Annotated in this window: 53 protein-coding genes and 1 tRNA gene (1 of these 54 only partly in view); 39 read left to right on the forward strand and 15 right to left on the reverse strand. The window is 60.9% G+C overall.

Going from position 1 to position 56,772, the window contains the following annotated elements:
* The first annotated feature begins 65 nt into the window (after positions 1-65).
* From sugE to ABIT12_RS16300, 3 genes are all read left to right on the forward strand, one after another.
* Positions 66-380: a quaternary ammonium compound efflux SMR transporter SugE gene (sugE, locus tag ABIT12_RS16290; RefSeq protein WP_348043744.1), complete on the forward strand. Its 315-nt coding sequence runs from the start codon at positions 66-68 to the stop codon at positions 378-380.
* 286 nt (positions 381-666) lie between these two features.
* Positions 667-1,263, forward strand: coding sequence for a hypothetical protein (locus tag ABIT12_RS16295; RefSeq protein ID WP_348043746.1), 597 nt, complete (start codon positions 667-669; stop codon positions 1,261-1,263).
* A gap of 90 nt (positions 1,264-1,353) precedes the next feature.
* Entirely contained in the window at positions 1,354-3,450 is a 2,097-nt protein-coding gene (locus ABIT12_RS16300) for a molybdopterin oxidoreductase family protein (protein ID WP_348043748.1), read from the forward strand.
* A gap of 154 nt (positions 3,451-3,604) precedes the next feature.
* Here the strand turns inward: ABIT12_RS16300 and ABIT12_RS16305 are convergent, their stop codons facing one another.
* A complete protein-coding gene (locus ABIT12_RS16305; protein WP_348043750.1) occupies positions 3,605-4,369 on the reverse strand; it encodes a sulfite exporter TauE/SafE family protein in 765 nt (254 codons plus the stop codon).
* A gap of 293 nt (positions 4,370-4,662) precedes the next feature.
* Here ABIT12_RS16305 and ABIT12_RS16310 point away from each other — a divergent pair, with 293 nt between their 5' ends.
* Together ABIT12_RS16310 and ABIT12_RS16315 are read left to right on the forward strand one after the other, a co-directional pair.
* Positions 4,663-5,100: a glyoxalase superfamily protein gene (locus ABIT12_RS16310; RefSeq protein ID WP_348043752.1), complete on the forward strand. Its 438-nt coding sequence runs from the start codon at positions 4,663-4,665 to the stop codon at positions 5,098-5,100.
* Between the two features lie 85 nt (positions 5,101-5,185).
* Positions 5,186-5,890 carry a glutathione S-transferase N-terminal domain-containing protein gene (locus ABIT12_RS16315; RefSeq protein ID WP_348043754.1) on the forward strand — a complete coding sequence of 235 codons (705 nt, stop codon included), beginning with the start codon at positions 5,186-5,188 and terminating at the stop codon, positions 5,888-5,890.
* 137 nt (positions 5,891-6,027) lie between these two features.
* Here the strand turns inward: ABIT12_RS16315 and ABIT12_RS16320 are convergent, their stop codons facing one another.
* Complete coding sequence (locus ABIT12_RS16320) at positions 6,028-6,456, reverse strand: DUF2147 domain-containing protein (protein WP_348043756.1); 429 nt, start codon at positions 6,454-6,456, stop codon at positions 6,028-6,030.
* A gap of 259 nt (positions 6,457-6,715) precedes the next feature.
* Between ABIT12_RS16320 and ABIT12_RS16325 the strand changes: the two genes are divergently transcribed.
* Positions 6,716-6,806, forward strand: a tRNA-Ser gene (locus ABIT12_RS16325).
* Positions 6,807-6,933: 127 nt separating this feature from the next.
* On the opposite strand, the gene ABIT12_RS16330 is transcribed toward ABIT12_RS16325, so the two are convergent.
* The 3 genes from ABIT12_RS16330 to ABIT12_RS16340 form a co-directional block, all read right to left on the reverse strand.
* Positions 6,934-7,998: a DMT family transporter gene (locus ABIT12_RS16330; protein WP_348043758.1), complete on the reverse strand. Its 1,065-nt coding sequence runs from the start codon at positions 7,996-7,998 to the stop codon at positions 6,934-6,936.
* Positions 7,999-8,001: 3 nt separating this feature from the next.
* On the reverse strand, positions 8,002-9,021 hold the full coding sequence (locus ABIT12_RS16335) for a LacI family DNA-binding transcriptional regulator (protein ID WP_348043760.1): 1,020 nt from the start codon (positions 9,019-9,021) through the stop codon (positions 8,002-8,004).
* 301 nt (positions 9,022-9,322) lie between these two features.
* Complete coding sequence (locus ABIT12_RS16340; RefSeq protein WP_348043762.1) at positions 9,323-10,303, reverse strand: NAD(P)-dependent oxidoreductase; 981 nt, start codon at positions 10,301-10,303, stop codon at positions 9,323-9,325.
* A 707-nt stretch (positions 10,304-11,010) separates the two neighbouring features.
* On the opposite strand from ABIT12_RS16340, the gene ABIT12_RS16345 reads away from it, so the two are divergent.
* The 3 genes from ABIT12_RS16345 to ABIT12_RS16355 all read left to right on the forward strand — a co-directional run bounded on the left by ABIT12_RS16345 (position 11,011) and on the right by ABIT12_RS16355 (position 14,702).
* Positions 11,011-11,958 carry a sugar-binding protein gene (locus ABIT12_RS16345; protein ID WP_407065637.1) on the forward strand — a complete coding sequence of 316 codons (948 nt, stop codon included), beginning with the start codon at positions 11,011-11,013 and terminating at the stop codon, positions 11,956-11,958.
* Between the two features lie 153 nt (positions 11,959-12,111).
* A complete protein-coding gene (locus ABIT12_RS16350) occupies positions 12,112-13,659 on the forward strand; it encodes a sugar ABC transporter ATP-binding protein (RefSeq protein WP_348043764.1) in 1,548 nt (515 codons plus the stop codon).
* A 41-nt stretch (positions 13,660-13,700) separates the two neighbouring features.
* On the forward strand, positions 13,701-14,702 hold the full coding sequence (locus ABIT12_RS16355; protein WP_348043766.1) for an ABC transporter permease: 1,002 nt from the start codon (positions 13,701-13,703) through the stop codon (positions 14,700-14,702).
* A gap of 164 nt (positions 14,703-14,866) precedes the next feature.
* Here ABIT12_RS16355 and ABIT12_RS16360 read toward each other — a convergent pair whose 3' ends face one another.
* Complete coding sequence (locus tag ABIT12_RS16360; RefSeq protein ID WP_348043768.1) at positions 14,867-15,004, reverse strand: DUF1127 domain-containing protein; 138 nt, start codon at positions 15,002-15,004, stop codon at positions 14,867-14,869.
* 197 nt (positions 15,005-15,201) lie between these two features.
* Here ABIT12_RS16360 and ABIT12_RS16365 point away from each other — a divergent pair, with 197 nt between their 5' ends.
* On the forward strand, positions 15,202-17,658 hold the full coding sequence (locus tag ABIT12_RS16365) for a glycosyl hydrolase 2 galactose-binding domain-containing protein (RefSeq protein ID WP_348043770.1): 2,457 nt from the start codon (positions 15,202-15,204) through the stop codon (positions 17,656-17,658).
* On the opposite strand, the gene ABIT12_RS16370 is transcribed toward ABIT12_RS16365, so the two are convergent.
* Entirely contained in the window at positions 17,655-18,395 is a 741-nt protein-coding gene (locus ABIT12_RS16370) for an SDR family oxidoreductase (RefSeq protein ID WP_348043772.1), read from the reverse strand. The two genes, ABIT12_RS16365 and ABIT12_RS16370, sit on opposite strands and share 4 nt — an antisense overlap.
* A 458-nt stretch (positions 18,396-18,853) precedes the next feature.
* Between ABIT12_RS16370 and ABIT12_RS16375 the strand changes: the two genes are divergently transcribed.
* The 3 genes from ABIT12_RS16375 to ABIT12_RS16385 all read left to right on the forward strand — a co-directional run bounded on the left by ABIT12_RS16375 (position 18,854) and on the right by ABIT12_RS16385 (position 24,610).
* On the forward strand, positions 18,854-20,182 hold the full coding sequence (locus ABIT12_RS16375) for a hypothetical protein (RefSeq protein WP_348043774.1): 1,329 nt from the start codon (positions 18,854-18,856) through the stop codon (positions 20,180-20,182).
* 249 nt (positions 20,183-20,431) lie between these two features.
* Positions 20,432-23,596, forward strand: a complete 3,165-nt coding sequence (locus ABIT12_RS16380) for an OmpA family protein (RefSeq protein ID WP_348043776.1) — start codon at positions 20,432-20,434, stop codon at positions 23,594-23,596.
* A gap of 123 nt (positions 23,597-23,719) precedes the next feature.
* Positions 23,720-24,610: a hypothetical protein gene (locus ABIT12_RS16385; protein ID WP_348043778.1), complete on the forward strand. Its 891-nt coding sequence runs from the start codon at positions 23,720-23,722 to the stop codon at positions 24,608-24,610.
* 6 nt (positions 24,611-24,616) lie between these two features.
* Here the strand turns inward: ABIT12_RS16385 and ABIT12_RS16390 are convergent, their stop codons facing one another.
* A complete protein-coding gene (locus ABIT12_RS16390) occupies positions 24,617-25,573 on the reverse strand; it encodes an alpha/beta hydrolase (protein WP_348043780.1) in 957 nt (318 codons plus the stop codon).
* A gap of 213 nt (positions 25,574-25,786) precedes the next feature.
* Positions 25,787-27,811, reverse strand: a complete 2,025-nt coding sequence (locus ABIT12_RS16395) for a lytic transglycosylase domain-containing protein (protein WP_348043782.1) — start codon at positions 27,809-27,811, stop codon at positions 25,787-25,789.
* 297 nt (positions 27,812-28,108) lie between these two features.
* Between ABIT12_RS16395 and dapA the strand changes: the two genes are divergently transcribed.
* Together dapA and smpB are read left to right on the forward strand one after the other, a co-directional pair.
* Positions 28,109-28,984 (forward strand): 4-hydroxy-tetrahydrodipicolinate synthase, encoded by an 876-nt coding sequence (dapA, locus tag ABIT12_RS16400; RefSeq protein ID WP_348043784.1) that lies wholly within the window; start codon positions 28,109-28,111, stop codon positions 28,982-28,984.
* Between the two features lie 5 nt (positions 28,985-28,989).
* Positions 28,990-29,490 (forward strand): SsrA-binding protein SmpB, encoded by a 501-nt coding sequence (smpB, locus tag ABIT12_RS16405; RefSeq protein WP_348043786.1) that lies wholly within the window; start codon positions 28,990-28,992, stop codon positions 29,488-29,490.
* Between the two features lie 69 nt (positions 29,491-29,559).
* On the opposite strand, the gene ABIT12_RS16410 is transcribed toward smpB, so the two are convergent.
* Positions 29,560-30,135: an NYN domain-containing protein gene (locus ABIT12_RS16410; RefSeq protein ID WP_348043788.1), complete on the reverse strand. Its 576-nt coding sequence runs from the start codon at positions 30,133-30,135 to the stop codon at positions 29,560-29,562.
* A gap of 214 nt (positions 30,136-30,349) precedes the next feature.
* Here ABIT12_RS16410 and rpoZ point away from each other — a divergent pair, with 214 nt between their 5' ends.
* The 10 genes from rpoZ to ABIT12_RS16460 all read left to right on the forward strand — a co-directional run bounded on the left by rpoZ (position 30,350) and on the right by ABIT12_RS16460 (position 40,926).
* Entirely contained in the window at positions 30,350-30,721 is a 372-nt protein-coding gene (gene rpoZ / locus ABIT12_RS16415; RefSeq protein WP_348043790.1) for a DNA-directed RNA polymerase subunit omega, read from the forward strand.
* Positions 30,722-30,829: 108 nt separating this feature from the next.
* Positions 30,830-33,103 (forward strand): bifunctional (p)ppGpp synthetase/guanosine-3',5'-bis(diphosphate) 3'-pyrophosphohydrolase, encoded by a 2,274-nt coding sequence (locus ABIT12_RS16420; protein ID WP_348043792.1) that lies wholly within the window; start codon positions 30,830-30,832, stop codon positions 33,101-33,103.
* Entirely contained in the window at positions 33,100-33,693 is a 594-nt protein-coding gene (gene pyrE, locus ABIT12_RS16425) for an orotate phosphoribosyltransferase (protein ID WP_348043794.1), read from the forward strand. Before ABIT12_RS16420 ends, pyrE begins: the two co-directional genes overlap by 4 nt.
* Positions 33,694-33,745: 52 nt before the next feature.
* Entirely contained in the window at positions 33,746-34,165 is a 420-nt protein-coding gene (gene acpS / locus ABIT12_RS16430) for a holo-ACP synthase (RefSeq protein WP_348043796.1), read from the forward strand.
* Between the two features lie 28 nt (positions 34,166-34,193).
* On the forward strand, positions 34,194-35,006 hold the full coding sequence (gene lepB / locus ABIT12_RS16435; RefSeq protein ID WP_348043798.1) for a signal peptidase I: 813 nt from the start codon (positions 34,194-34,196) through the stop codon (positions 35,004-35,006).
* A complete protein-coding gene (rnc, locus tag ABIT12_RS16440; protein WP_348043800.1) occupies positions 35,003-35,710 on the forward strand; it encodes a ribonuclease III in 708 nt (235 codons plus the stop codon). The genes lepB and rnc overlap by 4 nt, the downstream gene beginning before the upstream one ends.
* Positions 35,707-36,627, forward strand: coding sequence for a GTPase Era (era, locus tag ABIT12_RS16445; RefSeq protein ID WP_348043802.1), 921 nt, complete (start codon positions 35,707-35,709; stop codon positions 36,625-36,627). Before rnc ends, era begins: the two co-directional genes overlap by 4 nt.
* Positions 36,628-36,815: 188 nt before the next feature.
* The gene (gene recO / locus ABIT12_RS16450) at positions 36,816-37,550 is read left to right on the forward strand and encodes a DNA repair protein RecO (protein WP_348043804.1); all 735 of its coding nucleotides are present in this window, start codon (positions 36,816-36,818) and stop codon (positions 37,548-37,550) included.
* A gap of 679 nt (positions 37,551-38,229) precedes the next feature.
* Positions 38,230-40,527, forward strand: coding sequence for a DNA topoisomerase IV subunit A (gene parC / locus ABIT12_RS16455; protein WP_348043806.1), 2,298 nt, complete (start codon positions 38,230-38,232; stop codon positions 40,525-40,527).
* A gap of 87 nt (positions 40,528-40,614) precedes the next feature.
* Complete coding sequence (locus tag ABIT12_RS16460) at positions 40,615-40,926, forward strand: Dabb family protein (RefSeq protein WP_348043808.1); 312 nt, start codon at positions 40,615-40,617, stop codon at positions 40,924-40,926.
* A 29-nt stretch (positions 40,927-40,955) separates the two neighbouring features.
* Here the strand turns inward: ABIT12_RS16460 and ABIT12_RS16465 are convergent, their stop codons facing one another.
* The 4 genes from ABIT12_RS16465 to hemB all read right to left on the reverse strand — a co-directional run bounded on the left by ABIT12_RS16465 (position 40,956) and on the right by hemB (position 44,367).
* Positions 40,956-41,948 (reverse strand): endonuclease/exonuclease/phosphatase family protein, encoded by a 993-nt coding sequence (locus ABIT12_RS16465; RefSeq protein ID WP_348043810.1) that lies wholly within the window; start codon positions 41,946-41,948, stop codon positions 40,956-40,958.
* 19 nt (positions 41,949-41,967) lie between these two features.
* Entirely contained in the window at positions 41,968-42,696 is a 729-nt protein-coding gene (locus tag ABIT12_RS16470; protein WP_348043812.1) for an arginyltransferase, read from the reverse strand.
* 69 nt (positions 42,697-42,765) lie between these two features.
* Complete coding sequence (locus ABIT12_RS16475) at positions 42,766-43,281, reverse strand: RDD family protein (protein ID WP_348043814.1); 516 nt, start codon at positions 43,279-43,281, stop codon at positions 42,766-42,768.
* 72 nt (positions 43,282-43,353) lie between these two features.
* Entirely contained in the window at positions 43,354-44,367 is a 1,014-nt protein-coding gene (gene hemB, locus ABIT12_RS16480; protein ID WP_348043816.1) for a porphobilinogen synthase, read from the reverse strand.
* A gap of 97 nt (positions 44,368-44,464) precedes the next feature.
* Between hemB and ABIT12_RS16485 the strand changes: the two genes are divergently transcribed.
* The 9 genes from ABIT12_RS16485 to ABIT12_RS16525 all read left to right on the forward strand — a co-directional run bounded on the left by ABIT12_RS16485 (position 44,465) and on the right by ABIT12_RS16525 (position 52,403).
* Positions 44,465-44,854 carry a hypothetical protein gene (locus ABIT12_RS16485; RefSeq protein WP_348043818.1) on the forward strand — a complete coding sequence of 130 codons (390 nt, stop codon included), beginning with the start codon at positions 44,465-44,467 and terminating at the stop codon, positions 44,852-44,854.
* A gap of 185 nt (positions 44,855-45,039) precedes the next feature.
* The gene (gene ldtR / locus ABIT12_RS16490; protein ID WP_348043820.1) at positions 45,040-45,549 is read left to right on the forward strand and encodes a transcriptional regulator LdtR; all 510 of its coding nucleotides are present in this window, start codon (positions 45,040-45,042) and stop codon (positions 45,547-45,549) included.
* 293 nt (positions 45,550-45,842) lie between these two features.
* Entirely contained in the window at positions 45,843-47,063 is a 1,221-nt protein-coding gene (locus tag ABIT12_RS16495) for a L,D-transpeptidase family protein (RefSeq protein ID WP_348043822.1), read from the forward strand.
* 187 nt (positions 47,064-47,250) lie between these two features.
* A complete protein-coding gene (locus ABIT12_RS16500; RefSeq protein ID WP_348043824.1) occupies positions 47,251-47,454 on the forward strand; it encodes a DUF6898 family protein in 204 nt (67 codons plus the stop codon).
* A gap of 119 nt (positions 47,455-47,573) precedes the next feature.
* Positions 47,574-48,878, forward strand: coding sequence for a serine hydroxymethyltransferase (glyA, locus tag ABIT12_RS16505; protein WP_348043826.1), 1,305 nt, complete (start codon positions 47,574-47,576; stop codon positions 48,876-48,878).
* Positions 48,879-48,887: 9 nt separating this feature from the next.
* A complete protein-coding gene (gene nrdR / locus ABIT12_RS16510; RefSeq protein ID WP_348043828.1) occupies positions 48,888-49,367 on the forward strand; it encodes a transcriptional regulator NrdR in 480 nt (159 codons plus the stop codon).
* Complete coding sequence (ribD, locus tag ABIT12_RS16515) at positions 49,364-50,467, forward strand: bifunctional diaminohydroxyphosphoribosylaminopyrimidine deaminase/5-amino-6-(5-phosphoribosylamino)uracil reductase RibD (protein ID WP_348043830.1); 1,104 nt, start codon at positions 49,364-49,366, stop codon at positions 50,465-50,467. Before nrdR ends, ribD begins: the two co-directional genes overlap by 4 nt.
* A gap of 182 nt (positions 50,468-50,649) precedes the next feature.
* Positions 50,650-51,144 carry a transcription antitermination factor NusB gene (gene nusB, locus ABIT12_RS16520; protein WP_348043832.1) on the forward strand — a complete coding sequence of 165 codons (495 nt, stop codon included), beginning with the start codon at positions 50,650-50,652 and terminating at the stop codon, positions 51,142-51,144.
* A 53-nt stretch (positions 51,145-51,197) separates the two neighbouring features.
* A complete protein-coding gene (locus ABIT12_RS16525) occupies positions 51,198-52,403 on the forward strand; it encodes an MFS transporter (protein WP_348043833.1) in 1,206 nt (401 codons plus the stop codon).
* A gap of 49 nt (positions 52,404-52,452) precedes the next feature.
* Here the strand turns inward: ABIT12_RS16525 and ABIT12_RS16530 are convergent, their stop codons facing one another.
* Positions 52,453-52,902 carry an outer membrane protein assembly factor BamE gene (locus ABIT12_RS16530; RefSeq protein ID WP_348043835.1) on the reverse strand — a complete coding sequence of 150 codons (450 nt, stop codon included), beginning with the start codon at positions 52,900-52,902 and terminating at the stop codon, positions 52,453-52,455.
* Positions 52,903-53,068: 166 nt separating this feature from the next.
* Here ABIT12_RS16530 and ABIT12_RS16535 point away from each other — a divergent pair, with 166 nt between their 5' ends.
* From ABIT12_RS16535 to ABIT12_RS16555, 5 genes are all read left to right on the forward strand, one after another.
* Positions 53,069-53,596 carry a ubiquinol-cytochrome C chaperone family protein gene (locus ABIT12_RS16535; protein WP_348043837.1) on the forward strand — a complete coding sequence of 176 codons (528 nt, stop codon included), beginning with the start codon at positions 53,069-53,071 and terminating at the stop codon, positions 53,594-53,596.
* A complete protein-coding gene (locus ABIT12_RS16540) occupies positions 53,593-54,141 on the forward strand; it encodes a DUF177 domain-containing protein (protein ID WP_348043839.1) in 549 nt (182 codons plus the stop codon). The genes ABIT12_RS16535 and ABIT12_RS16540 overlap by 4 nt, the downstream gene beginning before the upstream one ends.
* A 106-nt stretch (positions 54,142-54,247) precedes the next feature.
* Positions 54,248-55,318, forward strand: a complete 1,071-nt coding sequence (gene plsX, locus ABIT12_RS16545; protein ID WP_348043841.1) for a phosphate acyltransferase PlsX — start codon at positions 54,248-54,250, stop codon at positions 55,316-55,318.
* The gene (locus tag ABIT12_RS16550) at positions 55,315-56,289 is read left to right on the forward strand and encodes a beta-ketoacyl-ACP synthase III (RefSeq protein WP_348043843.1); all 975 of its coding nucleotides are present in this window, start codon (positions 55,315-55,317) and stop codon (positions 56,287-56,289) included. Before plsX ends, ABIT12_RS16550 begins: the two co-directional genes overlap by 4 nt.
* A gap of 234 nt (positions 56,290-56,523) precedes the next feature.
* On the forward strand, positions 56,524-56,772 hold the 5' portion of the coding sequence (locus ABIT12_RS16555) for an integration host factor subunit alpha (RefSeq protein ID WP_348043845.1). The gene runs 63 nt beyond the window's last position; the window shows 249 of its 312 coding nt (coding positions 1-249); its start codon is at positions 56,524-56,526; its stop codon lies off the right edge, out of view.

Consider the following 56,772-nt stretch of genomic DNA (forward strand, 5'->3'; position numbering starts at 1 on the left):
ACCGGGACGCCCCGGAGTCTTTAAACCATTTCGGCCGGGACGACCCGCCACCAAGGAGCAATCCCATGGCATGGGTCTATCTTGTTATCGCTGGCCTGTTTGAAATGGCCTGGGCCATAGGCCTCAAGTATACCGAAGGTTTCACCCGCCTGACGCCAAGTGTGTTGACTGTAGCCGCCATGGTCGCGAGCGTCACGCTGCTCGGCCTCGCCCTCCGCGACCTGCCGGTCGGCACCGGCTACGCGGTGTGGACCGGCATTGGCACCGTTGGCACGGTCATCCTCGGCATGATCTTTTTCAACGATCCGGCCACCGCGTCCCGCCTGGCCTGCATCGGTCTGATCGTCGCCGGTATCGCCGGACTGAAGTTTTTGACCTGAGGTTTTGCCAACCAACCAAGCCCTTACGCCAACCCGCAGACTCGTCCCGCTACTAACTTGACTCATTACCTGAGGCACTTGAATCATCGCATGAGCCCGGCCACTGTGATAAAAAAGTTAAGGTTCCACGCAAACTGAGCCGCTCGCAAATTTGTTAACTATTCGCTTGGCGATCTTTGTTAACGTGCCTGCGTCGGGGTGTTCCCGGCCGTTGTGATCTGCCGATCTGCGTCGCCGGCGTCTAACTCTGGAGAGCATTTTGCCCTTGCGCTGGCAGGAAGTGGCTTTGCCACTCTTATTGATCGTCGTTCTTCTCGTTCTCAAACACGTTCCGGCTACCCAGGGGCTCCCGCTCGCCCGCACAGCTGGCGTGGTCAGCTTTGGCTTCGCTGCCTTCCTGGCGCTGCGGCTGGTTCAGGCCGAAGACCCTGTTCAGGTCGATGGCTGGTCAGAATTGCGCCCCTCGATGGTGGAGTATTTTGCAGCTTTTGGTGCCGTGGCCCTCGCCATGGTGCTGCTATCCGCCATTATCATCCAAGGCTTCAAGCCGGTAGCGCCGGCGCAGATGGTTGCGGCCTTCATCGCCGCCGTGATGTTGTTCGCGGCAGCGGTTGCCATCGGCATGTGTGGCTTGTTCGTCAAAATTCGCTGGAACAGCGCCCAGATCGAACATGCCAACGCCTTTGGCCGCAAGACCACCATCGCCTGGGGCGATGTCCGCAGCGTCCGCCCCAACTGGCGTGGCATCACCATCGCCACCCATGGCCATGAGCAGGTGACCTTCTCCCAGTTCCACTCCGGCGCCGCCCATCTGGCCAAACACGCCACCAACCGCGCCCGCCGCAACGGCGAAACCGCGACAAAGGCCTTCGCTGCTTCTTGATCCAGCAACAGAAATGTTGATGGCCACCATTCAACCATTTCATGGCTGGCCCGGCTGACAACTGCGTCAGCCGGGCGTATTCTGACCGGCATGAACAAAGCCATCGTCGCCAGAACTGTTCGCTCGGTGTGTCCGCATGATTGCCCGTCGGTCTGCGCGCTCGATGTTGATCTGCTCGATGACAAGACCATCGGCCGGGTGCGCGGCGCCAAGGACGATCCCTATACCGCTGGCGTCATTTGCGAAAAGGTCGCCCGCTACGCCGAGCGGGTCCATCATCCAGATCGGCTGACCACGCCGCTGCGCTGCATCGGCCCCAAGGGGGCAGGGCAGTGGCAACCGATTTCCTGGGACGCCGCGCTGGACGAAATCGCGCAAAAATTCACCCAGATCGAAGCCGAATTCGGCGCCGAAAGCATCTGGCCCTATTACTACGCCGGCACCATGGGCCACGTGCAGCGCGATGGCATCAATCGCCTGCGCTACGCCAAAGGCTATTCCGAGCAATACGACACTATCTGCACCGGCACCGCCTGGCCCGGCTATATCGCTGGCACCGGCCTGCTCGGCGGGGTCAATCCCGAGCAGATGGCCGAAGCCGATGTCGTGGTGATCTGGGGCACCAACGCCGTCCATACCCAGGTCAACGTCATGACCCACGCCATGCGCGCCCGCAAGGAGCGTGGCGCCAAGATCGTGGTCATCGACATCTACCGCACGGCCACCATGGCCCAGGCCGATATGGGGATCGTCCTGCGTCCCGGTTCCGATGGTGCCTTCGCCATTGCCGTCATGCATGTGCTGCTGCGTGATGGCCTCGCCGACCGCGCCTACATGGCCAAGTTCACCGATTTCGATGCCGGTTTCGAAGCCCATCTGGCCGACAAAACCCCGCAATGGGCAGCGCAGATCACCGGCCTCAGCGCCGAGGAGATTGTCGCCTTTGCCCACCTCGTCGGCAACACGCCGGCCAGCTTCTTCCGCCTTGGCTTCGGCTTCACCCGCCAGCGCAATGGCGCTACCAATATGCACGCCGCGCTTTGCATCCCAGCCATGATCGGCGCCTGGCAGCATCGCGGCGGCGGCGCCTTCCATTCCAATTCCGGCACTTGGGCTCTGGACAAATCCCGGCTCACCGGCAGCGCCAAAGCCAAGAGCAGCGTGCGGCAGCTCGACATGTCCGAAATCGGCCCGATCCTTACCGGCGATGCCAAGGCGCTCAAGGGCGGTGGCCCGGTCAAGGCCATGATCGTGCAGAACACCAATCCGGCCACCGTTGCGCCCGACCAGACCCTCACGCGTCAGGGCTTTGCCCGCGAAGACCTGTTCCTCGTGGTCCACGAGCAGTTCATGACCGAAACGGCGCAACTGGCCGATATCGTCCTGCCCGCCACCATGTTTCTCGAACACAACGATTATTACACCCGCGGCGGCCATACCCGCGTGCTCTACGGTCCCAAAGTCATCGAGCGGCTGCAGGGCACCTGGTCCAACCACGAAGTCATCAATGCCCTCGCGCTGCGCCTCGGTCTGGAAGACGAAACCTTCCACATGACTGACCGCGAAGTCGTCGCAGATACCTTCAAGCGCTCCGGCTATGGCGACCTCGACGCCATCGAACCGGTCGGCTTTGTCGACCGCGAACGCCCCGACGACGTTGCCCGCTTTGCCAATGGTTTCGCCTGGCCCGATGGCAAGTTCCGCTTTACGCCCAACTGGCAGGCGGTCGCCGACAAGAAGCGGTATCTGTGGACCTGCGATCCCGCTGATATGCCCCGCTATGCCGACTATTGGGATATCAACGAGCACACCGACCAAACCCACCCATTCCGGCTGGCCACCAGCCCGGCGCGGGGTTTCCTCAATACAACTTTCAACCAGACCCCCGGCAGCCTGAAGCGCGAAGGCGAGCCATCGGTTTATATCCACCCGGACGACGCCAGCCATCTGGCGCTGCTCGATGGCGATCACGTCACCGTTGGCAACCAGCGCGGCTCAGTCGAACTCACCGCCCGCGTCTCCGACGGCGTCCGCACCGGCGTGCTGATCGCCGAAGGCCTGCACCAGAACAGCGCCCACCGCGAAGGCCGCGGTATCAACACCTTGACCAACGCTACACCCGCGCCACCCTTTGGTGGGGCGGCGTTTCATGACACCGCCGTGTGGCTCAGGAAGTCCAACAACTAGCGCCAGATTCCCTCTCCCCTTGCGGTAGGGGGACAGAAATTCTGCGTTCAGCAGAATTTCAGGGTGAGGGGTTGCTGCCGCAAAAGCTGACCTAAGCAAGAGACCCCTCATCCGCCCGTCGGGCACCTTTTCCCGCAAGGCGAGAAGGAAGAGCTCAGGCATACGTCTTCCAGAAAAAGTACACCGTGATCCCCACCCCATAAACGATCACTGCGCCGCGAATATACTGCGCCGGCACCAGCTGCGCATTGCGCGCCGCGACATATCCGCCAACAGTCACGCCAACCAGTGCGATTGAGCCATGATACCAGTCGATCGACCCGCTGAACGCGAACCGCGCCACCGCCACCAGCGCCACCACGCTTGAAATCCACAGCTTCAGCCCGTTCATGGCGTGGATATCGGTCAGTCCCGCCGTGGCCAGAAACGCCAGCAGCAAAATCCCCAGCCCGGCGTTGAAGAACCCGCCGTAAACGCAAACCAGCGCCAGGAACGCCAGCAGCAGCGCCGCGCCCGCCAGTGCCATCTTGCGGCCGCCGCTCGATCGCGCCGCCACGAACCGGTTGATCTGCGCCCCAAACGCAAACAGCGCCACCGCAAACAGCATGAGCCACGGCACCACCAGCGAAAACTGTCGGTCCGACACCACCAGCAGCAGTTGCGCGCCGACAAAGCCGAACACCGCCGCGATGATCGTGTAAAGCACCAGCCGGTCGCGATACTGCTGCATCGATGCCCAGTAGCCCAGCGCACCGCTGGCATAGCCGGGCAGGGCCGCATAGGTATTGGACGCATTGGCGATGACCGGCGGCACTCCAACGGCGAGCAGCGCCGGAAACACGATGAACGAGCCGCCGCCGGCCAACGAATTCAGCGCGCCTCCCACCAGCCCCGCCAGCAGCAGCAATAGTTCAGCCATGCTCAAACCCCATCCAGTAAGGGCGCAAATCTATGCAGTGCTGCCGCCCGTTCGCCAACAAATTTAGCTGATGTCGCCAATCGTTTCCCACGATGCACGCGCGCCGATCTTGACAAAGCCGGCGCCGGGGATCATTTAGGCCGCAGGTTGCTGCACCTGCCGCTCGCCGGGATGTCCCGATGGTAAAGTCAGCCGCGCCAGCGAAATCGACCACATGAAAGTCTTCCTTGTAAGGCGCTTCATGGCAACGCGAGCCCCATGATCAAAATGCCTTGCCAAGTTGAGGATTTATCATGTCTTTTTCTCTCGATACCCCAAGCGCCCAAACCCTGAAGTCCGAAGCCAAATCCTTGCGTGAAGAGCGCGCCAAGGCCGGCGAAAACCTCACCCACGGCGCCGCCCTCGAGGCCGTCGCCAAATCGCATGGTTTTCGTGATTGGAACACCGCCCGCGCGACCCTCCCAGAACGCATCGCCGTACCGTTCCAGTTGGGCATGCGGGTCAAGGGCCTCTACCTCGGCCAGCCATTCAAGGGCGTGCTGATTGCTGTCAGCGTCATGGTCGATATGCAGCACTACAAAATTACCGTGAAGTTCGATGAACCGGTCAACGTTTCGCCCGGCTTCACCTTCCCGCATTTTCGCCAGCGCGTGAATGCCACCATCAATGTCAACGGCATCACCCCGTCGATGAACAGCAGTGGTCCACACATGATCGTCGAGCGCGAATAGCAGTGGCGGGCGCCAGCCCGCCGCTTGCCTTCCATCGTCATATGCCGATATATCTGCGCAGCTCTTTCAGCGGATCGGATCGGCCATGACCACCCAGACCAAGCCTATCGAAGCCTTCTCCCTGCCCACGCCAAACGGGCAGAAGCTGCATATCATGCTCGAAGAGCTTGCCGTTCCCTACACCTATCACCGCATCGATATCGGCAAGGGCGAACAGTTCACCCCTGAATTCCTGTCGATTTCGCCCAATAACAAGATCCCGGCGATCATCGATCCGGAAGGTCCCGGCGGCCAGCCGATCTCGGTGTTCGAATCCGGCGCCATCCTGAAATATCTCGGCCTCAAGTTCGGAAAATTCTATCCGCTGGATCAGCGCCAGCAGGTCGAAGTCGACGAATGGCTGTTCTGGCAGGTCGGCGGCTTCGGCCCGATGCTGGGCCAGAACAATCATTTCTCGGTCTATGCGCCTGAGAAAATTCCTTATGCCATCAAGCGTTACAGTGACGAAACCCATCGCCTGTTCGGCGTCCTGAACAAGCGCCTCGACGGCCGCGATTTCATCGCCGGCGCCTATTCCATCGCCGATATCGCCTCGATCGGCTGGGCCAGCGCCTGGGAGCGCTACGGTATTTCCAAGGCAGAATTCCCGCACTTCCATGCCTGGCTCGAGCGCGTGCTCGCCCGTCCCGCCGTCGCCAAGGGCCTCGCAGTGGGCAAGAGCGACCCCGGCACGCCGCTGGTCGACAACAAGGCCGCGCAGGCCATCCTGTTCAACCAGCGCGCCCGCTAAGCTCAATCGACTTTAGAGTCTCACAATGCCCGCACGCCCCGATCCGGTCCCCTCCCCCTTGAGGGGAGGGCTAGGGTGGGGGTGCAGACGAAACGCTTGCGCCCCCGAGTTGCTCATAACGCGTGCTCCTGCCGCGCCTACTGCCCGACCCGCACCCAGTCCTCGCCCCGGCAAATGATGTTGAACAGCACGCAGCCCTTGAGCCGCACGCTGTCCGGCCCCAGCACTTCGAGATACCCAGAATAGGTATTCCCATCCTCGGGGTTATAGATTTCCCCGTCATAAATTCCCGGCTTGCTGCTGGCTTTCAGTTGCAGGATCGTCTGCCCCAGCAGCGGCCGGTCGCGCAGTTTGGGCTCCTTGTTGCGAAAGTCGAGACCCACGGTCGCGCTTTCCTCAGCGGCTGATTGTCTGACCTCGTCGGGCACCACCACCTTGCTCAACACGCCGCAATAGCCCGCGCCGCAGGCGCGCACGGTGATCTCCGATTGCTGCCGCGTCACCCACACGCCTTCGATCGGCTCCTGTGCCAGTGCCGGCCCCTCCAGCAGCATAATCAGCGCCATTGCCGATCCAGCGCACTTCATCCACTCAAAACTGCGCCGCGCCATGCCAACTACCCGAACTGTCCGGCCCCAGCGTCATAAACGCCGAATCTGGCCCCTTCAGTGCCGGCGATTATGCGCGAGCCGCGTTGCCGAACAACAAATTTGCCAGCGATTTCGCCAATTTGCCGCCACCCCGTCGGTCTTCCCCAGGGTCATTGGCGAGCCAGGCCAAAAAGCACTTGCCAACCCGTCCCATCCACCTTATCCAGCCCATGCCGGAGAGGTGGCCGAGTGGTCGAAGGCACGCCCCTGCTAAGGGCGCAGAGCTCTAAAGGTTCTCGTGGGTTCGAATCCCATCCTCTCCGCCACTTACCCCCTGACCGCCGTAAGCACTGTTCAGAGCTTTAATTGCAAGGCGGGATTGGGGCGGAAAATCCCAATTTTTGCGCTAGCCGGATTGCCCTACCGCATCTTCCGCAACGTTGCGCGTTGTCGTCAGCTGTGCCGGTGGCGGTGGTGCAGATCGGGATAATGCGGATGTTTATGGTGCATTGCTTCGTGCCGGTGCGGATGAGAATGCGGCCCGGCGACGGTGTCATCATGGACATGTTCATGGTGTGCATCGTGCGTGTGGGCGTGATCGTGCTCCAGCACTGCGTGGCTATGCTCATGATTGTGCCGCTCCTCCAGGTGCAGCCACAGTCCGGCAGCCATCAATCCACCCGCCAGCAGCAATTGTATCGTTAAGGCATCGCGGAACAGGACGAGTGCCAAGACTGCACCGATAAACGGCGCAAGCGAAAAATAAGCGCCGGTCCGCGCGGTGCCCAGGTGGCGCAAGCCGAGCATGAACATGACCAGGCTGACGCCCACGCCAAAAAATCCCACAACTGCACCGGCCACTATAAATTCAAAGCCTGGAAGTGATGCGCCAATCGCAGTTGCTAATACAAAATTTGTGCTGCCTGCGACGAGTCCCTTGATCATGGCGATTTGTACCGGATCCGCCGATGACAGCTTTCGTGTCAGATTGTTGTCTATTCCCCAGCATAAACATGCAGCCGCAATGAAAACGCCGCCCATATCAAGCCGCAACTGCTCCCCGTCCCAAGAGAGCAGCAGAGCACCGGCCAGGATCGCTGCGGCGCCAATCAAAAGTCGCCGGTCTACATTTTCGCGGAACACCAGCCAGGCAATGGCCATCGTCGCCAGTCCCTCCAGGTTCAGGAGGAGCGAGCCCGACGCTGCAGATGTTAGCGACAGGCCCTGCATCAGGCACAAAGGCCCGAGCACGCCACCAAACACGATCACCGCGCCCAGCCATGGCAGGTCCGCTCTGCGCAGCGGGGCTTCGACATTTGGCAACCCAATCACCGGGCGACCCCAATGCACGATAGCCAACCCCAAGCCCGCCCCAAGATAGAGTATTCCGGCGAGAAGCCACGGATCAACTGCCCCTACGAGGAGTTTTGAAAGCGGAGCCGACGCGCCGAAAAGAACCGCTGCGCCAAGCGCCAGCGGAACGCCGGGCCAGAGATGAGAGTGACCTGAAGATGCCACCTGCTACCCCCGCGGCTTCGCCACCGAAGCCCGTTCCACCAGCGGGCATTCCAGCTTGGTGATGGCGAAGCGCTTGTTGGCGTCGTTCGCGCTGTCCAGCTGCTCCACGGCCCATTGTCCCATGGCACGGTGCGGCAGGATTGAGGAGGTCAGCGGCGGATGCATGTGGCGGGCGATTTCTTCGTCGTCATAGCCGACCACTGAAATATCCTCGGGGATCGACAGGCCCGCTTCCTTGAGCGCTTCGTAGCAGCCGATGGCGGTGCGGTCGTTCTGGCAAAAAATCGCTGTCGGCCGGTGTTCCAGCGACAGCAATTGCACGGTTGCCTTGTAGCCGGCGCTGGCCGACCAGTCGCCTTCAACCACCAGTTGCGGATCGAACGGAATATCGGCGGTCGCCAGGGCGCGGCGATAGCCCTTCAGGCGGTCCTGCGCCGCCTGCATCCAGGGTTCGCCGGTAATGGTGGCGATACGCCGATGGCCGTGCTCGATCAGATGGCGGGTCGAATGCTGCCCGCCGGCGATTTCGCTGGGGATCACCGCCGGAAAATGGTGGTCGGTCGTATAGCAGTTGAGCAGCACCACGGGGATATCGAGTTCATACAGATAGCTCGGCGCCACGATCTCGCGGGTAAAGATCGCCATGTAGATCAGCGCCGAAGCGCCCTGCGTGGTCAAAACCCGCAGCGTGCGCGGCTCCATCTCCGGATCGCCCAGGGTCTGCGCCACCAGAATGACATTGCCGGCGTTCCACGAAGCCTGCCTCGCACCCTCGATGGCCACGACTGCTTCCGGGCTGGTGGCCAGTTGATCCACCGCAAAGCCGATAATGCCGTCCATCGCCGGGGCGCGTGGCGCGCTGTTCGGCTTGGTTGGAAAGGTCGGGGCGACATAGCCCAGCACCCTTGCGGTTTCGATCACGCGATCGCGGGTTGCCTGCGACAGCTTCATCCCGGCGGTCCGGTTGAGCACGAAGGATACGGTGGCCTGGGAGCAGCCGGCGGCCTTGGCGATATCGGTCATGGTCACGCGGCGTCGGGTACCCTTGCCCCCCTCGCTTTGCTTGGCAGGCTTTGCCCGCTTCGCGGTTTTCCGCACATCGTCCATGGAGCCAGGTACTCATCTTGCGGCACGTAAAGTGTGCCTATTGTTCGGTGGCATATGCGCTGCGAACTGCCAATGCCAAAATTGCGGGGAACCGTAAGATTTGTCCAAAAATGGCGGGCGCACAAGAGCACGCCCGCCGCTCCTGGGAGTGGAGACAGATTTGTGGCGCAGCAAGGCCTTGCCACATAATTGCACGCGCCGCTCCGGCGCCGACGGCTCAGCCCGCGTACCAGATTTTGCGCGGATCGTTTGCGGCGCGCTGATAGGCAAACGCCTCGCTCACCAGACGCTGCAGATCGTATTTGGGCTCCCACTCCAGCAACAGCCGCGCCTTGGTGTTATCCAGCCAGTTCGAATGGAACGGCGTCTGGATGCGCGCGCTGGCCAAGCCATGGCTCTGTTCGAGGTGCTGGGCGACCGCGCCATAGTCGACCGGCCGGTTCATCGCGATATTGAACAAGTGCTGCCTGGCCTTGGGATTGCCCAGCGCCGCCAGCATCGCCTCCACCAGATCGGTCACATGCACGAAATTGCGCTTCAGCGTCTCGCTCTTGGCGTCGATCAGCAGCGGCACTTTGCTGTCGGCATGATACTGCGCCTGCTGCTCGGCCGAAATCAGCCCGTCCCAGGGCGGTCCGCCAAACTGGTCGTCGCCAAAGCTCAGAACATGCTTGAAGTCGTCTTTTTCCATGATCCACGGCGCGCGCAGGCAGCAGCCGTTGATGCCATACTGGATGTAATACTGCTCCAGCATCACCTCTTCGATGACCTTGGACAAGGCATAGACGCCGGGATAGGGCTTGCGCGGCGATTCCTCGGTCACCGGCGCGTCATATTCGCTGATGATGTGCCCGACCACGCAATCGCCGCCGATCAGCATGAACTGTTCGGCCGTGGCGCTGGTGCGGAACGCCTCCAGCAGCCAGAACATGCCCTTCACCGACACATCCATTGCCTGCTGCGGATCTTCCTTCACAGTGGCCATGTGGATGACGTGGGTAACCCCCGCCATCGCTGCGTTGACGGTGTCCCGATCCGAGATCGACCCCTTCACCGTTTCGACGCGATCATGCGGCGGCAGGCCGCGGTTGTGGCACAGCGCCCGGATGCGGGCTTTCGCCCATTTGTTATCGGACAAAATACGATCCAGCAGCGTCTGGCCAACCTTGCCAGTCGCGCCGGTAACCAGCACGAGCATAGAAATCCCCTCCGCCATTAATAGTAATTACTAAACCTGATCTCGGTCAACGCCGAAAACATCTGCGTCAAAAGTTCGCTGCTTCATCGGCCAGCCAACCGGACGAAGCAGTGCAAATGCGCCTTGGACCGCTGGTTTCTGGCGGACTGCGCGGCTAGGCGAACTTTCGGCGTCCCGAGCATTTCCGGCGGTATCTGATCTGTCCACTTAATCCCGCGGCACTTCGTCGGATAGATCTTGGCAGCAGCTGAAACTGGCTGATTTGTAGCAAATCTAACCCGGTTTTCGACCTTCATCCAAAAGTGACAGCAGTTGTGTCGGCAATGGCTTTGTCCTGCAAGTCCTTCTGCAAACGAGGTTTTTACGTTCACCTGCAGGCTTGGCTGTCCAATTCATGGCCAAGTTTATTGGTGCATTCATTTGCCCCGTTGCACAAACCCGAAATCGGGGAATAGTATCCCTCGTGGCCAAGTTGATGGACGTACGTCCGGACCTGGCCCAAGGGAGGATGCCGCGCTAGCGACCAGCCAAAAATATGGCGGCGACGTGGTTTACTAGTATTACTAATGCATATAACCTATTGAAGTTCGCCCAAAGTTGCATGCCGGTGGCATGCATCTGGCCCGTGGAGGGGTCGCTTGGGCTGATCACCTGAACGCGGAAACCGCAAGCGGCTGTGCCAATGCATGGCCAATGGGAGGATTAAAATGAAATATGCAATGACGTTTGCTGCCCTTTTGGCAGCAGGCCTGATGCTTGGCACTGCTGTGCAGGCCCAGGAAAAAAAGCAACTTGCCTTCGTGGTGAACGGCGCTTCCGATTTCTGGAAAGCCGCTGAAGCCGGCGTTGCCAAGGCGCAGAAGGAACTGCCCGATTTTGAAATGTCGGTGAAGTATCCGGAACAGGCCGCGGCCGCTATCCAGCAACGCCTGATGGACGATCTGGTTGCCGCCGGTACCGATGCCATCATGGTTTCGGCCATCGATCCAGGCACCTCGACCGAAGCTCTGAACCGTATCGGTTCGCAGATCCCGCTGTTCACCACTGACTCCGACGCCGCCAATACCAATCGCGTCGCCTATATCGGCTCGTCCAACGAGCTGGCCGGCGAACAGGCTGGCGAAGCTGCCGTCAAGGCGCTGCCAAATGGCGCCAAGTGCATGGGTTTTGTGGGTCTGCTCGGCGCCGATAACGCCAAGGAACGCATCGCTGGCTTCAAGAAGGCTGTCGAAGGTCACAATATCGAGCTGATCGATACCCGTGGCGACGACATCGACTTTGCCCGCGCCAAGAAGAACGTTGAAGACACCCTCGTCTCCAACCCTGAAGTGAACTGCATGGTCGGTTTCTACTCATACAACCCGCCAAAGATCTATGAAGCGCTCAAGGATGCCGGCAAGCTCGGCGAAATCACCGTGATCGCATTCGACGGTGATCCGATCACTCTTGGCGCAGTCAAGGACGGCTCGTTTGCCGCCACTATCGTGCAGCAGCCGTTCGAATGGGGCTATCAGGGCATGAAGCTGATGGCTGCCTATCTCGGTGGCGACAAGTCGGGCGTTCCGACCGGTGGGATCATCATCGTCCCCACCAAGACGATCGATAAGGCCAATGTCGATGAGTACATGGCGAGCGAAGCCGCAATGCTGAAGTAATTGAGGTGTGATCCCTGTCCCGGTTGCCGGGGCAGGGGTTGCGTCGTGTGCTTCCTGTCGTGACGGCATTGCTTCAGTGTCGCGGCGGCGCGATGGCTGGCGCGACGTTTTTCGCTTTCATTGCATCATAGTCCGTTCCAGTCTGCGACCATCATGACCACTTCGACGACCGTTTCGACTGAGCCTTTCCTGACGCTGAAGAGTGTACGCAAGACCTATCCCGGTGTTCTGGCTTTGGCCGGGCTCGATCTCGAAGTTCGTCCCGGCGAAGTCATTGGTATCGTCGGTGAAAATGGCGCCGGCAAATCCACCCTGATGAAAATTCTCGGCGGCGTGGTTGCCCCCGATGAAGGCAGCATCATTATTGATGGTGTCAGCCGCCCGGCGCTCACCGTGCAGCAGAGCATTGCTGCCCGCATTGCCTTCGTGCATCAGGAACTCAATCTGTTCGACAATCTCGACGTGGCGGCCAATATCTTTATCGGCCGCGAAGAGCGGACGGGTGGCTTCCTCAATATTATCGATCGCGCTGCCATGCGCAAAAAAACCGCGCCGCTGCTGAAACGGGTCGGCGCCAATTTCTCGCCCGATACGCCGGTCAAGGCGCTGTCATTGGCCCAGCAGCAGATGGTCGAAATCGCCAAGGCGCTGTCGGTCGATGCGCGCCTGGTCATTTTGGATGAACCCACCTCCAGCCTGCCGCTGGCCGAGACCGACAAGCTGCTCGACGTCATTGCCGGTCTCAAGGCCGAAGGCATCAGCGTCATCTTCATTTCCCATCGCCTGCACGAAGTTGAGCGCGCCGCCGATCGGGTGATTGTGCTGCGCGATGGCAAACTGGCCGGCAACCTGGCCAAGGCCGAAATCGCTCATGACCGCATGGTCAAGCTGATGATTGGCCGCGACCTCAAGGCGCGCAGTGGGGCTGCTGACACCACGACCGGCGCGGTCGCCTTGTCGGCCCGCGCTATCCATACCGGCACCTATCCCGCGCGCAGCGTCGATCTGGATCTGCGCCATGGCGAAATCCTGGGCCTGGCGGGCCTTGTCGGCTCCGGCCGAACCGAACTGGCGCGCGTGCTGTTTGGCATCGATCGCAGTTTTGGCGGCTCGATAACGCTCGAAGGCAAGATCCTGAAGCTGCGCAACGCTGCCGAAGCGGTGGAAAACGGCATTTTCCTGGTACCGGAAGATCGCAAGGGCAGCGGTGTGCTGCTCGATTTCCCGATCAGCCAGAACATCTCACTGCCGGATATGGACAAGCACTCGCCCAATTTCATGGTCTCCAGAATCATGGAGCTGAAAACCGCCGAAGCGCAAAAAGCCGCGTTGGCGATCCGGGCGCCGTCGGTAACCACGCGTACCGGCTCGCTTTCGGGCGGCAACCAGCAAAAGGTCGTGCTGGGCAAATGGCTGTCCATGCAGCCCAAGGTGATGATTCTGGACGAGCCAACCCGCGGCATCGATATCGGCGCCAAGGCGGAAATCTATCGCCTGATGCGGGGCCTCGCCGATGCTGGCGTCGCCGTGTTGATGATCTCCTCCGATATGGAAGAAGTCATCGGCGTGTCGGATCGCATTGCGGTGATGCACGAAGGCGCCATTTCCGGCGTGCTCGAGCACGATCAGTTCAATGAAGAAAACATACTTCTGCTCGCCGTTGGCAAACAGCTGGCGACGCAGGAGAAAAAGGCCGGCTGAAGCAGGCTTGGACACGCCTTTACGGCGCGGAGGGGACGAGCATGAATAAGAAAGACCTGGGTCTGCTGATCCTGATTCTGGTGGTCGGCGCCGTGGTTGCCCTCATCAATCCGCGTTTCCTGCTCCCGATCAATCTGGCCAATACCGCCAATCTGGTCGGCCTGTTCGGCGTGCTGTCGATCGCCGAGGCATTTGTCATCATCACCGGCGGCATCGAGCTCTCAGTCGGCTCGGTCATTGCGCTGCTCGGCGTGCTGTTTGTCGATTTCATTGCCAATCGTGGCGTGCCCTGGCCGATTGCCTTCCCGTTGATCCTGGGCTTTGGCGCATTGATCGGTCTGGCGCATGGCTTCTTCATCACCAAGATGAAGATGCAGCCCTTTGTGGTGACCCTCTGTGGCCTGCTGATTTATCGCGGGGTAGGGCGCTTCTATACCCAGGATGGCACGGCGGGCTTTGCCTTTGGCGTCAGCTTTCCCGATCTGGAATTCATCACCGCCGGTCGCAGTTATGGCATGCCCAACTCCTTCATCATCATGCTGATCATCGCCGTAGCCATGTGGGTGGTGCTGCACCGCTCGGTGTTCGGCCGCTATCTCTATGCCATCGGCAAAAACGAGGAGGCGGCGAAATATTCCGGCATCCGCACCGATCGTATCGTCACCATGGCCTATGTGATCTGCGGCGTGCTGACCGCGCTCTCGGCCATTCTGTTCGCCATGTACACCCGCTCGATCTCTCCCGCATCACATGGCAATTTCTACGAGCTTTACGCCATCGCGGCGGCGGTCCTGGGCGGTTTCTCGCTGCGCGGCGGCGAAGGCTCGATTGTTGGCGTCATTCTGGGCACCATTCTGCTGCAGGAGCTGCAGAATCTGGTCAATCTGCTCGGCATCCCATCCTCGCTCAACTTCGCGGTGATGGGCGGCGTGATTCTCATTGGCGTTCTGGTCGATCAGCAATGGGGCGTCTTCCGGGCCCGCCGCCGTATCGTCGAAACCGTCCGGGCCTCCGAAGCGGCCACGCCGACCAAGGCCGGCTAAAGTCGCAGAACGGGCGGTAAACCACCGGCCCGGCACCTCCCCCATCTTGGGGCAGGCCGGGATGGGGCGGCTGCTTATCAAACCAGGCCCCAGAAACGACAAAGCCGACACGAAACGTGCCGGCTGTCATCGAGGCTATCGATAATGCCCCGAAGGGCTTGATCTTAGCGACCGCGAACGGCCATGGCGATGTCTGCACGTTCGATGCCGAGGTCGTTCAGCAGGCGAGCGTCCATGGCATTGAGTTCGCGCATAGCGCGGCGGCGGGCGACGAAGTCGGTGATTTTGGCGCGGATGGTCATGGTGTTTCCCCTTCAGGTGTTGGGCGTTGTATAGGCGCAATGCACACCATTTGAGCAGTCATTTGATTGCAAAAGAGGCATGCACCTATCGGATGGCCGGTTAAATCCCGCTAACCATAGGTCGCGGACCAACGATATCGGCTTGCTGCAACCGGCTTTGGATGACATCACTTAACCGGTTCTTGAGTGAAGCGATAATGGCCCTGTCCGAACGATTTCTGCATGCCGGCTGGACCCTGTCCCGCGCCGATGCATCCTCCAAAAAGCCCGGATTTGCTGGCATTCCGGCCCGGGTGCCCGGCACGGTTCACACCGACCTGTTGGCCGCGCGGCTGGTTCCTGATCCCTATCTGGACCTCAACGAAATCACCCTCGACTGGATCGGTAAATCCGACTGGCGCTACGACCTGAGCTTTGATTGGGACGGCAATTCCACCGCCGAGACTGATCTGGTCTGCCTCGGTCTCGATACTGTCGCCGAAATCGTCCTCAATGGCGCCATCATTGGCGAAACCCGCAACATGAATCGGACCTACCGGTTGGACGTTGCCGGCATGTTGCGCCACGGCGCCAATACGCTGTCCATCACCTTCCAGTCGGCATTGGCCTATGGCGAGGCCTTGGCCAGGGTCACGTCACCCCGGCCCAACAACTATCCCGGCCCGGCCAATCTGATGCGCAAGATGGCCTGCAATTTCGGCTGGGACTGGGGTCCCACCCTGGTGACCGCCGGCATCTGGCAGCCGATCTCGCTGCAATCCTGGTCCATCGCCCGTCTCGCTTCGGTCCGTCCGCAAGTCATCCTCAATGGCGCCGATGGCCAGGTTCACATCGATGTCGATATTGCCCACGCCCGCACCGGCCACACACCACTGACCCTCAGCGCCACCATTGCCGGCGTCCGCACCGCCATCGAGTTGGCCGAAGGCGCCGAGCAGGCGAACCTCGATCTGCTGGTCGCCAATCCCGCCATCTGGTGGCCGCACGGCCGCGGCAGTCAGCCGCTTTATGATATTGAGATCGAACTCTCCAGCAACGGCGAAATTCTTGATCGCTGGAGCCGTCGCATCGGCTTCCGCTCGCTGCGCCTTGATACTGCCCCCGACGAGGTCGGCAGTGCCTTCACCTTCGTCATCAACGATGTGCCGGTCTATATCTGCGGCGCCAACTGGATTCCCGACGATTGCTTCCTGCCGCGCGTCACCCCGGAGCGCTATAAACAGCGCATCGCCCAGGCCAGGGCCGCCAATATCAACATGCTGCGCGTCTGGGGCGGCGGCATCTACGAAACTGAAGCCTTCTATCAAGCCTGCAACGAGGCCGGCATGCTGGTCTGGCAGGATTTCCTGTTTGCCTGCGCCGCCTATCCGGAAGAAGGCGATCTGCCCGGCGAAATCGAAGCTGAAGTGCGCGACAATGTCGTTCGCCTGATGCCGCATCCTTCTCTTGTCCTATGGAATGGCAATAACGAGAACATCTGGGGCTGGTTCGACTGGGGCTGGCAGGACGTTCTTGAAGGCCGCACCTGGGGTCTTGGCTATTACCTCGGCTTGCTGCCCAGGCTGGTCGCCGAACTGGATCCGGCCCGACCCTACTGGGCCGGCAGTCCATATTCCGGCTCCATGGCCATTCATCCAAACGATCCGAACCATGGCTGCACCCATATCTGGGATGTCTGGAACGACATCGGCTACGAAAACTACCGCAATTCAGTGCCGCGCTTCAGCTCTGAATTCGGCTGGCAGGCGCCGCCCACCTGGGCGACGCTCACACAATCCATCCACGACGAGCCGATGACCCCGACCTCGCCCGGCGTCTGGCATCACCAGAAAGCCACCATCGGCAATGACAAATTGCTGCGCGGTCTCAAAGGCCATCTACCCGAACCCACCAATATGGATGACTGGCACTTCGCTACCCAGCTCAACCAGGCCCGCGCCATCCGCTTCGGCATCGAGCATTGGCGGTCGCACCGCCCGACCAATATGGGGGCCATAGTCTGGCAGCTCAACGACTGCTGGCCGGTCACCTCCTGGGCCGCCATCGATGGCTACGGCCGGCTGAAGCCGCTCTGGTACGCGCTCCGCGCCGCCTACCATCCGCATCTGCTCACCATCCAGCCGCGCGGGCAGGGCCTGTCGGTCGTTGCCGTCAATGAGCGCACCCTGTTCTGGCGCGGCCCGGTCAAAATCCGGCGCCTCCGTTTCGATGGCACAGTGCTGGCCGAATACAACCACTGGCGCCTCAGCGCCGATCGCCTCAGTGCGGAACCGCTGGCCATCCCCGCTGACGTCGCCACCCCCGGCGATCCGCGTAGCGAACTGCTTGTCGCCACCATGCATGACAGCACCGCGCTCTATTACTTCAATGAGGATATCGACCTCGATCTGCCTGCTGCTTTGGCCTCAGTCACCGTCGACACGGCCGGTGACGACCATCTGGTTACCGTGACCGCCAACACCCTTATCAAGGACCTTTGCCTGATGGTCGATCGCATCCACCCCGATGCGACCGTGGATGATATGCTGATCACCCTGCTGCCGGGGCAGAGCCGCGCCTTCAAAGTGTGCTGCCCCCTGGTTCCGTCTCCGGCGCAACTCTCCACAGCGCCGGTATTCAGGTGCGTCAATCAGCTGTTCATCGCCACGGCCTAGCCGCGGCCGATGAATGGCATATTGGTGGCCATCACCGTCATGAACTGTACATTGGCCTCCAGCGGCAACCCGCTCATATAGAGCAGGGCATCCACCACATGAGCCACATCCATGCGCGGCTCAGCCATCGTCGTGCCATTGGCCTGCAGCACTCCGCCGGTCATGGCGCTGGTCATATCGGTGGCCGCATTGCCAATATCGATCTGCCCGCAGGCGATGCTGAATGCCCGCCCATCCAGCGAGATCGCCTTGGTCAGCCCGGTGATCGCATGTTTGGTCGCGGTATAGGGAGAGGCCCCCGGCCGCGGCACCGCCGCCGAGATCGAGCCATTGTTGATGATCCGTCCGCCCTGCGGCGTTTGATCCCGCATGGCGCGAAACGCCTCACGCGCTACATAGAAGGCGCCGTTGAGATTGGTGTCGACCATGTCACGCCATGTCGCCACATCGACATCGCCAAAATTTACCGCCGGGGCGGAACGGCCCGCATTGTTGAACACCACGTCGATCCGTCCATACGCCGCAGCCACTGCTGCAAAGAACTTCGCCACCTCATCGGCATCGGTAACATCGCAGGGCAGGGCCAATGCGCCGGTTTGTTGAGCAACCTCTGCCAGCGCCTCCGCGCGCCGCCCGCAGACGGCGACGCGATAGCCCGCCTTGGCAAAACCGATCGCGGCGGCCCTGCCAATGCCTGAACTGCCGCCCGTAATGATTGCAACCTTGGTGTCGGCCATCTGCACCCTCCCTGTCTCCCGCCTTCATCGCGCCTTGCCGGCGGGTGTGCAAGCCGGATCGGGGGGCGTTGGTCCTGTTGTGGATATTTCGCGGAATCCCCCGAAGCGCGTGGTCATTGCGGCTCCGCGCCAGCTCAATGCGGTCTGCTTGCCTGCGACAGCGGCAGAAAACCTCGGTTTTTAACGCTTTGTTGATGCGGGTTAACAGGTGGTTTCCAACTGTGTGCTGAATCTGCAACATCCGGTTCGCAACCAACTGGGAGAGCCCCCCAAACCATGTTTGCGTGATTGCGTACTCGTTCGGCATGCGTAGAGTGGGTCTTGCGAATCCATGCATGGGATCGTTTGTCGGTCGCAACGCGACGGCAACACACTGCACCACGTTAAATAAGTGTGGTCGCGTTTCGACAAACCGCTGGGCAACCGGCACCAAGAATGACTGACTTTGGAGGTCAACAATGAAACTCAAGAGCCTTTTCCTCGGCACAGTTGCAGTCGCCGGTCTCACCACCGCTGGCTTTGCTGCTGACCTGGGCGTTCTCACTTCGCTCGACGTTTGCGACAACCTGGGCCTCACCGGCCTGACCATCTCTTCGGAAACCAACTGCCTGCAGATCTCGGGCGGCGTTTCGTATGAAGGCAACTGGGGCAACTTTGCTGGTTCCCAGCTGATCGTCACCACCCTGGCAACCACTGCTCCTGGTTCGGTCAAGAACAACGACGCTTCGAACGGCGTTGCTCCTCTCGATCTCGACTGGAACAGCAAGGTTGAAGCTTGGCTGAAGTTCGTTGGCACCTCGGCCACCGACGTTGGTCCTGCAAGCGTTGTCGTGAAGTTCAAGGGTGTTCAGAAGACCACCGTTGTTAACGAAATTGCAACCGTTGCAGCTGGCGAAGACGGCACCGTCAAGATCGACCAGGGTTATGTCCAGGTTGGTTCCGACACCGTTCTCATGATCGGTAAGAAGGGTTCGATCGCGAACTTTGCTTCGTCGGTTTACAACTTCACCACCCTGTTTGGCTTCGACCGCGTCGATCCAGGCACCATGTTCGACAGCAACGATGATCCGTCGTTCCTCGGCGGCCAGGTTATCCAGGTCGTTTCGACTGTTGGCGAAGGCGTGAAGGTCGGCGTTGGTCTTGAAGACCTTGCTGACACCACTGCCAAGAATGCAGGCGCTCTGGTTGGCGTCGTGTCGTATGCCGGTGCTAACCTCAATGCTCACGCCACTGCGTTTGCAAGCGGTCTGCTCGATGGCGACATGAACAACGCTGGCTTCCATATCGGCGCTGATGGCACCTTTGACGCGTTCAAGATTGCTGGTACTTTCGGTTCGTTCCTGAACAACTCGATCGGCATCAACTCTTGGCACGGCACTCTGTCGGGTCAGGGCACCTTCGACATGTTCACGATCGCTCTGTCGGGCGAAGCTCTGGGCCAGACCGGTAAGAACACCGATTTCGGCTTCGGCGGTTCTATCGGCGCGAAGGTCACTGATGGCGTCGCCATCAACCTGGGCGGCAAGTACTACCAGAACAACAACGCCGGCCCGAACGGCTACCACGTTGCTGCTCAGCTGGTTGCTGCTGTTACCGAAACCATCAAGCTCACCGGCGAAGTCGGTGTGTATGGCAACTCGACCCCGATCAGCGACTTCTACGCTTCGGCTAACGTTGCCTGGACTCCTGACACCACTGCCGGTGGTTTCACCACCTCGCTCGGTGCAGAAGCTCACCAGAACGGCTCGTACAAGGTTACCGTCAAGGCCTCGAAGACCTTCCAGTAATCTCTACTCGCTTCTACAAATTGAAAGGCCCAGCGCAAGCTGGGCCTTTCTCTTTTCGGGTCTCTGGCTACCCGCGACTGAGCTTTCGCGCCCATGATTCTGTCTCGCCAGCCCCCGCGGGTGATCCCTTGCCGCTGTTCATCTGAATTTATTCTTTTAAATCAGTGACTTGCTCTTTCCATTTTGATTTTATTCGATAGCGAAATGCTCTAGCTTTGCCCCTGTTGCGGCTAGCTATTCGGATCCAAAATGCTCAAGGTCATCGCGCGTTGGCTTGTTCCCGGCTTTGCCGTAGTTTTGGGGGGCACAGCGCTGACGGTGTTTGCCACCGAGGCCAATATTGCGAGCGATCTTGACGCCAGGGCGATCACGGCACTGGCCTCCGATCATGATGACTGGGCCGAAATACGCTTTGACGCGCGCGACGGCGTCCTGACCGGCACTGCAGCCGATGCCTCCGACGTTGTCGTCGCCGAACAAAAACTTGCCAGCCTGTATGGCGTCCGTTCGATCGTCGCCAATGTAACCGTAGCGCCGCTCGCCAAGCCCTATCCCTTTGTTGCCTCTGTCACCAATGGCGTGGTTACCCTCAGCGGCGGCGCGCCAGACGCCGCGACACGCGACCTTTTGATCGCCGCCGCCGGAACCAGCGGTTCTGATTTGCAGCTCCGCGCCGGCATGCCCGAGCGAGCGGCCTGGCTGGCTGCCGCCAAATTTGCCATCTCCAGCTTGAAATCACTGGATCGGGGCAGGGTGGAACTCTCCGATCTGACTGTCAGCCTGTCTGGCCGCGCCAAATCCGAGCGCGCCTATGGCGATCTGCTGCTGGCACTGCGTCAGGACGTGCCGGAAGGGCTCAAGCTCGGTGCCATGACTGTGGCTCCCGCACTGGCCTCGCCCTACGAATGGTCGGCGCAGTCCGACGGACACAAGATCTCCATAACCGGTTTCGTGCCGGATGACCTGCTGATCGATCGTTTCCGCACCGATGTTCCCAATCTGCCAATCGCCACGGGTCTGACGCTCGCGTCCGGCCAGCCGGCCGCCTTTGCCGAAGATACCAGAGTTCTTCTGACCAATCTGGCGCGGCTGGACTACGGTTCTGCCACCATCATCGACGGCCACAAGACCCTAATGGGGGCGCCGCCGAACCAGCAGGTCGCCCAGGCCATCATCGACGAGGTCAAACCAACGGGCACGATCGTTGTGCTGGAGCCGCCCGTGGCGGCAGATTTTCATCTTGGCGCGATCCTGGGCGAAGACGGGGCGGTCAAATTCGAAGGCAATGTGCCGGACGCCGCGACCCGCGAAGCCCTTGGCAAATTGCCCAAGGCCAATGCCGCCGCCCTGTCATTGGCCCGCGGCGCGCCGCAGCGCTTTCAGTCCGCAGTGGATTTTGCTCTGGCGGCATTGCAGAAAATGTCCCAGGGCCGCTTTGACATTCGCGGCAACAAGATCACTCTGCTGGGCGTCGCCGCATCGGTCGCAGATTATGCTGCCCTCCAGGACTTGGGCAAAGCTGGGGCGCCGCAGGGCTTTCAGCTCGAAGCGGCCGAATTCGCCCCGCCCCCGGCAACTCCTTATGTCTGGTCAGCCACCAAAGCTGCCGACGGCAAGATCACGCTGGCTGGATTTGTGCCTGATCCCAAGGCGCGGGCCGGTCTGCTCGCGACCATCAAGACGGCGGCGACCGATAATGCCATTCTGGCCTCGGGCGAGCCAAAACGCTTTGTGTCCTCTGCCGTGACCGGGCTAAGCCTGCTCAACAGCATCGCCACTGGCAAGCTGGCATATGATGGGGCGGGCTGGACCTTGTCCGGTCAATCGCGCGACGCCGCCGGCCTTGCCACATTGCAGGCCGCTTTCGTCGCACAGGGCCTGGCCGGCGCGGGTTGGACCATGTCGGTTACCGGTCCTGAACCGGCGCCGATTTCTCCTTACACCTGGTCCGCCATCCGCGATGCATCAGGGGTCACCTTTACCGGCTATGTGCCCGAGGCGGCTCTGCAGAAAGCACTGGTCATCCGCGCCGGCCAGGCCGTGGTCGACAAGACCGTCATTGGCGCCGGTGCGCCCGCCGATTTTGCCACCGCTGTCCGTGCTGGGCTCGATGCGCTGATGACCGTCGAGACGGGCACGCTGAAATTCGATGGCACGCGCTGGACGTTCATGGGCATTGCCACCAACACCGTTCATGACGCCGTGCTGGCCAGCCTGGCCGAAAAGGTCGAGATCGCGGCCTGGACTGTCGATATTGCTGTGCCGAAACCGGTCGTTCCGGCCGCCCCCTATGTCTGGTCCGCCACCCGCACTGCCGATGGCGGCATCAAGCTCGCGGGGTCCGTACCGACCGAAAGCCTGCAGCGCTTCGAAGTCGCCCGCGCCGGCAAGGTGACCTCCGACACCACCGTCATCGTCGCGCCGGCTCCGGAAGGGTTCATCAACGACGTGCTGGCCGCGCTTGATGCCTTGGCTGAACTCAACGCCGGCATCGTCTCGTTCGATGGCAAGAAGTGGTCCATTTCTGGCGAATTGCGGGCCGGCAAGGACACAACAGCCGTCGATACCGCCTTGGCTGCAGCAAGCACACCGGCCAAGGATTGGCTGAAAGAACTCGCCACCAAACTGCCTGAGCCAGTCGCCCAGGCGCCGGTCGAGCCGGAAAAGCCGGTGACTCCGGCGATGCCGAAAGCTGATCCAAACTATAGCTTCACCGCCACCCGCGATCCAGCCGGCGTGACAGTCCTCACCGGCCAGGTTCCTGCAGATCCGGCGCGTCGCTACTTCGGCGCCGTCTCTGGCGGCTCGATCGACGGTCTGGTCATCGCGCCGAACGCGCCAGAGGATTTCCTCATCTCCACCGAGGCCGGACTTCGCGCATTGCTGCTGCTATCGGAAGGCAGGCTGAGTTTTGCCACTGGCGTCTGGTCGCTGTCCGGCAAGGCCGTGGATCAGAAAACCAAGGATATCGTCGCCGCTGCGATTGCGGCGCTGCCCAATGGCGCCAACTGGAAACTGGATGTCGCCGCCCCACCGGTGCTCGATGTCTGCCGTGAGGCGGTGACCGCGTTCATGGCCAATAATACCATCCTGTTCCAATCCGGCGCTGCCCTCATAGCCGACGAATCCCAGCCGGCGCTCGATGATCTGGCCACCGATCTGGCGCTGTGCCCCGATAACGTTGTGCAGATCGAAGGCCATACCGACGCCGATGGCGACGACAACCTCAACCTGGCATTGTCCGTCGCCCGGGCCGAGTCCGTGGTCAACGCCCTGATTTCGCGCAATATTCTGGCGGCCCGACTCTACGCTGTGGGTTATGGTGAAACCAAGCCGATCGCCAGCAATGAGACCACCGCCGGCAAGCGCCAGAATCGGCGTATTGTGATCAGTGTGCTGGATGAACATTATTAGGAACATCAGCGATGTCTCTGGATTCCTTGCTCTATCTTGTTCAGGTCTATTGGCCGTTCCTCGCCGCCGCCGGCGTGATCGGTCTGGTCACCGGCTGGCTCAGCGACAAGCAGGTGCCCTGACATGATCAACGTTCCGCACATCATCGAAACCGCGCTGCTGCTGCTGGTTGCCTATCTTATCGGCTGCGTTGTCGGCTACACCCTGCGCCGGCTGACAGCCAAACCGCTGCCATTGGTGGTCGATATGCCGGCCAAGCCGGCTGATACGGTCGCCGCCCCACCCGCTGCTCCGGCCCCCCAACCCGCTGCTGCCCGCGAACGTTCCCCTGCTGCCCGCCTGGCCATGGCGTCGCCGCTCGAGGCGCCACCACCGTTACCAGTTGAACCCGTCACCACAGTTGCAGCCGTCCTACACCCTTCTGCCGCAGCGGCCAGGCCAGCGGCGCCACAGCCTGAACCTGCACCGGTGCAGACCACGCCAAAACCCGCTCCGGCGTCGAAGCCGAAACCGGCTGCGACGCCAGTACAGCCAGAAAAAGTCGCCGCCAAAAAAGCGCCGGCCGAAGTCGCCACGGTGGTGGAGCCAATAAAACCCAAGAGCCCTAAGCCAAAGCCCGACGCGGTAGCAGCGGCGCCGGTGATCGCGCCACCCACCCCTGCGACCGAGCCAGCCAAGACCGCAAAGCCCAAGGCTGCGCCAAAACCCGCTTCCAGGCCGGAAGTAAAGGCGGTCGCCAGGCCCGCTACTGTCAAAGCCGCGCCGAAGCCTGCCGGGCTCAAGGCGCCGCGCGCTGGTGGCAAGGATGATTTGAAGCTGCTCAAGGGCATCGGGCCCAAGATCGAGCAGACGCTCAATGAGCTGGGGATTTTCCATTTCGATCAATTGGCCAAGCTCAGCAAGGCCAACATCGACTGGCTTGAAGATCATCTGGCGTTCAAGGGCCGCATCGGGCGCGAAGCCTGGGTCGAACAGGCCAAGGCCCTCGCCAAGCCGGCAAAGCCCGCCAAATAACGCCGGCTATTTCGGGCGCCTGGCCATGATTTGGCGCACGAAGCCGGCAACCGCCTGAACTTCGTCGAGCTGGTCGAACAGGGCAGGCGAGCCTTGCCCCTGAATGGTCAGCGCTGCCGCATCGGGCCGGCGCTTGGTCATTTCCTCAAAAGTGTCGCGGCGGACCTGATCGGTCAGTTGGGTGCGCAACAGCAAGAGTGGCTTGTGCGCCAGCGCGTCGAACAGCGGCCATTGCGCCATCAGCACATCGTCATGGCTGAATGCATCGAGCGCGTCCGTCAGCCGCCGATCATGAAGCGGCCAGGCCCGTCCGCGCTTGTCGAGATAATGGCTGCGCAGCATCAGCGCCGCAATCTGGCTTTCGCTGGCGCCGGGATAGTCGCCGATCAGCATGCGGCGAAACCCGGCGGTCACGGCTTTGACGCCGCGCAGGCTCTCCACATGCCGCAAATTGTTGCGCAACCGCACGATGCCGCGCGAATCCGTCACCGGCCCGGCATCGAGCAGGATTGCGCCGGCGATCAGCCCCTGCCGCTGCGCCGCCAGCGCCATGATCACCTGGCCGCCATAACCCTGACCCAGCAGCACCGCGCTCTCGATGCCGAGTGCCGCGGCAACGTTGATGATGTCGCGCGCATCGCGCGGTGAACCATACTGTGCCGCTTCTCGCCGGTCGGTCGAACGCCCGCGCCCCTGCAGATCGATCAGCACAATCGGGCAGTCGCTGCCCATGGCGCGCTGGAAATAGCCGGCGAAATCGGTGAAATCGCTCATATTGCGCTGGTAGCCGGCCACGCAGATGATCGGCACGGTGTGGCTCGAAAGTGCCCCGGCCACATGCACTGCGGCCTGTGCAGCACCGTCTTCGAGCGTCACTATGGTCACCGGCAATCCGGCAAAGGCAGGGTGGTCTGGCGGTGTTTTGCGCTTGCGCAGCATGAGCGGGAACCGGTGTGAGGCCAAAGGCTTATCCTTCGCAAGCCGCCTCCGACAAGCGCTTTGTCGCGCCGCTCCCCAAAAGAAAAGGGGCACATCCGCAGATGCGCCCCAGTTTAGGGTGTGTGGGGATTAATGTCAGGACGAGGCGAAAACGGCGGTTTTCGAGAACCGGAGCGGAACGTACGTTCGGTACGTGAGCACCGGAAGCCATCGACCCGGCATGCCGGCTGCGGAAGCTTACGGAATCTTCCGCAATGCCTGGGTAATGGTCATGTCGCCGCTGCCCAATCGCTCGCGATACACCAGATAATTGCCGAGCACCCGCTGCACATATTTGCGGGTTTCCTGAAACGGGATCAGTTCGACCCAGATCACCGGATCGACAGTGTTGGCACGCGGGTCGCCAAACGCGGTGATCCACTTGCTGGCATTGCCCGGGCCGGCATTATACGCCGCCGCCGCCAGCACCAGTGAGCCGTCGTATTTATCCAGTTGGGCTGCCAGATAGGTCGAGCCCAGCAGCGCATTGTAGCGCGCATCGCTGGTCAACCGGCTCTGCGAATAGGCGACGCCGGCCTTCTTGGCTGTGTCCGACGCCGTGCTCGGCATCAACTGCATCAGGCCCCGCGCACCCACCGCCGAAATCGCGTCCACCTGGAACATCGATTCCTGCCGGGCGATCGCATAAACCGCCGCTCGGTCGCCGGCCACCTTGGCGTCGGACGGGATGCCGTCCTTGGGATAATTGAACAGATCGAGGGGAATACCGCGCTTTTCAGCGGTATCGGCAATCGAAATCGCCACCTGATTGGCATTGATCGCCTGCGCCAGCCGCGCTGCCAGCAGCAGTTCGCCGCCACTTTGCAGGCTCTGCGCGTAATTGCGCAGAAGCGGCACCGCCATGCCATTTTGCCCGTTGGCCGACAAAAGCTTTACGGCTCGCACCACTTCATTGGCGTTGAACAGGCTTTCGCTCTGCTGCCAGGCGGGCAGGGGGCGCATGTCCACGCCATGGATGCCCATCTCGGCCCGCGCCAGCAGGCCATAATAGTTGGTTTCATAGCGCGCGGCCGACTGGTATGCGGCGACGGCGGCCTTCTGGTTGCCCAGTTGCAGTTCGGCTTTGCCCAGCCAGTAATTGGCCTGCGCCACGGTGTCGGCCAGGGTCGAAAGCCCGCGCATTTTTTCAAAATGCGCCTTGGCCGTTGCCGGATCATGCAGGAACACCAAAGCGATCCACCCGGCGTGGAAATTGGCATCCACCAGTCGGCCTTCCGGGCCATGGGTATAACCGGCGGCAGCCTTGTAGGAGAGCGTCGCTTGCCCGGCCACCAGTGCCTGCCGCACCAGCGTACGCCGCTCATACCACCACTCGGCAGCATCGGGCAGTTCGCCATGCGCCTTGTTCAGCCAGTCGACGGCACTTTGCCAAAGCTCGGCCTGCCGTGCCCGCTGCGCCCGCGAGAAGATATAAACCGGGTTGGTCTGATAACCCGGATCAACCCTGTCCAGCTTGGCTTTGGCGTCTGCATCTTTCCGCGACACCGCAGCGCGCGCCACCACCAGCGATTTCTGCCCGGCATTGAGATAGGGGATCAGCCGCTCGCTTGCCGCCGAGCGGTCGTTCATCATCAAGTGAATGGCGCGGGTCCAGTGCGCGTCGCGATTCAGCAGGCTGCCCAGCGCCGCCAGCGTCTTCTTTTCCTGATCTTCGGTCAGGAAATTCTCGGTCCACAGGCTGAGCGCAATGCGTGTCGCCCGGTCTTTCCGGCCATTGGCCAGATAGGCCGATGCCAGCGCGATTTGCCCCTCGATGGTATTGGGCATGGCCCCGGCCAGCAGCCGGATCACCTCGCTGCCCGGCACATCGGCCTTGGTCAGCGATTGCTCCAGCCGGGTCTTGTAGAGCGAGGCCGACGCAAAATTCGGCGCATCGGCGGCAAACCGGGCAATGCTGGTATGGTCGATCTTGCCGCTGTTGAAGTAGATCGCCGCCCATTGCACGGTGCGGCGCTCGGTGTCGTTGGGCAACGCCCGTGCCAGCTCGTAGGCCCCCGGCGCATCGCCGCCCACCAGTGTCGCCAGTGCCGAACGGAATGCAGCGGAGCCCTTGGCGTCAGTCGATGGCGCAGCCGCGTTGCCGCCAACGCTGCCGGTGATCAATCCGTCGATGGTGTCGTTGGCCGCTGCGTGCGAAGAGGGGGCGAAACTCGCCAAGCCCAATACCGCCGCAAACAGGCCCGCCGCAAAGCTGCCGTTCATTGGTATCGTCCTGCTGGTACTCGGCGCGGGTCCGGAAAACGCTCCAGTCCCGCCCATTACACTTCCAGCAAGGGAGCCCCCATCCTTGCGGTTAACGTCATCTTACCCACATAGGGTGAACAAGACGTTGCCGCTGGCCTTCGCCACAGATGTTCCTTGCCGGATGTCGCTTGGCTTCCCTTGTGATGCCGCACAACAAAAAGTATGGTGCGCCTCCGAACGGCGCACCCGCCTCTCGGACCAGACTGACATCATCGCGCGGCACAACTGTGACGCCCATTTAGGAAAAACCGACAAATGCTCCGAGGATCTATCACGGCACTCATGACCCCCTTCGCCAACGGGGCCGTCGATGAGAAAGCCTTCTCGGCCTTTGTCGATTGGCAAATCACGCAAGGCACGCACGGCCTGGTCCCGGTCGGCACCACCGGCGAAAGCCCAACTGTGAGCCATGAAGAACACCGCCGCGTCGTCGAAATCTGCGTTGAAGTGACCAACAAGCGCGTCCCGGTGGTCGCCGGGGCAGGGTCCAATTCCACTGCGGAAGCAGTTGCCCTTGCCCGTTTCGCCGAGGAAATCGGCGCTGACGCCGTGCTGTCGGTCGTGCCCTATTACAACAAGCCCAACCAGGAAGGCCTGTTCCAGCATTTTTCCGCTGTTGCCGGCGCCATCGGTCTTCCGGTGATCCTTTATTCCGTCCCGGGCCGTACCGTGGTCGACCTCACCGTCGATACCATCGCGCGCCTGCGAGAGGCGCATGACAACATCATCGGCGTCAAGGACGCGACTGGCAATCTCGAACGCGCCAGCCTGCAGCGCAACAAGCTGGGCAAGGATTTTATCCTGCTCTCGGGCGACGATAGCACCGCTTTGGGCTTTAACGCCCATGGCGGCCACGGCTGCATCTCGGTCACCGCCAACGTTGCGCCGCGCCTCTGTTCGCAGATGCAGGAATTGTCTCTGGCCGGCGATTTCAAGGCGGCCCGTGAGATCAACGACAAGCTGGTCTATCTGCATAAGGATCTGTTCATGGAGCCAAATCCGGCTCCGGCAAAGTACATCGCCCAGCGTCTTGGCCTCTGCCAGAACGAACTGCGCCTGCCGCTCGTCCCGATCAGCAAGCCGACGCAGGACGCCATGGACTTTGCAATTACCCACGCCGGTCTTATCTAAAGTCGATGACCGGACCCAAGAACGATAAAGCCAAAAACGGCGTCATCAGCCACGGTCTCGTGGCTGAAAACCGCCGTGCGCGCTACGATTATGAAATCGTCGATACTCTGGAAGCCGGCATCGTCCTCACCGGCTCCGAGGTCAAATCGCTGCGCCTCGGCAAAGCCCAGATTACCGAAGCCTATGCCTCACCCGAAAAGGGCGAGCTTTGGCTGATCAACGCCCACATCCCGGAATTCCTGCAGGCCAACCGCTTCAATCACGAAGAAAAGCGCCACCGCAAGCTCCTGGTGTCGCACAAGGAACTGGTTCGCCTCGGCGAAGAAGTCTCGCGCGCCGGCAACACAATCGTGCCGCTCAAGCTCTATTTCAACGACCAGGGCCGCGCCAAAATCCTGATCGGCCTGGGCAAGGGCAAGAAGAACTACGACAAGCGCGAAACCGAACGCAACCGCGACTGGAACCGCGACAAGGCCCGCATCATGAAAGATGGCGGGCGCGGGTAGGGCGGCTCGTCACCTTCTCCCTCAGGGGAGAAGGAAGCACAGTGACCTCGAACCACGAGGCGCGGCAGCTCAATCGTCCTCGCTCACCGTCTCCACGCGGCGATCGAACGCCGGCGCTGGCGTCCGTCCAACGGTCTTGGCCAATTCGGCGACGTCGAGGAAAAAGTCCGCCTGGCGGCGCAGATCATCGGAAATCATCGGCGTCGAGGTGGTCAGCGTTGACACCACCGTCACGCGCTTGCCCTTGCGCTGCAGGGCCGCCACCAGCGCGGTAAAGTCGCCATCGCCGGAAAACAGCACCATGTGATCGTAATGGGCGCTCATTTCGAGCGCGTCCACGCACAGCTCGATATCCATATTGCCCTTCACCTTGCGGCGGCCAGCGGCGTCAGTGAATTCCTTGGCGGGCTTGGTCACCACAGTAAAGCCGTTGTAATCGAGCCAGTCGATCAGGGGCCGGATCGAGGAATATTCCTGATCCTCTACCAGCGCGGTGTAATAATAGGCCCGCAGCATATAGGCTTTGGCCTGAAATTCGGCCAGCAACCGGCGATAATCGATATCGATGCCGATCGCCTTGGAGGTGGCGTAAAGGTTCGCCCCGTCAATGAACAGCACGATTTTTTCGCGCGGATCGATAGCCATAGAGAACCTCCTGACTGGGTCGGCCGGCCTCTCAGGCTGCCCAGTATAAATGCGAAAACGAAGTACGGAATGCGCCGACTGCCCAACCGGTTAAATTCGGTATTCGCACATTATCCGCTGGTATGGCAATACCGCAATGCATGGCTGCAAAACTTGTAACCTGTGAAGCACTCGTGTATGGCACACCTTCATTCCAAACATTTTGGAGACGTTCGTGGCCCGCGTCACCGTTGAAGACTGCATCGAAAAGATCGAGAACCGTTTCGATCTCGTACTCATGGCCGCTCATCGCGCGCGCATGATTTCCTCCGGCGCCCAGATCACGGTCAGCCGCGACAACGACAAGAATCCCGTGGTGGCGCTGCGCGAAATCGGCGATGGCGCCATTTCGCCGGACGATCTGCGCGAAGACCTGATCCACTCGCTGCAGAAATATGTCGAAGTCGACGAACCCGAATCCCACACTGCTCCGCGTCTCGGCGGCGGCAAGGACGACGATGATTCGATCGCATTCGACACCATCAGCGAAGACGAACTGCTGCGCGGCATCGAAAGCCTCGCTCCGCCGGAACGTCGGGACGACTAAAACCGGTATCGACCGGAAATACGAATTTGGGGCGTCTGATACGGTCAGGCGCCCTTTTCGTTTTTACCATCAACAGCTAAGCTCTCGGTCTAATAAGAGCGCCACACTATGATGCGTCAGTACGAGCTCGTCGAACGGGTTCAGGCTTATAACCCGAACGTCGACGAGCAGCTTTTGAACAAGGCTTATGTCTATGCCATGCAAAAGCACGGCGCGCAGAAACGCGCCTCCGGCGACCCCTATTTTAATCATCCGCTCGAAGTCGCCGCCATCCTCACCGATCTCAAGCTCGATGACGCCTCGATTGCCGTAGCACTGCTGCATGACACCATTGAGGATACCGACGCCACCCGCGCCGAGATCGACCAGATGTTTGGCGCCGAAATCGGCGCCATCGTCGATGGCCTGACCAAGATCGAGCGGCTGAACCTGGTCTCGCGTGAGGAAGCGCAGGCGGAAAACCTGCGCAAGCTGCTGCTGGCCATCTCCAAGGACGTTCGCGTCCTGCTGGTCAAGCTGGCGGACCGGCTGCACAACATGCGCACCCTGCAATACATGCCGCCCGAAAAGCGCAGCCGTATCGCGCAGGAGACCATGGATATCTACGCGCCGCTCGCCGGCCGCATGGGTATGCAGGATATGCGCAACGAGCTCGAAGACCTGTCCTTCAAGATCTTGCAGCCCGATCACTATGCCGCGATCACCGCCCGCCTGAGCGAGATGCAGGCTGAGTACAGCGAAACCATCAAGACCATCAGCGCCGAGCTGATGGAGCGGCTCGATGCCGAACAGATCAAGGGCAGGGTCAAGGCGCGGGTCAAATCCCCGTTCTCGATCTTCACCAAGATCGACCGCAAATCCATCGCGCTTGAACAACTCTCCGACATGATCGGCTTCCGCGTCATTGTCGGCTCCATCGAGGATTGCTACCGCACCGTCGGCGTCGTCCATACCAAGTGGAAGGTCGTGCCTGGGCGCTTCAAGGACTATATCTCGGTCCCCAAGCACAATGACTACCGCTCGATCCACACCACCATTGTCGGCCCCGGCCGCCAGCGCGCCGAGTTGCAAATCCGCACCGAGGAAATGGACAAGATCGCCGAATTCGGCATCGCCGCCCACGCGCTCTACAAGGATGGCGCTTCGGCGGACATGAGCCGGCTGGAGCAGGAAAGCCAGGCCTATGGCTCGCTGCGCACCACCATCGGCCATCTTACGGCCGGCGCCACCAGCGAGGATTTCCTCGAATACACCAAGCTTGAGCTGTTTCAGGATCAGGTGTTCTGCTTCACCCCGCGCGGACGGCTGATCGCCCTGCCGCGCGGCGCCACGCCCATCGATTTTGCCTATGCCCTGCATACCGACATCGGCGACACCTGCGTTGGTGCCAAGATCAACGGCTCCATCCTGCCGCTGGTCACCCAGCTCCGCTCGGGCGACGAAGTCGAAATCATCCGCGACCAGAACCATCTGCCGCCCTCCAACTGGATCGGCATTGCCGCCACCGGCAAGGCCCGCGCCGCCATCCGCCGCGCCGTCCGCCATGCGGCGGTGCAGCGTGCCCATTCACTGGGCGAGCACGTGCTCAGCATGATGTTGGAACGCGAAGGCGTCATGCTCGAGGAGAGCGAAGGCAAATCGCTGGCCGAAAAGCTGGGCTTCGCCTCCAGGCGCGAACTGCTGATCGCGGTCGGTGAAGGCAAGATTGGCGCCGAGCCATTGGCCACCGAACTGGCCAGCGTCAAGGGCCTGCGCAAGCGCCGCCGCAAGGTCGATCTGCCGCTTGCCGAGGCGGCCGATGGCTGGTTTGCGCTGCGCGCCACCGATAAGTTCAAGTTCCGCGTGCCCGGCGGCCAGCGGGCGGGAACCCAGGCCAAGGCGGCTTTGGCCCAGCTCGATTTTCATATGAAGGTAGAAATCTCCACTGAAGGCGTCGTGCCCGGTGATCGCCTGGTCGGGATCATGCAGCCCGATCAGCCGATGCGGATTTTCCCCATCCATTCCGATGCGCTGGTCGAAATGCACGACAGCGACGTCGCCTGGGTCGACGTCCGCTGGGATATCGCCGGCCGCGACGAGCTCTACCCGGTGGTCATCACCATGGAATCGGTCAACCGTCCCGGGTCACTGGCCCAGATTTCGGCCGCCATCGCGGCGTGCGACGCCAACATCAACAATCTGGTGATGCGGATGATTTCTCCGGACTTCCACCAGATGATCTTTGAAGTCGAAGTGCGCGATCTCGCGCAATTGACGGATGTGCTGGCAACGCTCAAACGTAGTCCCGGCATTTCCGCAGTGCAGCGCGCCACCATGCGTGAGGCGGGCATGATCTCGACCCTAGAATGGGACGGGCGGGTAGAATCGGAGGAGCAGGCGTGACCAAGGACGAAGTTTTGGCGGTTTTCCGCGAATGTGGTGCCATGCTCGAAGGGCATTTCATCCTGTCGTCGGGCCTGCGCTCACCGGTATTCCTGCAAAAGGCCAAGGTCTTTCAATACGCCGCCCAGACCGAAAAGCTCTGCCGGGCCTTGGCCGACAAGATCCGCGCCGATGGCTTCGGCGATGTCACCAAAGTGGTCTCCCCGGCCATCGGCGGCATCATTCCCGGCTACGAAACCTCCCGCCATCTCGGCGTGCCGGCCCTTTATACCGAGCGGGTCGATGGCAAATTTGAACTGCGCCGCGGCTTTGAAATTGCCGCCACCGACAAGGTCATCGTCGTCGAGGACATCGTCTCCACCGGCCTGTCCATCCGCGAATGCGTCGAAGCGCTGCGCGCTATCGGGGCAAACGTGGTGGCCGCGGCCTGCCTGATCGACCGTTCCGGCGGCGAAGCCGATGTCGGCGTTCCACTGGTCAGCCTTATCCAGTTCAAGGTTCCTGCCTATCCCGCCGACCAACTCCCCCCCGAACTCGCCGCCATCCCGCCGGTCAAACCCGGCAGCCGCGGCATCCAGGGGGTGAAATGATAGCCCACGCCTTCTTCCTACCCTCGCCCCTTGCGGGAGAGGGACAGCAACCATGATCATCGGTTTGGGCTCCGACCTCTGCCAGATCGGCCGCGTCGAAAAAACCCTGGCCCGTTACGGCGACCGGTTCACCAATCGCTGCTTCACCGAAATCGAGCGCCGCAAATCCGATCGTCGCGCTCAGCGCGCCGCCTCCTATGCCAAGCGTTTCGCGGCCAAGGAAGCCTGCTCCAAGGCTCTCGGCACCGGCCTTAATTTCGGCGTTTACTGGCGCGACATGGGCGTCATCAACCTGCCTTCGGGCAAACCAACCCTGGCGCTGACTAATGGCGCGGCAAAAGCACTGGCCCGGCTTGTACCGCCCGGCCATGAGGCCCACATTCACCTGACCATCACCGACGATGCTGGGCTGGCGCAGGCCTTCGTCATCATCGAAGCACTGCCGATTGACCCGGCAGGCGCAAAGTTCTAACCACACGCCTGCAAAGTGGAAGATTTTAATGAGCCAAGCCAGTCAAAAAGCCGCCAAAGCTCCGACCAACGAGCTTTGGGATACCATTGTCGTGGTGGTCGAGGCGCTGCTGATCGCCATCGTGCTGCGCTCATTCCTGTTCCAGCCATTCTCCATCCCCACCGCCTCGATGCAGCAGACGCTGATGATCGGCGATTACTTCGTCGCCAACAAATTCGTCTGGGGTTATGGCAAGCACTCGTTCTCGCTCGGCCGCTACGGCAATTTCACGCTGCTGGATTTTGAACTGCCGATCACTGGTCGCATTTTCGGGCGCGAGCCTAACCGTGGCGACGTGGCGGTATTCCGCCCGGTGCCGCAGACCATTGAATATATCAAGCGCGTCGTCGGCCTGCCGGGCGACAAGATCCAGATGAAGGAAGGCCGTCTCTACATCAACGGCACTATGGTCGAACGCACCGAAGTCGGCAAATCCACCGATACCGACAGCGAAGGCGATACCCGCGACGTCACGGTCTATACCGAAACCTTCCCGGAAGGCACGACCCACACCATCCAGGAAATTTCTGACGATGGTCCGCTCGACAATACCCAGGAATATGTCGTTCCCGCTGGCCATTATTTCATGATGGGCGACAATCGCGATCGCTCCGCCGATAGCCGCGTGCTGGCCTCGGTCGGTTTCGTGCCGGCCACCAATCTGGTCGCCAAGGCGGAAGCCCGCTTCTTCTCGATCACCAATAATATTCCGCCGTGGCAGATCTGGCAGTGGCCGGCCAATGTGCGCTGGGATCGCATGTTCCAGTCCGTCTACAACCAGCCGCCTCGCGTTACCAAGTGAAGGCACGCGCGCGGTCCCGAACGGGTCTGGAACAACGGCTGGGCTATCGCTTCGCCGATCCGGACCTGCTTGATCGCGCGCTGACCCACTCCAGCGCCATCTCGCCGTCCAAGCGCATCGAACACTCCTATCAGCGCCTCGAATTCCTGGGCGATCGCGTCCTCGGCCTCGTGGTCGCCGATATGCTGTATCGCAAGCTGCCCAAGGCCAACGAGGGCGAGTTGAGCCGCACGCTCAATTCACTGGTCCGCAAGGAGACCTGCGCCGCCATCGCCCGCGAGCTCGATCTTGGTGCCGAAATGAATCTCGGTGACAGCGAAGCGCGCACCGGCGGCGCCGAGAAGGACGCCATCCTCGGCGATGTCACCGAGGCGGTGATCGGCGCGATTTATTGCGACGGCGGCCTTGGCAAGGCCTATGAGTTTGTCGAACGCATGTTCGGCGATCATTTTACCGTCGGCCAGGCCGATCGTGCCGATGCCAAGACCACCTTGCAGGAATGGGCCCAGGCCCGGGGCTTCGAACCGCCGACCTATAGCCAGGTTGAACGCACCGGCCCCGACCACGCGCCCGAATTCACCATCGCCGTCAGCGTCGGCTCCTATGAGCCGATCTCGGCCACCGGCCCGTCGAAAAAGATCGCCGAACACAAGGCCGCCGAACTCTTCCTGGTACGCCAGAAAGTCTGGAAGGAACCAGTATGACCACCACCGAATCCACCGATACCAGTTGTGGCTTCATCGCCTTGGTCGGGGCGCCCAATGCCGGTAAGTCGACCCTGCTGAACTCTCTCGTTGGCACCAAGGTCTCCATCGTCACCCACAAGGCCCAGACCACCCGCAGCCAGGTGCGCGGCGTCGTCACGCTCGAAAAAGCCCAACTGGTCTTCATCGATACGCCCGGTATTTTCGCGCCCAAGCGCCGGCTCGATCGCGCCATGGTCGATAGCGCCTGGGGCGGGGCAGGGGACGCCGACCTGGTCGCCTTTATCGTTGATGCCGAAAGGGGTTTAACCCCCGATCTTGAATCACTGCTGCAGGGGCTGGAAAACGTCCGCCACCCCAAGATCCTGATCCTGAACAAGGTCGATACAGTCAAGCGCGAGCAGTTGCTCAAGCTCTCCGAAACCATCAATGCCAGCCAGCGCTTCGAAGCCACCTTCATGATTTCGGCGCTCAAGGGCGATGGCGTGCCCGATTTCATGGATTGGTGCATCAAGCACATTCCGCCCGGCCCCTGGCACTTCCCGGAAGATCACCTCACCGATCTGACCATGGCCATCACCGCCGCTGAAATCACCCGCGAAAAGCTGTTCCTGCGCGTCCACGACGAAATTCCTTACAACGCCACGGTGGAAACCGAGAGCTTCAAGATCCAGAAGGACGGCTCCTACAAGATCGATCAGGTGATCTACGTCACCCGCGACCAGCACAAGAAAATCGTCCTCGGCGCCGGCGGCCAGACCGTCAAATCCATCGGTTCGGAAGCCCGCAAGGAACTGATGGAAATGTACGAGGTGCCGATCCACCTGTTCATCTTCGTCAAGGTCCGCGAAAAATGGGCCGACGATCCGGAACGCTACCGCGAAATGGGCCTGGATTTCCCGCATGGGAAGAAGTGAGCATACCAGTCCCTCAGTCGTCATCCCTCGCCCCTTGCGGGAGAGGGACAGACTTTTTCGCGTTCAGCGAAAAAGTCAGGGTGAGGGGTTCTCTCCGCCCTCGCAGTTTTTTGAGTCATCGCTGACCCCTCATCCGCCCTTCGGGCACCTTCTCCCGCAAGGGGAGAAGGGGAGCCGGTTCAACTGACATGGAATGGACCGGCGAAGGCCTGCTGATCGGCGTCCGCCGCCATGGCGAATCCAGCGTCATTGCCGAAGCCATGGTGCTCGGCCGTGGCCGCTATCTCGGCCTGGTCCGCGGCGGCCGCTCCCATCGCCTCGCCGCAACCCTGCAGCCCGGCAATACCGTGCAACTGGTCTGGCGCGCCCGCATCGAGGAACACCTCGGCACCTTCACCGTCGAACTGCTGCAGGCCCGCGCCGCCGAATTGATCGCCGACCGCACCCGCCTCTATGCCAGCCAGTTGATCTGCGAACTGCTGCGCCTGCTGCCCGAACGCGATGCCCATGACCGGCTGCTGATGCTGGCGCTGACCCTGCTCGATAACCCCGTCAATCCCGCCGCCATCGCCCGCTTCGAAATGAGCATCCTCGACGAACTCGGCTTCGGCCTCGACCTCACCTCCTGCGCCGCCACTGGCAGCACCACCGATCTCACCCACGTCTCCCCCAAAACCGGCCGCGCCGTCTCTCGCTCGGCCGCCCAGCCCTATCTCGATCGCCTGCTGCTGCTGCCGCACTGCCTCACCGACCGCGGCAACGCCAGCCCCGACGACGTAGCCGCCGCCTTCAAGCTCACTGGCCACTTCCTCGACATGCACGTCTGGAGCGCGCGAAACATCGATCCGCCAGCAATACGGGACCTGCTGATCGAGATTTTGACGAACGAACATGGCGCTCAGTCGTCAACCCTCGCCCCTTGAGGGAGAGGGACAGCAGTTCTGCGTTCAGCAGAATTGCAGGGTGAGGGGTTGCCCCCGCATATTCCGAGCCAGGAAGGACCCCTCATCCGCCCTTCGGGCACCTTCTCCCTCAAGGGGAGAAGGAAGAATGGTCGTCCAGGATTTGAGCGTGTAAGTGGCTCCCCCACCCACCGTGTCATTCCGGCAGCGGCCGGAATCCAGACGGTGCGGTGTATCCGCAAAACCGCAACCCGCCCGACTATCCTTGAATTCCGGCCTCCGCCGGAATGACATCGCGAGTACCCGAAACTATCAAAGTTATCCCCGCCCTCAAAATCAAGCGTACACTCCACCCCACATCTCCACGATAGCTGTGGGAACGCGACGAACGGTCCGTGGGGAGCAGGTGGGAGGGGTGGCGGTCGCGTCGGCCCTGGGAGTCTTGGACGGAACCAGCCTCGCTCAAAAGGTCGGCACTGTTCCGAGTTCCGGAAAACCCATCGCATGCGGCGAGACCTGTTCTCGTTTTTTACATTACCATGAGGCAGATCTCGCCGCATGCCACAGTCTGCTCTAACCGCCGGAGCGATCCGCGCGGCAAAACCTGTTGGAACTAGCTCCAAAACCGCCGCAAAACCTGCACTTTTCGTCCTCACCCGCTATATTGCAATCCTGATTCGTTCTCCCGGAACCCTGCTGCATGGCCGACGACACCGCTCTTCCTCCCGCCGATGACCAGCGCGTCGTCGACCTGCGCCGGGCGCTGGAAGAGCGCTATCTGAGCTATGCGCTCTCTACCATCACCCAGCGCGCCTTGCCCGACGCGCGCGATGGCCTCAAGCCGGTGCATCGCCGCATTATTCATGCGATGCGCCTGCTCAAGCTCGACCCCAATCAGGGCTACAAGAAATCCGCTCGCATCGTCGGCGACGTCATCGGCAAGTTCCACCCGCATGGCGACCAGTCGATCTACGATGCGCTGGTCCGTCTCGCGCAGGATTTTGCGCTGCGGTATCCGCTCGTCGATGGCCAGGGCAATTTCGGCAATATCGATGGCGATAATGCCGCCGCCATGCGCTACACCGAATCGCGCATGACCGACGTGGCCACGCGCCTGCTCGAAGGCATCACCGAAAATGCCATCGACTTCAAACCCACATACGATGGCGAAGACGAAGAACCCGTTGTCCTGCCGTCCAACTTCCCCAATCTGCTGGCCAATGGCTCCACCGGCATCGCCGTTGGCATGGCCACCTCGATCCCGCCGCACAATCTGGTCGAGCTGTGCAATGCCGCCCTCAAGCTGATCTACAATCCCTCCGCGACGACCGAAGAACTGGTCCACCAGGACCTGGCCTCCCCGCTCAGCCAGGACGATCTGGTGCGCGGTCCCGATTTCCCCACCGGCGGGCAATTGGTCGAAACCCGCTCGGCCATCGTCAACGCCTATGAAACCGGGCGCGGCTCGTTCCGCCTGCGCGCCATCTGGTCCAAGGAGGACAAGGGCCGCGGCGTCTATTTGATCGTTGTCACCCAGATCCCCTATGGCGTGCAGAAATCCAAGCTGGTCGAAAAGATCGCCGAATTGCTGCTGGCCAAGAAGCTGCCGCTGCTCAAGGATGTGCGCGACGAAAGCTCCGATGATATCCGCCTGGTGCTCGAACCGCGCGCCGGCACCGTCGATGCCAATATCCTGATGGAGCAGTTGTTCCGCACCACCGATCTGGAGATCAAGTTCCCGCTTAATCTCAATGTGCTCGACAAGGGCAAGCTGCCGCGCGTCATGGGTCTGGCCGACGCGCTCAAGGCCTGGCTTGATCATCGCAAGATCGTACTGCAGCGCCGCACCCAGCATCGACTGGAGCAGATCGCCGCCCGCCTCGAAGTGCTCGAAGGCTACATCATCGCCTATCTCAACCTCGATGAGGTGATCCGCATCATCCGCGAGGAAGATGAGGTCAAGCCGATGTTGATGAGCACCTTCAATCTCACCGACAATCAGGCCGAAGCCATCCTCAATATGCGCCTGCGCTCCTTGCGCAAGCTCGAGGAAATCGAACTCCGCGAGGAACACAAAAGCCTCACCGAGGAAAAGGGGCGTCTGGAAGCGCTGCTCGCCTCCGACAAGCGCCAATGGGGCGAAATCGCCAAGCAGGTCGAAGCGCTCAAGAAGGCCTATCCGGTGTTCACCGCCGAAGGTGTGCTGCATCCGCTCGGCGCTCGGCGCTCGCTGTTCGGTTCGATGTCCGACGCCAGCCATGCCGAAGTCACCGAGGCCTTCATCGAGCGCGAGCCGATCACCGTCGTGCTCTCGGAAAAAGGCTGGATTCGTGCCCTCAAGGGTCACACCAGCGATTTTGATGAAAAGGGCTTCAAGGCCGGGGATCGCCTCAAACTGGCGCTCAAGGCCGAAACCACCGACAAGCTGCTGATGCTGACCACCGGCGGCAAGGTCTATACCATGGGCGGCGACAAGCTGCCGGGCGGGCGCGGGCAGGGTGAACCGGTCCGCATCATCGTCGATATCGAGGAAGGCCAGGATATCGTCGATATCTTCGTCTATCGCCCGGGCAGCAAGCGCATCATTGCCTCGGCCTCCGGCTATGGCTTCATCGTTGCCGAAGACGAAATGATCGCCAATACCCGCAAGGGCAAGCAGATCCTCAACGTCACCACGCCCGATGAAGCGCGCCTGCTGGTGCCGCTCGCTGGCGATCGCGTCGCCATCATCGGCCAGAATCGCAAGCTGCTGGTGTTCCCCCTGGCCCAGCTCGCCGAAATGGCCCGCGGCAAGGGCGTTCGCCTGCAGAAATACAAGGACGGCGATGTCTCCGACATCAAGACCTTCTACGCCGCCGATGGCCTGACCTGGACCGACAGTTCCGGCCGCACCTATACCAAGCCCATGGAAGAGCTCACCGAATGGGCCGGCGATCGCGCCACCGCCGGCCGCCAGCCGCCCAATGGCTTCCCCAAGAACAACAGGTTCGTTGGGTAAACTCCGATCTTCCCCCGCCCCTTGCGGGAGAGGGTGGATCGGCGCAGCCGAGACGGGTGAGGGGGTCCCCACCGCAAAGGAGATAAAATGATCCGCCACTGCGTCTTCGTAAACTTCAAAGCCAGCGTCGATGACGCCGAACGCAGCGCCATTTTCGCCCAGCTGGCCGATCTCAAGCACACGCTGAGCGGCGTGCTCGCCGCCGATTTCGGTCCCAATATCAGCCCCGAAGGCCTCGGCAAAGGCCTTACCCATGGCTTCGTCATGGACTTCCTTGATGCCGCTGCCCGCGATGCCTATCTGGTCGCCCCGGCGCATCAGGCCGCCGGCGCTCGGCTCGTCGCCGCGCTTGAGGGCGGTATCGACGGCCTGATCGTGTTCGATCTGGCCGTCGCCTAGAACTTATCCCCGCCGGTCCCGGCCGTGCTTTACTGAACCGAAAACTTGAACACCACCGGCAGGTGATCGCTTGCTGTTGGCTTTCCGGCCTTCAGCTCATGGATCACGATGCCGTCGCGCGTAAACACATGGTCGAGCCCCAGAAACGGCAGGGTGTCCCGCCAGGCGCCGAAATAATACCAGCTGAGCGGATAGGTCACGAGGTTGAAGGTCTGCCGGGCCAGGCCATTGGCGTTGATAAAATTGCGCAGCGCATAGGCGAACGGCGTCGAGTTGAAATCGCCGGCAAGGATCACCGGGCCATCGATGCTCTTCAACGCCGTGCTCAGCATATCCAACTCATCGTGCTGGCGCGCGATCGGGAAGGGCCAGTCCATGTGGGTGGTCATCACCGTGAACGGCTTCATGCCCTCTGGCGCAAACTTGGCGATAATGTGTGCCGTTCGCTGCGTGCCATAGGCATTGGACGGGCATTCGCCATCCAGGACCTGAGTAAACTTGAGCTTGGAATAGATCGCGATATTGGCGCGCTTGCCGCCCCTGCATTGGGCCGAATAGGGATAAAGCGGCCCCAGCAGCGGGTCGAGTTCGGTGGATTGCTCGCCGAAATACTCCTGAAGCACGATGATGTCCGGGCTGTCGGACAAGATCGCATCGAGCACCATTTCCATCTCGTAGTTCATGCCGAACAGATTGTGCGTCATCATCGTCAGCACCGGCCGATCGGTCGGCACCGGAGGGCGCGGCTGCGACGCGCCAACCAATTCCGGCACCATCACACTGGCCGATGCCAGAAATCCGGCGCCAACGAGCAATACTGCAAGTCCGCGCCATCTGCCGCGCAGCAACACCGCCACGATCAGCAGCCCGATCAGCGTACCGGGAAAAAGGAAAATCTGCAGGTGATTGAACAGGTCGAAGAACGGCACCACGAAGCCGAAAAACGCCAGAACGGCGATCAGTCCGGCACCAAGCGCGCCCAGCACCAGGCCGAAATGGAGCAGTCTCAGGATAAGCGACATGAAAATCCAGCAGGCAGAATCAGAACAAGGGCCGCCAGCCGGTTGGCCCGGTCTGCACCTCGAGCGGGCGATACTGAGCCTTGTAGGCCATTTTGGGCGATTCTTTGACCCAGTAGCCAAGATAAACATAGTCCAGCCCCGCCGAGCGGACCTGCGCGATGTGATCGAGAATGAGGAAATTGCCCAACCCGCGATGGCCAAGTTCGGGATCGTAGAAGCTGTAGACCATCGACAACCCGTCGGGCATCACATCGGTCAACGCCACCGCCACCAGTCGCTGGTTTGGATCGTCCCGCAACCGGTATTCCACCAGCACCGATTGCACCGGCGTATCTTCGACCATGTATTCATAGTCGGCATAAGACATCTGCGTCATGCCGCCGCCGACATGGCGAGCATCGAGATAGCGTTTGAACAGGTCGAACTGCTCACTGGTCGCCACCGGCGCGCGCACTTCGATACTGATATCGCTATTGGTCTTGAGCACCCGGCGGTAACGCGCCGTGGTCTCGAATTGCCCGGCGACAATGCGCACCGACTTGCACTCGTTACAGCTTTCGCAGGCCGGGCGATAAATCAGGTTCTGGCTGCGGCGAAAGCCGTTCTCGCTCAAAACATGGTGCAGCGCCGATGCCCGGCGCCCAGTCAAATGGGTGAACAGCTTGCGCTCCTGCCGGTCCGGCAGGTAGGGGCACGGCATCGAAGCCGTCAGGAACAACTGCGTATTTTCCGGAGTCTGGTCCGTCATGAAGAGCCCTGTAATGCCCGTCTTTGGACTCTACGCCGGCATCACCCAAACTGCAACGTTTCCGTGGTCTTAGTAAGCCGCTTTGCTCTGGCTGGCCCAATGGCGCGCCATCGGCGAGCGGCGCAGCATCAGGGTGCCCACAATCAGGTCGTGGATCATCTGCCGGCGTGGCGTGAACAGCGCAAACAGCAACGAAATCGGCCACGATATCCAGATCGTCACCCAGAATACCAGCGCGTGAACCACCGCGAGCCAGCCATCCAGTGGCTGGCCGCGCGCCGGCGTCAGCACGATGTCCATCATCTGCATGCCAATGGTGGCCCGCTTGGCCGAACCAAGCGTGGCGCCGTAATAAAACACCACGGCCAACGGCACCAGCACCGGCAATGCCAGCCAGGCCACTCCGAATGTCAACAGCCCAGCGATAGCGCAAACAACGCTCACGATGGCGGCAACCATACCGATGATCACCATATCGAGGAGATAGGCCATCGACCTGCGTACCAGCAGCCCCTCAAACAGCTCGGGTGCTGTCGACGGGTCGGGCAGTTCGGGGCGAAGGGCGGAGGTATCGGTTGTGCTCATGCCTGCTAGATTTGCACGAACGGGCCGTCATGCAAGAGGGCAGGGCACAATAATGTGCCTAAGCTGGTCCCATCACCGCCCCAGCACTCGCGCCGCTTCCAGCGCATAATAGGTCAGCACGCCGCTGCAGCCGGCGCGTTTGAACGCAAACAAGCTTTCCAGCATTGCCGCCTCGCGGTTGAACCCGCCTGCGGCACTGGCAAACTCGATCATCGCGTACTCGCCACTCACCTGATAGGCGTAGATCGGCACGTCGAACGCATCCTTGGCGCGCCGCACAATGTCCAGGTACGGCATGCCCGGTTTGACCATCACGCTATCGGCACCCTCGTCGATGTCCTGGGCAATTTCGCGCAGTGCCTCGTCCGAATTGGCATAGTCCATTTGATAGGTGCGTTTGTCGCCCTTCAGCCGCGCCCCGGTGCCCACCGCCTCACGGAACGGCCCATAAAAACACGACGCATATTTGGCCGCATAGGACATGATCTGCCGGTCCTCATAGCCACCAGCGTCCAGCGCCCCCCGGATCGCACCGACCCGTCCGTCCATCATGTCGGACGGCGCAATGATGTCGGCCCCGGCCCTGGACTGCGCCAAAGCCGATTTGATCATCACCGCTACGGTCTCGTCGTTGAGGATTTTGCCGTCACGAACCAGCCCATCCTGGCCGTCGCTGGAATATTCATCCAGCGCCACATCTGCGATCAGCCCGATGTCGGGGACTGCGCTCTTGATGGCGCTCAGCACCCGGCACATCAGATTGTCCGGGTTGAATGCCTCTTCGGCACCCTCGCTGCGCAGATGGTCCGGCGTATTGGGAAACAGCGCCAGCGCCGGAATACCGGCATCGCGCGCCGCCTTTGCTGCAGCCACCGCCAGATCGATGCTCAGCCGCTCGACGCCGGGCATGGTCTTGATCGCCGTCCGCTCGTTGTGTCCTTCAATAATAAACAGCGGCCAGATCAGGTCGGCGGGGGTCAACACGGTTTCGCGGACCATCGCTCGGCTCCAGCCCGTCGCCCGACTCCGCCGCAGCCGGCGGCCCGCCAGAAACTCCAAATCGTGCTTTGCCCATTGCTCGGCCATGCCAGTCTCCCAAAACGTGCGGCCTGTTTATCAGCGGCGCGCAATCGCGCAAAGAGCCGCGCTTGTCGCGGCGTCCGCAGCCCGCTAGAAACGCGGCATGGATTTCAACGCTCCCTATCTCGGCTACTATATCCGTATTGTCGCCATCGCCAGCCTGCTGCTGGGGTTAAACGATGCGGCCCGGCTCCTCGGCGTCCAGCTTGGCGCCACCAGCCCGATCGCCGATCTGGGCATCAACGGCTTTGCGTTTCTGGCGATCTTTGCACTGTCGCGCCTGTTCGCCGCGGTCGGTTTGTGGATGAAAGCGAGTTGGGGCGCCGTGCTGCTGGTCGGTGCGACCGGCGTTGAGCTGGCGCTCTATCTGATGGGCAATGGCGATGTGCGGATGTCGGCGTTCGGCTTTGCCTTGCGTCTGGTTTTGCTGGCCAGCGTCGTGGCTATTTTCGTGCTGGGCATTCGCCATCACCGCGCCCACGCCCACGATTGAACGCGTTCACTCCGCGTTTAGGTTACAATTTTCTGACCTGCTGTAACCATTCATAAAGCCAAATTTCCGAACTTTTTCAGTAAGATAGTTTTAAGTGTGCGGCTTAGGGCGATCTTAGGTGGGCTCCCGTAGTTTGGGGTTACGAGATGCGAACAATCGCACAGAATGAAAACAGTGAGGCTAGAATGGCAGTCAAATCAAACGCCGCAGAGGCAATGGTTCCAGGCGCTACCCAGAGCCTGAAGCCGCTCTATCTGGAAGCAGTATCACGTGTTGAGCGCCTGCATCGCCGCCTGCTCGATCTCATCAAGGATGAGTTTGACCGCATGGGCTGGGATGACATCAACCCGGTTCAGGCCTTGCTGATGTTCAACATCGGCGATGCCGAACTGACCGCCGGCGAACTGCGTTCGCGGGGCTACTATCTTGGTTCGAACGTCTCTTACAATCTCAAGAAGCTGGTCGAAACCGGCTACATCTTCCAGGAGCGTTCGCGCTCCGACCGCCGCTCGGTCCGCATCAAGCTGACCCCGAAGGGCGAAGAAGTCGCTGAAGTGATCGATGAGCTGTACGATCGTCACCTCAAGTCCATCGACAAGGTCGGCGGCCTCGGCGACGACGCCTTTGACGGCCTCAACAAGGCACTGGCCCGTCTGGAACGCTTCTGGGTCGATCAGATCCTCTACAAGCTCTAGTCAGAGAGCCTCCAAACCCATGCAGTGTGGCGTTCGCGCCACACGGGAAAAGCAAACGCCGGCTCTGTGCCGGCGTTTCTTATTTGCGCCGCAAACTCCGCTATTCATTGGCCATTATGTGGTTTGAAACCATATCCCGCGTACTTTTTGTCAAAGAGTTATGGTTCACGGCTGGTTGACCGGCGTTGTGGACAGCGGAATCGAATGGTAATTTTGACGCCTCGGCCTGTGCCGGCGACAACTCGGGTGACTGAATGCGGCTCAATCGACGTAACCTTCTCCGGACCATGGCGGTGGCTGGAGCCTCTGCGGCGCTAACCTCCACGCTTCGCGCGGAGGATTCTCTTTGGGACATCTTCTCGCGCGATCAGGTGCTGCGCAATGCCGACACTGGCGGCGCGACCGCAGCGGCCGAGGCCGCGATCGAAACGCCCGAACCGATTCTGTCGTTCGATACCGCAAACAATTTGCAGCTGGCCATTTCGCAGTATGAACCTTTCGTTGCTGCCGGTGGCTGGGAAGAAATTCCGCGCGACGCCTATCGCCTCAAGCTGGGCGAAAGCCGGGGCGCTGCGATCAAGCTCAAGCGCCGCCTGATGTCGTCGGGCGATATGCCGCTTGATGAACACGCCAGCGATAGTGTCGATGAGGCAACCGATCGTGGCATCCGTGCTTTCCAGGCCCGCCATGGCCTGCTGGTCAACGGCCAGGTCGATGAACCCACTTTCTACGCATTGTCGGTGCCAGCGCAGACCCGCCTGAACCAGCTCTACCTCAATTTCCAGCGTGTGCAGAACCTGGCCGGCAACCTCAGCGATCGCTACGTGGTCGTTAATATTCCCGCCGCGTCGATCGAGGCCGTCGAAATGGGCACAGTGGCCCAGCGTCACGTGGCCGTGGTTGGTCGCGTCGAGCGCGCCACCCCGATCGTTGATAGCAAAATCCACCAGATCAACTTCAATCCCTACTGGCACGTGCCTAAGTCGATCATCAAGGCCGATCTGACCAAGTACATGCAGGAAGATCCCGAATATCTGACCAAGTTCCGCATCCATATCTATGACGGCAAGGGCAACGAAATTCAGCCCACCCAGATCGATTGGACCACCGACGAAGCGGTGCAGTACATGTTCCGTCAGGAACCCGGTGCCGAAAACTCCATGGGTCACGTCAAGATCAACTTCTACAGCAAGCACGACGTTTACCTGCACGACACCCCGGCCAAGGCGCTGTTTGGCGAAAACGCCCGTTTCCATTCGTCTGGCTGCGTTCGCGTTGGCACCGTCAACGAGCTGGTCGCCTGGCTGCTGCGCGACAATCCGGAGGGTTGGAACCTCGACACCGTCAATCAGGCGTTTGATTCCAACGAACGTCTCGATGTCGAAATCAAGAATCAGGTGCCGATCCACACCACCTACATCACCGCCTGGGCCAATCGCCAGGGCACGGTGTCATTCCGCGACGACGTTTATAATTTTGATGCCGAAGGCAAAGTGGTCTTCGAAGACGTCTGATGTTCAAGGCATTGTCATTCAACGCCCTCCGCTTGTGGAGGGCGTTTTTTGTTTGCCGAGCTTTAGAACCGACATCTATGAAAATGCGCTATGATTTGCAGGGTAGGTTTGAGTCTTTATGAACAAATACAACGTCTTGGCGTAACAAGGCGATTCTGATTCAGGATTTGAACAGCGGGAGGACGGGGTGAACGACGGCGACGTCCTGTTCGAATTTGTCCGCATCGGGGTGCAGATGCGGGTCGCCGCCATCCACAGCGGCACGGGGATTGAAGTGGTCGTTGTGGTGCCATCTTCGGCTACTCAATCACAGATGCAGCAGTTTGCGCTGGCCAAGCTCAAACGCAAACTTGCCGAACGGCCAACGCCTCCTGAACGCCGCCTGTTTTAGTGCAGGACATCGCATCGCGCAGCATCTGCGTGCTTGGATAATGGTCCGGCGATATGCTACAGGCTGCGTTGAACCACCCACCCAGCACCACATCTCGGGGAACGCCCAGGAGAATGCCCATGAGCGCCGCCGCGTCACAGCCGCTTTTCAAGAATTTCTTCACCAATTCGGTCAATGACACCGACCCCGAACTCGCCGCCGCAATGCGCCAGGAACTGGGTCGCCAGCAGGACGAGATCGAACTCATCGCTTCCGAAAACATCGTCTCGCAGGCGGTGCTTGAAGCGCAGGGTTCGGTGCTGACCAACAAGTACGCCGAAGGCTATCCGGGCCGCCGCTACTATGGCGGTTGCCAATATGTGGACGTCGCTGAAACGCTGGCCATCGAACGCGCCAAGCAACTGTTTGGCGTCGCCTTTGCCAACGTGCAGCCCAATTCCGGATCGCAGGCCAATCAGGGCGTCTATCAGGCGCTGATCCAGCCCGGCGATACCATCCTGGGGATGTCGCTCGACGCCGGCGGTCACCTGACCCACGGCGCCAAGCCCAACCAGTCCGGCAAGTGGTTCAATGCCATTCAATATGGCCTGCGCAAGCAGGACGGCCGTGTTGACATGGACCAGGTCCGCCAGCTCGCTCGCGAACACAAACCCAAGATGATCGTCGCCGGTTTCTCGGCCTATTCGCGCATTATGGACTGGTCCGAATTCCGCGCCATTGCCGATGAAGTGGGTGCAATCCTGTTCGTCGACATGGCCCATGTCGCGGGTCTGGTGGCCGGTGGCGTCTATCCCAGCCCGTTCCCGCATGCTCACGTGGCCAGCACCACAACGCACAAGACTTTGCGTGGTCCGCGCGGTGGCCTGATCCTCACGAATGACGAGGATATTGCCAAGAAGATCAATTCGGCCATCTTCCCCGGCATTCAGGGTGGCCCGCTGATGCACGTCATCGCCGGCAAGGCCGTGGCCTTCAAGGAAGCGCTGCAGCCCGAGTTCAAGGAATATGCTAGGCGCGTCGTCGCCAATGCCAATGTTCTGGCGGAAACCCTGGTCAAGGGTGGCGTCGATATCGTCAGCGGCGGCACCGATAATCACCTGATGCTGGTCGATCTGCGCCCCAAGGGCCTGACCGGCAAGGCCACCGAAAAGGCACTGGAGCGGGCCCACATCACCTGCAACAAGAACGCCGTGCCGTTCGATCCGGAAAAGCCGGCCATCACCTCCGGCGTGCGCCTTGGCACCCCGGCTGGCACCTCGCGCGGCTTCGGTGAGGCCGAGTTCAAGCTGATTGGGGAGTTGATCATCGAAGTGCTCGATGGGCTCGCCACCAATGGCGAAGACAATAACGGTGCTGTCGAAGCTCAGGTGCGCGAGAAGGTCAAAGGACTGACCAGCCGCTTCCCGATCTACGGCCAATCCTAAGAGGCACTTATGCGCTGTCCCTATTGCGGCAACGACGACACGCAGGTCAAGGACAGCCGGCCCACCGAAGATTCGGGGGCCATTCGCCGCCGCCGCATTTGTAATGCCTGCGGCGGCCGCTTCACCACCTTTGAGCGTGTCCAGCTTCGTGATCTGACCGTGGTCAAGAAGTCTGGCCGCAAGGTGCCGTTCGATCGGGAAAAATTGTCCCGCTCGGTTTTTACCGCGCTGCGCAAACGCTCGGTCGATCCCGAGCGGGTCGAGCGCATGCTGTCGGGCATTGTCCGGCAGCTCGAAAGCCTGGGTGACGTCGAAGTGACCTCCGACCAGATCGGCGAATACGTCATGGAGGGGCTCAAGAGCCTTGATGACGTGGCCTTCGTTCGGTTCGCCTCGGTCTACAAAAACTTCTCGGCGGCCGATGACTTCCGCTCGTTCCTGTCCGAACTGGCCAATAGCGACACTTCCATTCGAGACGAAGACGATTGAACCCCGCTACCGCCGACGATCTGCGCTGGCTTGATGCGGTGGTCCGCTATGCGCAGCCGTATCGTGGCACCACTGGCGAAAATCCGGCCGTTGGCGCGCTGATTGTCGATCCGATGACAGGTGTGCTGATCGCCCGCGCTGTAACCGCCCCAGGCGGGCGGCCCCACGCAGCGCCCCAGGCTCTGGACGAAGCCGGCGAAGCGGCGCGTGGCAAAACTCTTTATGTCACGCTTGAGCCCAGCAGCCACTGGGGTCGCACGCCGCCTTCCGTTGATACTGTTATCCGCGCCGGTATCGCCCGCGTCGTCATCGGCATGGCCGATCCCGATCCCCGCACCGATGGCAAAACGATCAAACGGCTGATCGCCGCCGGCATTGAGGTCGTGCTCGCCGGCCACCTGCCATCCGGCCGGCTGCACGAAGGCCACACGCTGCGCCACAGGCAGGGCCGTCCCTTCGTCACCCTGAAATTGGCCGTTTCTGCCGATGGCATGATTGGCGAGGCCGTGCAGGGCGGTTTTGCCATAGTCGGTGACGAGGCCGGCAATTGGAACGATATGCTTCGCAGCCAGTCGGACGCCGTTCTGATCGGCGCCGCGACCGCGGAGGCGGACGAGCCTCAACTGACTGTGCGATTGCAGGGTTTGGAACGGCGTACGCCGCTTCGGGTAATCCTGTCGGGCGCCCGTGGCGTCGACACCAAGTTGAATCTGATTGCCGGAATCACCGGTCATCGCGTTGCAATCATTACGACATCCGACGCGACACTGAGCGCGCCGGCCTCCATAGAAATCATCCGGGTCTTCGGCAAAGGTGGCCGCCCCGATCTGGTGGAGGCGCTTGGCGCGCTGAGTCGCAAAGGCATTGCGCACTTGCTGGTCGAAGGCGGCGCTCAACTGACCGAAGCGTTTCTGGCTTCCGGTCTCGTCGATCGATTTCAACTGTTGTCGAGCGATGTGGTCGTCGGCAACAAGGGCATTGCCGCGTCGGTGCGGGGCAGTATCGAACAGCGCCTTGCCGCCGCACAACTTGTGGCGGTTGACCTGCGCGAGATCGGCAACGACGTATTGCGCACCTTCGAAAAGCCTGCCGATGCCTGAAGAAACCCCGTATTGCCATGCCGCTGAAGGGCAATGGCAGCTATTCCATCCCAAGATGGTTGCAGGAACGGCGCCAGACGACTATGGGGTTGGCGACCATGCAATACTGGCACGATCCGATGGCGCACGATGCGGCACGGTTGTTTGAATTTATCGGCGACTGCCGCACGTAAGGACTGCTCATGGCTCAGGCACCAAAACGCGACGCAGACGCCGACCGCCCCGCCAACCAGCGTGGCGCAGCACGCCTCGCGGCGGTACAGGCGCTGTACCAGATGGATATCGGTCGGGCGACGCTCGAGGATACGCTGGCCCAGTTCAGCGCTTTTCATCTCGGTCGTGAAATCGAAGGCGAACAATACCTTCCTGCCGATGCCGATTTTTTCCGTCAGATTCTGGCTGGCGTAGCCAAGCACCAGTTGACCATCGATCCGGCGATCGACAAGGCATTGACCGATAGCTGGCCGGTGGAACGGGTCGACGCCACACTGCGGGCGATTCTGCGTGCCGCCACGTTCGAACTGCTCCGCCGCCAGGACATTCCGCCGCGCGTGGTAATCACTGAATATGTCGATATCGCCAAGGCCTTCTACGAGGACGACGCAACCGGCATGGTCAATGGTGTGCTCGACAACGTCGCACGCGCCGCCGGCAGCGATATGGAAGAAACCAAGTAGGGGCAGGGGCCTTTGGTGCATGGCACTGACATGTCGCCGTGAGACAATGAGCCATGACGGAATCGCCTTCCCAGTTTGAATCTGTTCGTAATATCGTGCTGCTCTCCATCGCCCAGGCGATCGGCGGCTCCAATCAGGCCATCGTCATGGCCATCGGCGCACTGACCGCCGCCAGCATGGCACCAAGTCAGGCGCTGGCAACCCTGCCGGTCACCGCCATGATTATCGGGCTGGCGCTCGGCACCTCCCCGGCAGCATTGCTCATCCACCGCTTTGGCCGCACCCGAGGCTTCATGTTCGGCGGCGCGCTGGCGATTCCGGCCGCTCTGCTGGCGTCATTCTCGGTCTATATTGCCAATTTCTATCTGTTCACTGCGGCCCTCACCTTTGTTGGCGTCTCGGCCTCGTTCTTCCAGCAAATACGCTTCGCTGCCGCGGACAGCGTTGCTTCCGAATTCAAGGGCCGCGCTATTTCGTGGGTGATGTTCGGCGGCGTGCTGGCTGGCTTTTTCGGCCCGCAACTCAGCTCGATTTCGCGCGATTGGATCGCCGGGGCCCCGTTTGCTGCGGGCTACATCGTCATGGCCGCGCTGGCTTTGGCGTCCATTGGCGTGCTGTCGCAAACCCGGCTGGCGCCGCCGCCCGCCAAAGGTCTCGACGCGTACGGCCGGCCACTCGGCGAGCTGCTGCGCACCCCAGAGGTCTTTGTGCCCATCATGGGCGCCACGGTGACCTACGCTTTGATGACGCTGGTGATGGTCGCAGCTCCCCTGGCAATGGTCTATGCCTGTGGCCACACGCCGAGCGAGGCCAGCGGCGCCATTCAGTGGCATATCGTCGCCATGTTCGCGCCCAGCTTCGTCACAGGCTCGATCATCAAGCGGATCGGCGCCCACCTGACGGCGGCCATTGGCCTGTTGCTGATCATCGTTTGCGCCGTCACCGCGTTGAACGGAACGTCGGTCGCGCACTTCGATATTGCGCTGATCCTGCTTGGCCTGGGTTGGAACTTTGGCTTCATCGGCTCGACCACTCTGCTGACGCAAAGCTACCGCCCGGCGGAAGCATCCAAGGTTCAGGCGATCAACGAGCAATTGGTGTTCGGCACCATGGCGCTCGCCTCGATCGGTTCCGGCCTGCTGCTCCAGCTTATCGGCTGGCAAGCCATCAACACGCTTGCCATTCCAATCGCCGCCGCCGCAATCCTGTTGCTCGGCTGGGCCGACCTGCGCCGTCGCAGCACCGCGGCAACGGCTTAGCACCAACAAAAAGCCCCAGTTCCCCGGGGCCTTGAACCGCTGCGATGTCTTAGAACGACTGCAAAATCTGATCGATAAAGGTGCGATCTTCGCCGAAAGAACTGGTGCGGCGGGTCTCCATGGCGACCACCTTGCCGTCCGCCAGCGAATAGACCGCCTTGTCGACAACCTTCTTGTTCTTGTCGAAATAAACCGCCAGCACCGTGCGCGACTTGATCATCGTCATCCCGAACGCGGTCTCTTCGACCTTGGTCTGGATGTAATAATATGCGCTCTGGTCGCCGAACGTATTGGTAGTCTGCGGCGAGCCAAGGACCAGCGTCACCAGATCCTGGCTTTGGCCCACGCGAATCTGCTTGAGGGCGGAGTCCGAAATTTCATAACCCTGCGTGTGCTTGGTGATGAGGGCGCCGCCGCTGGTACATCCAGCCAGGACCAGCGCAAGGGCTGCAGCAGCTGCAAACGGCGCAATTCGCCCAGTCACGATACTCAAAGGCATGAATTTGACTTTCCCGATGGCTCTCGACTATAGGCACGCAAGAAGGCTGTGGGCACGAGGCGCGGTACGCGCGCAATGTTTAGCTGCCATCGCATCGGTCTGGCAAGGTTTAAGACCGCGCTACGCAGCGCTTTGCGGTGACTGATCAAGAGGCTAAAAGCAATCCATGATCCTATCGCTGTTTCGCAAGCGCGCTCCGAGCGTCCCGGTTTTTGGCGTGTATAACGCCATTGTGGCGCAATCCCGGCAGCCCAGATTTTACGCCGACTGGTCAGTGCCCGACACGGTGACCGGGCGCTTTGACATGATCTCGTTGCACATGGCCCTGTTGTTCCGTCGCCTGCGCTCGGATCGTGCGGCCGACAAGGATTTCAGCCAGGCGGTGTTTGACCTGTTCTTCAAGGACATGGACCGTTCGCTGCGTGAAATGGGGGCCGGGGATCTGGCCGTGCCCAAGAAAATTCAGAAGATGGGCAACATCTTTTTCGGCCTGTTGGCATCGCTCAACGCCGCAATGGATGGCAAGGACTTGGCCGGGCTCGAAGCCGTGCTGACACGCAATGTGTTCGATGGAGTAACGACGCCGACTATCCGCGCCTTTGCCGAATATGTGTTTGCCGAAGATGCGGCCCTCGCGGTCCAGTCCACGACATCCATCCTGGGCGGCGCTCTTGCATTCGAGGCGGCAGCATGAGTCCCAAGCCCGAACCGATTTTTCTCGATGCAGTTATCCGCATCGACAAACTTCATCCGCCAGGCCGTGATCTCGTGGTGACCACGGATGCGACCGGGCTGGCGCAATTAGCGGAAATTCTCAAGATCACCGCCGTTGAACGCCTTGGTGCTACGGCGACTGTGGCGCCGTTTCGCGGCGGTGTCCGGGTCCTCGGCCAACTCAAGGCGCGGATCGTTCAGCCCTCGGTGGTGTCGTTCGAGCCGGTCACCCAGGATATCGACGAGCCAATCGACCGCATCTTCATGCCCAACAGCGGCAAGCCCCGGAATTCCGCACCTGGCGCCGAGATTTTTGTCGATCTCGAAGACGATGTCCCCGATGAGCTTGATGGACCCGAACTCGATCTGACTGATCTGCTGATCGAAACCGTTGCTCTGGCAATTAATCCCTATCCCCGCGCACCCGGCGAAAGCCTTGATACTCTGGGCCTCAAGATCAGCGACGAGGAAACTTCGCCCTTTGCTGGCCTTAAATCGCTCAAGAATCCGTCCGACAAGCCATGATCGAAAACCGATCATCGGTTGACGGACCACCCTGCAGGGCTTGCGCCTCAATGGTGATGGGATATGTTGGCCAATGCCCGCACACCGGGCTGGAATGCGGGCGGAAATGACCGATACGATTAGAATTTCTGTGGACGCCATGGGGGGCGATAACGGTCCCCGTATTGCGATCCACGGCGCCCGGCTAGCTCTGCGCGAACGCAAGAATACCAGTTTCATTTTCCACGGCCCGCAACCGATTCTGGCGCCGCTGCTGGAGGAATTTGCCGAGCTAAAGCCAGTTTCCACGATCAAACACTGTGAAGTTGTCATCGCCATGGACGAAAAGCCCAGCCAGGCTTTGCGCAAGGGCAAGAATACGTCTTCGATGTGGAATGCCCTGCAATCGGTCAAGGACGGCGAGGCTGACGTGGCCGTCTCGGGCGGCAATACCGGCGCCTTGATGGCCATGGCAACCTTTTGCCTGCGCCCGATCGAAGGCATTTCGCGCCCCGCTATCGCCGCGATCTGGCCAACGATGCGCTCCGATATCGTGGTGCTCGACGTCGGCGCCACCATTGGCGGCGATGCACGGCAACTGGTGGACTTCTCCATTCTCGGCGCGGCCCTCGCCCGCGCCTTGTTCGATCAGGACAAGCCAACTATCGGCCTGCTCAATATTGGCACCGAGGAGGTCAAGGGCCTCGATTCAATCAAGGAAGCCGGCAAGATTCTCGCTGCCGCGTCCGGGTCAGGCTTCACCTACCATGGCTTTGTCGAAGGCGATGATCTGGGCAAGGGCACAGTTGACGTCATCGTCACTGAAGGCTTCACCGGCAATATCGCGCTCAAGACCGCCGAAGGCACGGCCCGGCAGGTTGGCTGGTATCTCCGTCAGGCGCTCAGCGCCAACTGGATGAGCAAGCTCGGCGCGCTGTTTGCCACCTCTGCCCTCAGGGCACTGCGCCGCAAAATGGACCCGCGCACCGTCAATGGCGGGGTGTTTCTCGGCCTTAATGGCATCGTCATCAAATCCCATGGCGGCACCGACGAGATTGGCTACAAGAGCGCTCTGGGTCTCGCCTATGAGATGGCCCGTAGCCGCCTGATCGACAAGATTGGTGAAGGCATGAAACAGTTTCCCATTAGTGCCGTGCCCAGCATTCCCACTCCCGAACCTGAGGCAAAACCGGCGTGACCCAGCGTAGTATTATCCGCGGTGTCGGCGGTTACCTTCCAGAAAGAATCCTGACCAACGCCGAGCTCGCCCTGACGGTGGACACGTCGGACGAATGGATTCAGCAGCGCGTTGGCATCAAGGAACGGCACATTGCGGCCGAGGGGCAGTTCACCTCTGATCTTGCCGTGGAAGCGGCGCGCAAGGCGATGGGGGCGGCCAATGTGACGCCAGCCGACATCGACATCATCATCGTGGCGACAACTACGCCCGATTACACGTTCCCGGCAGCAGCAACACTGGTCCAGATGAAGCTGGGCATGCATCACGGCATGGCGCTCGACATCCAGGCGGTCTGCTCTGGCTTCGTCTATGCGGTGGCCACCGCCGACAGCTACCTCAAGAACGGCCTCGGTACCCGCGCGCTCGTCATCGGCGCCGAAACCTTTTCGCGCTTGCTGGACTGGACTGATCGCACCACCTGCGTGCTGTTCGGTGATGGCGCTGGCGCTGTGGTGATGGATTTGGCCACTGATGCCGAAATCGCCGCGGGGCGCGGCCTGCTGGCCTCAGCGCTGCGGTCCGATGGCCACCACTGGGATAAGCTCTACGTCGATGGCGGACCGTCGTCGACTGGCACCACTGGCCATGTTCATATGCAGGGGCCCGAAGTGTTCCGCCACGCCGTCGGCAAGATTACCGATGTGGTCTATTCCGCGCTCGAAAAGGGCGGTGCCACCGTGGACGACTTGGATTGGTTCGTGCCCCACCAGGCCAACCGCCGCATTATCGACGGGGCGGGGAACAAACTCGGTCTGCCGCCTGAAAAAGTTGTCGTCACGGTTGATCTTCACGCCAATACCTCGGCCGCCTCGGTTCCGCTGGCGCTCAGTGTCGCGGTGGCCGATGGGCGCATCAAGCAGGGCGACCTGGTGATGCTCGAAGCGATGGGCGGCGGCTTTACCTGGGGTGCTTCGCTCATTCGGTGGTAGGGTATACGGCGCGCATTGACCTGTGGTGTTTCAAGGCGTTAGTCTCTCTTTGGGTGGAGGAACCCGAGTGCAGATCCGGTTGATGCGGGCGGCTTTGCCAGCCGCCGCGGGCCAGGGAAACATCCCGGCAAACCAGGTAGCGCAGATGCGGCTGATCGGAATGCAGGTATCTCGGCGCCTGACCAAAGCGCCGTCGGTGGGGATTTGACCCTTTAGGCAATAGCGGAGGTGTGAATGACGCAGAAAACTGTGACGCGAGCCGATCTGGCAGAGGCTGTCTACGGCACTGTCGGTCTGTCGCGAACCGAATCGGCTGAACTGGTCGAACGTGTGCTGGAAATGATCGGCGACGCGCTGATCGGCGGCAGCAATGTGAAGCTCTCCTCCTTCGGATCATTCCAGGTTCGCTCAAAAAATGAGCGAATTGGCCGAAATCCGAAGACTGGGGAGGAAGTTCCGATCCTGCCGCGGCAGGTTCTTGTG

Source organism: Devosia sp. (assembly GCF_039927955.1).
Classification (GTDB): Bacteria; Pseudomonadota; Alphaproteobacteria; order Rhizobiales; family Devosiaceae; genus Devosia.

Excerpts from the sequence above, each read along its gene's own strand:
- sugE (WP_348043744.1), top strand. The coding sequence starts at position 66 with ATGGCATGGGTCTATCTTGTTATCGCTGGCCTGTTTGAAATGGCCTGG.
- ABIT12_RS16300 (WP_348043748.1), top strand. The coding sequence starts at position 1,354 with ATGAACAAAGCCATCGTCGCCAGAACTGTTCGCTCGGTGTGTCCGCAT.
- ABIT12_RS16305 (WP_348043750.1), bottom strand. The coding sequence starts at position 4,369 with ATGGCTGAACTATTGCTGCTGCTGGCGGGGCTGGTGGGAGGCGCGCTG.
- ABIT12_RS16310 (WP_348043752.1), top strand. The coding sequence starts at position 4,663 with ATGTCTTTTTCTCTCGATACCCCAAGCGCCCAAACCCTGAAGTCCGAA.
- ABIT12_RS16315 (WP_348043754.1), top strand. The coding sequence starts at position 5,186 with ATGACCACCCAGACCAAGCCTATCGAAGCCTTCTCCCTGCCCACGCCA.
- ABIT12_RS16320 (WP_348043756.1), bottom strand. The coding sequence starts at position 6,456 with ATGGCGCTGATTATGCTGCTGGAGGGGCCGGCACTGGCACAGGAGCCG.
- ABIT12_RS16335 (WP_348043760.1), bottom strand. The coding sequence starts at position 9,021 with ATGACCGATATCGCCAAGGCCGCCGGCTGCTCCCAGGCCACCGTATCC.
- ABIT12_RS16340 (WP_348043762.1), bottom strand. The coding sequence starts at position 10,303 with ATGCTCGTGCTGGTTACCGGCGCGACTGGCAAGGTTGGCCAGACGCTG.
- ABIT12_RS16345 (WP_407065637.1), top strand. The coding sequence starts at position 11,011 with ATGAAATATGCAATGACGTTTGCTGCCCTTTTGGCAGCAGGCCTGATG.
- ABIT12_RS16350 (WP_348043764.1), top strand. The coding sequence starts at position 12,112 with ATGACCACTTCGACGACCGTTTCGACTGAGCCTTTCCTGACGCTGAAG.
- ABIT12_RS16355 (WP_348043766.1), top strand. The coding sequence starts at position 13,701 with ATGAATAAGAAAGACCTGGGTCTGCTGATCCTGATTCTGGTGGTCGGC.
- ABIT12_RS16360 (WP_348043768.1), bottom strand. The coding sequence starts at position 15,004 with ATGACCATCCGCGCCAAAATCACCGACTTCGTCGCCCGCCGCCGCGCT.
- ABIT12_RS16365 (WP_348043770.1), top strand. The coding sequence starts at position 15,202 with ATGGCCCTGTCCGAACGATTTCTGCATGCCGGCTGGACCCTGTCCCGC.
- ABIT12_RS16370 (WP_348043772.1), bottom strand. The coding sequence starts at position 18,395 with ATGGCCGACACCAAGGTTGCAATCATTACGGGCGGCAGTTCAGGCATT.
- ABIT12_RS16375 (WP_348043774.1), top strand. The coding sequence starts at position 18,854 with ATGAAACTCAAGAGCCTTTTCCTCGGCACAGTTGCAGTCGCCGGTCTC.
- ABIT12_RS16380 (WP_348043776.1), top strand. The coding sequence starts at position 20,432 with ATGCTCAAGGTCATCGCGCGTTGGCTTGTTCCCGGCTTTGCCGTAGTT.
- ABIT12_RS16385 (WP_348043778.1), top strand. The coding sequence starts at position 23,720 with ATGATCAACGTTCCGCACATCATCGAAACCGCGCTGCTGCTGCTGGTT.
- ABIT12_RS16395 (WP_348043782.1), bottom strand. The coding sequence starts at position 27,811 with ATGAACGGCAGCTTTGCGGCGGGCCTGTTTGCGGCGGTATTGGGCTTG.
- dapA (WP_348043784.1), top strand. The coding sequence starts at position 28,109 with ATGCTCCGAGGATCTATCACGGCACTCATGACCCCCTTCGCCAACGGG.
- smpB (WP_348043786.1), top strand. The coding sequence starts at position 28,990 with ATGACCGGACCCAAGAACGATAAAGCCAAAAACGGCGTCATCAGCCAC.
- ABIT12_RS16410 (WP_348043788.1), bottom strand. The coding sequence starts at position 30,135 with ATGGCTATCGATCCGCGCGAAAAAATCGTGCTGTTCATTGACGGGGCG.
- ABIT12_RS16420 (WP_348043792.1), top strand. The coding sequence starts at position 30,830 with ATGATGCGTCAGTACGAGCTCGTCGAACGGGTTCAGGCTTATAACCCG.
- acpS (WP_348043796.1), top strand. The coding sequence starts at position 33,746 with ATGATCATCGGTTTGGGCTCCGACCTCTGCCAGATCGGCCGCGTCGAA.
- lepB (WP_348043798.1), top strand. The coding sequence starts at position 34,194 with ATGAGCCAAGCCAGTCAAAAAGCCGCCAAAGCTCCGACCAACGAGCTT.
- era (WP_348043802.1), top strand. The coding sequence starts at position 35,707 with ATGACCACCACCGAATCCACCGATACCAGTTGTGGCTTCATCGCCTTG.
- recO (WP_348043804.1), top strand. The coding sequence starts at position 36,816 with ATGGAATGGACCGGCGAAGGCCTGCTGATCGGCGTCCGCCGCCATGGC.
- parC (WP_348043806.1), top strand. The coding sequence starts at position 38,230 with ATGGCCGACGACACCGCTCTTCCTCCCGCCGATGACCAGCGCGTCGTC.
- ABIT12_RS16460 (WP_348043808.1), top strand. The coding sequence starts at position 40,615 with ATGATCCGCCACTGCGTCTTCGTAAACTTCAAAGCCAGCGTCGATGAC.
- ABIT12_RS16465 (WP_348043810.1), bottom strand. The coding sequence starts at position 41,948 with ATGTCGCTTATCCTGAGACTGCTCCATTTCGGCCTGGTGCTGGGCGCG.
- ABIT12_RS16470 (WP_348043812.1), bottom strand. The coding sequence starts at position 42,696 with ATGACGGACCAGACTCCGGAAAATACGCAGTTGTTCCTGACGGCTTCG.
- ABIT12_RS16475 (WP_348043814.1), bottom strand. The coding sequence starts at position 43,281 with ATGAGCACAACCGATACCTCCGCCCTTCGCCCCGAACTGCCCGACCCG.
- hemB (WP_348043816.1), bottom strand. The coding sequence starts at position 44,367 with ATGGCCGAGCAATGGGCAAAGCACGATTTGGAGTTTCTGGCGGGCCGC.
- ABIT12_RS16485 (WP_348043818.1), top strand. The coding sequence starts at position 44,465 with ATGGATTTCAACGCTCCCTATCTCGGCTACTATATCCGTATTGTCGCC.
- ldtR (WP_348043820.1), top strand. The coding sequence starts at position 45,040 with ATGGCAGTCAAATCAAACGCCGCAGAGGCAATGGTTCCAGGCGCTACC.
- glyA (WP_348043826.1), top strand. The coding sequence starts at position 47,574 with ATGAGCGCCGCCGCGTCACAGCCGCTTTTCAAGAATTTCTTCACCAAT.
- nrdR (WP_348043828.1), top strand. The coding sequence starts at position 48,888 with ATGCGCTGTCCCTATTGCGGCAACGACGACACGCAGGTCAAGGACAGC.
- nusB (WP_348043832.1), top strand. The coding sequence starts at position 50,650 with ATGGCTCAGGCACCAAAACGCGACGCAGACGCCGACCGCCCCGCCAAC.
- ABIT12_RS16525 (WP_348043833.1), top strand. The coding sequence starts at position 51,198 with ATGACGGAATCGCCTTCCCAGTTTGAATCTGTTCGTAATATCGTGCTG.
- ABIT12_RS16530 (WP_348043835.1), bottom strand. The coding sequence starts at position 52,902 with ATGCCTTTGAGTATCGTGACTGGGCGAATTGCGCCGTTTGCAGCTGCT.
- ABIT12_RS16535 (WP_348043837.1), top strand. The coding sequence starts at position 53,069 with ATGATCCTATCGCTGTTTCGCAAGCGCGCTCCGAGCGTCCCGGTTTTT.
- ABIT12_RS16540 (WP_348043839.1), top strand. The coding sequence starts at position 53,593 with ATGAGTCCCAAGCCCGAACCGATTTTTCTCGATGCAGTTATCCGCATC.
- plsX (WP_348043841.1), top strand. The coding sequence starts at position 54,248 with ATGACCGATACGATTAGAATTTCTGTGGACGCCATGGGGGGCGATAAC.